The organism is Streptomyces echinoruber, assembly GCF_014651135.1.
Taxonomy (GTDB): Bacteria; Actinomycetota; Actinomycetes; order Streptomycetales; family Streptomycetaceae; genus Streptomyces; species Streptomyces echinoruber.
In genome coordinates this window covers 1-56,283 of record NZ_BMWH01000028.1, presented here as the reverse complement: position 1 = coordinate 56,283, position 56,283 = coordinate 1, and the positions used below count along the sequence as shown (strand labels likewise).

Sequence of the window (56,283 nt, the reverse complement as noted above, 5' to 3'; positions counted from 1 at the left end):
CGCCCATGACGCGCAGGAACTCCACGCCGGTCACCTCGCGCAGAAAGTCGGCGCGGACGCCGACCTCCTGCAGCTGGCGGGCGGTGGGAGTGGCGCGGCCGCGCAGCAGGTAGCCGTCCAGGCGGATGCCCGATTCGGCGGAGGGGTCCGGGACGTCGCCGCCCGCGATGCGGTGCGCGGTGAGCGCGCCCCATTTCCACCGGGTGTCGGAATCCGCGAGAACGGCCACACGCAGGGCCTTCGTTGCACTTGCTGGCACGCCGACGACCGTAGGAATCCATTTCTAGGTACCGCCCAACCACAAGGCAACAAACGGTTAACAGCACCTCGCCGAATGGCGAATCGGGCCGGGATCGGTGCGCGGGAAGAACGGGTTCACGGCTTCGCCACGCGGTGTTCACCGCGCCTCAAACTGACGGTAAAGACGCGCGCCGGACCGGGTTTTACGGTCGTCCGCGTGGTCAAGCTCTCCGTCATCGTGCCGTTCTACAACGTGCAGCAATACGCGCCCGACACCCTGAGGAGTCTGCGGGCGAACGCACGTGAGGACTTCGAATTCATTCTCGTCGACGACTGTTCACGCGACGAGACACCGGACATCCTCGCGCGCGCGGAGCGTGAACTGCCCGGCGCGCGGTACATCAGACACGAGCGGAACGGAGGGCTGGCGACCGCGCGCAACACCGGCATCGACGCCGCGCGCGGCGAGTACCTGACGTTCCTCGACGGCGACGACTGGCTCGCCCCCGGCCACTACCCGCAACTCCTCGCCGCCATCGAGGAGCTGGGCTGCGACTTCCTGCGCACCGACCATGTGCAGTGCACCGCGCGGGCGCGCACCGTCCACCGCGTGCCGCACGGCCGGCGCGGTGTGGTGCTGAACCCGCGGGAGGCGATCCTGCCCACCGACCGCTCCACCTCCGTGGACTACGCCTACGCCTGGGCGGGCGTCTACCACCGCCGCCTGGTCGACCGGGGCCTGCTGCACTTCACGGACGGTCTGCGCACGGCCGAGGACCGGCCGTGGATCTGGCGGCTGCACCGGGAGGCGGACTCCTTCGCCGTGGTGGGACTGCTCGGCGTCTTCTACCGGCGGGGGGTGGCCTCCTCGCTCACGCAGATCGGGGACGTGCGGCAGCTCGATTTCATCCGCGCCTTCGACCAGGTCATACGGGAAACCGCCGAGGACGCCGAGGCGGCCGCACTCCTGCCGAAGGCCGTGCGCACCTATTGCGCCATCATTTCCCATCATCTGGGTTCCATCGAGAGGTTCGAGCCGGCGGTGGCACGGAAACTGAAATCGATGAGCGCCGGCGCGCTGCGGCGGATGCCGCAGGACGTCCTCGACGAGGCGCTCGACTCCATGGACGTCCAGCGCGCGACCCGGCTGCGCCGGCTGCGCCGCCGGCCCGCCGTCGCGGGGGTGGCCGCGTGACCACGCAGATCTTCCTCGCCTCCACGCTGTACGGCACCGCCACGCTCGCCGCCGCCCTCGACTCCGACTGCTTCGGCGCGGCCGACCGGCGCATCCTGCTGGTGTGCAACAACGCGGCGACGCCGGAGACGACGCCCGCGCCGAGCGAGATGCCGGGCTTCGAGCGGCTGCGCGGGCGCTTCGACGACGTGGTGTCCTGGAACGAGGTCATCGCGCCCTTCCACCCGGGCGGTTGGGCCCCGCGCCTGGACGACGTGCCGCTGTGGGAGCGGCACGTGAGGATGCTGTGGCGGCTCGGCGACGACCCGGTCGAACTGGCCGTGGAGTCGATCCAGGTCAACCCGGCGCTCGGCTTCTGCCAGATCTTCACCGGCGCGCCCGTGACCGTCTACGCCGACGGCCTGATGAGTTACGGACCCACCCGCAACAAGATCGACCCGCTGGTCGGCACCCGCGTCGACCGGCTGCTCCACCTCGACCTCGTGCCGGGCCTGAAGCCCCTGCTCCTCACCGAGTTCGGCGTCCGGCCGGAGATCGTGCCCACCGACGCCTTCCTGAAGGTGCTGGCCGAACTCGCCGACACCGGCGACGAGGTGCCGAAGGCCGACGAACCGGCCCTGCTGCTCGGGCAGTACCTCTCCGCGCTCGGCATCCTCACGCCCGAAGAGGAGGAGGACCTGCACGCGCGGATGCTGGAGGGCGCCGTCGGACTCGGCCACCGGCGGGTGGTGTTCAAGCCGCACCCCTCGGCACCGGCCCGTTTCTCGCGCGTCCTGGAGCGGCGGGCCGAGCAGCTGGGCGCCGAACTGACGGTGCTCGGCACGCCCGTCCTCGCCGAGGTTCTCTACCAGCGGATGCGGCCCGCCCTCGTCGTGGGCTGCTTCTCCACCGCCCTGCTGACCGCCTCCGCGCTCTACGGCATCCCCGTCGCCCGCACCGGCACCGAGCTGCTGCTGGAGCGCCTCACGCCGTACGAGAACAGCAACCGCGTGCCGGTGACGATCGTCGACGCGCTGCTGCCGGACCTGGCGGACCGGGCCGCGGTGGGCGAGCAGTGCCGCGGCATGACCGTGGAGCGCCTCACCGAGCTGGTCCGGGCGGTCGGCTACGCCATGCAGTCCAAGATCTACCCGGACCTGCGCCCGGACGCGGAGGCGTACCTGACCCGGCACCTGGACCAGCACACCTGGCGCTACTTCAAACGCCGCCGCCTGACCTCCCTGGCGCTGCCGGGCGGGGTTCCGGCCCAGCTCGCGTTCATCCCGCGCAACGCGACGGTGCGCCGGGTCGCGCGGCGCGCGCGGGCGCTGCGGCGGTCCGGGGGACGCTGAGCCGGGGAGCGGTCGCGTGCCTCCCCCCGGCCGCTCCCCCCGCCCGGCCGCTCCCCCCGCCCGGCCGCTCCCCGCGCCCGGCCGCTCCCCGCGCTCGACCGCTCCTTCCCCGGCTGCCTCCCTCCCCGGCCGCCTCCCTCGCCCGGCGCGTCCCGGGCCGGCCCGGCGTGTCCCGGACCGGCCCCGCGTGTCCCGGACCGGCCCGGAGCCGGCCGTTCCGCGGGCTTGCCCCAACCCGGGGCAACGTCCGGGTGAACAGGCGGGGGAGATCCCCCGAACCGTCGCCCCGCCGACCGAATTGCCGGAATTAATCGGACTAACGTCCTGCGGGTGAGCTGAGTTCCGGCGAGGGGAAGCCTGTGATCGACACGCACGAGGACGCCCGGGCGACCGCCCCGGGCGTGGTGGCCCGCACCGTCCCGCCGCCTGCCGACACCCCCCGGCCCCCGAAGCCGGAGCGCCCCGGGGGGTCCCGCCTGCGCGCGCTGGACGGGCTGCGGCTGGTGGCCGCGCTGATGGTGGCGGCCTACCACTACGGCGGCCGCGACGGCGAGGTCGCGCAGGCCTGGGGCACCTCGCCGCGGCAGCAGTTCCCCACGCTGAGCCCGTGGTTCGCCTACGGCTGCCTGGGCGTGCAGGTCTTCTTCGTGATCAGCGGCTTCGTCATCTGCAGGAGCGGCTGGGGGCGTCCGCTGCGCTCGTTCTTCGCCTCCCGCGCCGCCCGCCTGCTGCCCGCGTACTGGGCGGCGATCGTCCTGGTCACGGCCGTGTTCGCGCTGCCGGTGGTGGCGTACGAGGCGGTCTCGCCCAGCGACGCCCTGCTCAACCTGACGATGCTGCAGCAGCCGCTGGGCGCCGACCGGGTGCTCGGCGTGTGCTGGACGCTGTGGGCGGAGGTCCGCTTCTACGCCCTGTTCGCGCTGTGCGTCGTCCTGCCGGGCGCGAGCCGCCGCCGCGTCATCCTGTTCTGCGCCTGCTGGACGCTGGCGGCGGCGCTGGCGCAGGGCGCGCGGGAGCCGCTGCTCGACCTCGTGCTGATGCCCCAGTACGCGCCCTTCTTCGTCGGCGGCGTCGGCCTGTACCTCGTCCACCGCGACCACCGCGACCCCTACGCCTGGGGCATCGCGGCCGTCGGCTGGCTGGTCGGACAGCACTACGCGGTCCGGGAGTTGTGGCACGCGCCGGGTGTGCACGCCTTCTCCCACCGCAGCGCCTGGGTCATCGTCCTCATCGTCACCGCCGGCTTCCTCGCCGTCGCCGCCGTCGCGCTGGGCCGGCTGCACTGGGCGAACTGGCGCCGGCTGACGGTCGCGGGCGCGCTGACGTACCCCTTCTACCTCGTGCACGAGCACCTCGGCTGGGTCGTCATCGGCGCCCTGCACCGCGGCCTGCACCTGCCGTCGTACGCCACCTTCCTGCTGACGGTCGCGGGCATGCTGCTGCTGGCGTGGCTGCTGAACCGGTTCGTGGAGGAGCGGTTCACCCCGCTGCTGCGACGGGCGCTGGCATCGGCGCGACGGTAGCCGGGGCCGGCGGTGACCGAGGCCGGCGGCGGCTGGGACGGTGACGGGGCCGGCAGCGACCGGGCCCTGCGGCGACCGGGACCGGCGGCGGCTGGGACGGTGACCGGGCCGGCGGCGACCGGGACCGGCGGCGGCTGGGACGGTGACCGGGCCGGCGGCGACCGGGACCGGCGGCGGCTGGGACGGTGACCGGGCACTGCGGCGACCGGGACCGGCGGCGGCTGGGACGGTGACCGGGCCGGCGGCGACCGGGACCGGCTCAGGTGATGCCGTAGCGCGCCCCGATCCCGGCGATCACCAGCTCCAGCCCCTCCTCGAAGTGCCGGTCGTAGTCGGCGAAGATCTCCGCGCCGGCCGCGGCCGACAGGGGGAAGCCGGCCATGCGGCGGGCGCGTTCGTCGATGTCGTAGCCCTCGCGGCGTTCGCCGGGGAGGGGCTGGACGCCCTGCTCCTCGATGACGAAGCCGATGGTGTAGGAGTACGCCGTCGAGGTGGCGCGGACGGCCTGGGCGAGGGTGAGGCCGGCGGAGGTGAGCAGGCGCAGGTCGCCTTCCTGCTGCTCGGCGTGGTCGGTGCCGGTGAAGCGTGAGCCGCTGAAGACCCGGGCGCCGTCGCGGTAGCCGAGCAGGGCGGCGCGCAGGCCGCGGTTGGCCTTCCGCAGGCGCTCCTGCCAGGTGTCGCCGGGGTCGAGGCAGGTGCCGGCGACCATGCGGCGGTACATCTCGGTGGCCATCTCGTCGAGCAGCGCCTGCTTGTCCTTGAAGTGCCAGTACAGGGCCGGGGCCTTGACACCCAGTTCGGCGGCGATGGCACGCAGGGTCAGGCCGTCCAGGCCGGTGTCGTTCAGCAGCCTCAGGGCCGTCTGCGCGACGCGGCGGCGGTCGAGGGGGGCGCGTCGTGCTCCGCTTTCCGTGCTCACGCTGCACAGCTTGACACCTTAACGACGTTAAGGAACTCTCACACCCAAGGGAATTTAACGTCGTTAAGGAGGCTGGGTGTGGACACGGACGTGGTGATCGTGGGCGCGGGGCCGACCGGTCTGGCGCTGGGCGTCGACCTGGCCCGGCGCGGCGTCGGCGCGGTCCTGCTGGAGCGGGCGAAGACCCTGTTCCCGGGCTCGCGCGGCAAGGGCGTCCAGCCGCGCACACAGGAGGTCTTCGACGACCTCGGCGTGCTGGACGCGATCCGCGCGGCCGGCGGGCCCTACCCGGTCGGCATGCTCTGGCGGGACGGCCGACGGCTCGGCGAGCACCGGATGTTCGACCCGGCCGAGGACGACCACGGCGTGCCGTACGGCGAGCCCTGGATGGTGCCGCAGTGGCGCACCCAGGAGATCCTGCGGGCGCGGCTGGAGGAGCTGGGCGGGCGGATCGACTTCGGGCGGGAGGCCGCGGGGGTCGTCCAGGACGAGGAGGGGGTGACCGTGCACCTCGCCTCCGGCGGCGCGCTGCGCGCCCGGTACGCGGTCGCCGCCGACGGCGGCCGGTCCACCCTGCGGCGCGGCCTGGGCATCGGCATGACCGGCGAGACGGTCGACCCGGCGCCCGCCCTGGTGGCGGACGTCCGGATCACGGGCCTGGACCGGGACCACTGGCACCTCTTCCCGCCCCGCGAGGGCAGCGGCGGCGGCTTCCTCGCCCTGTGCCCGCTGGCCGGGACGGAGGAGTTCCAGCTCGTCGCGCAGTTCCCGGACGGCACCGGCCCGGACCCGTCCCCGGAGGGCATCCGCAAGCTCGTCGCCGCCCGCACCCACCTCATGTCCGGGGACGTGACCGAGGTGCGCTGGGCCTCGGAGTTCCGGCCGCGCGCGGCGCTGGCGGACCGCTTCCGGGCCGGACGCGTCCTCCTCGCCGGGGACGCGGCGCACGTGCACTCCCCGGCCGGCGGGCAGGGCCTCAACACCGGCGTCCAGGACGCCTGCAACCTGGGCTGGAAACTGGACGCGGTGCTGCGCGGAGCGGCACCGGAGGAACTGCTGGACACCTACGAGGAGGAGCGGCGGCCGGTCGCCGCGCACGTGCTCGGCCTGTCCACCGCCGTGCACCGCGGCGAGGTCCGGCGCGGCACGGCGACCACCGGGCAGCTCGGACTGCACTACCGCGCCTCCTCCCTCACCGAGGAGACCCGCCCGGCGCCGGGCCCGGTGCGGGCCGGGGACCGCGCGCCGGACGCCACCGTGGACGGCGTGCGGCTCTTCGACGCCTTCCGCGGCCCGCACTGGACGCTGCTGGCCGTCGGCACCGACGCCCCGCTGCCACCGCTCGGCGTGCCCACGGTCCGGCTCGGCGCCTGCCCGGCGTACGGCACCGGCGTGTTCCTCGTCCGCCCGGACGGCTACGTCGGCTGGGCCGGCGCCTCGGCCGAGGGACTGGTGGCGTACGCGGCCCGGGTGGGCGCCGGGCACGGCGGGAGGTGAGGTGCGGCCGTACGGAGGTATCCGCACCGGCGGCAGGGCAGTGAGCCCCGGCGGGGACGGTCGCCGGGGCTCACGAGTCCGTTCCGGGGTTTCGAGGCGTCAGCCGTCGCCACTCGAGGCGTCAGCCGTCGCCGTCGCCGTCGCCGTCGCCGTCGAGGAGGGTGTCGACGGGCAGGTCGAGGCGGACCCCGACGCACGCGGGGACGGGGACGGACCGGCCGCGCTCGAAACGCTGAGGATCGGGGTACTTGCCGTCGGCCGGGTCGGTGTAGAGGAGAACCTCGCCGTGCTTGCGGTCGGCGACGAGGTAGGCGGGGATACCGGCTCGGGCGTAGATGTCGACCTTGGTCGCCGTGTCGTTCGTCCAGTTGGAGGAGGTGACCTCCAGGACCATGCGGAAGACGTGCGGTGCGTAGCAGTTCTTTTCAACCAGGGCGTCCCGGTAGTCCGCATCGACGACCGAGAAGTCGGGCACGGCGTAATCGTCCGGCCCGGTCGGCAGCCACAAGCCGATGCCCTGTACGTACCGGACCCCCGCCCGCCTGGCGCGGACCTTCGCGAATTCCTCGATGAGCCACGTCAGCGTCTCCTGATGGGGCCCATCCGGCGGCGGTGTCACGACGATGCTCCCGTTGAGGATTTCCACCCGGTGCCCAGGCAGTTCCTCCCAGAGCCGGTCGGCGGCATCGGCAAGCGACGACTCGTGCAGCATCACAGCCATGGCACCCTCCTTCCGGGAACACCCTCCACGAGCGTAATCGGGGAGGTGCGGTTTCCGCCCCCGATCACCCGTACGGGGCAACCGCCCGGCTCACGCCCGGCTCAGAACGCGTCGCTCGGCACGTACGTGCCCCACACCTCCCGCAGCGCGTTGCACACCTCGCCCACCGTGGCCCGGGCGCGCAGGGCGTCGCGCATCGGGTACAGGACGTTGTCGGTGCCCTCGGCGGCCTTGCGCAGGGCGGACAGGGCCGCGTCCACCGCCTGCTGGTCGCGCTCGGCGCGCAGCTTGGCCAGGCGCTCGGCCTGCTGGACCTCGATGGCGGGGTCGACGCGCAGCGGCTCGTAGGGCTCCTCCTCGTCGAGCTGGAAGCGGTTGACGCCGACCACGACCCGCTCCCCGGCGTCGGTCTCCTGGGCGATGCGGTAGGCGTTGCGCTCGATCTCGCTCTTCTGGAAGCCGCGCTCGATCGCCGCGACCGCGCCGCCGAGCTCCTCGACCTTGTCCATCAGCTCCACCGCCGCGGCCTCGACCTCGTCGGTCATCTTCTCGATGACGTAGGAGCCGGCGAACGGGTCGACGGTCGCGGTCACGTCCGTCTCGTAGGCCAGCACCTGCTGGGTGCGCAGCGCCAGGCGCGCGCTCTTGTCGGTGGGCAGCGCGATGGCCTCGTCGAAGGAGTTGGTGTGCAGCGACTGGGTGCCGCCCAGCACCGCCGCCAGCGCCTGGACGGTGACCCGGACCAGGTTGACCTCCGGCTGCTGCGCGGTCAGCTGCACCCCGGCCGTCTGGGTGTGGAAGCGCAGCATCATCGACTTGGGGTTCTTCGCGCCGAACTCCTCCCGCATCACCCGCGCCCAGATCCGGCGGGCCGCGCGGAACTTGGCGACCTCCTCCAGGATCGTGGTGCGGGCCACGAAGAAGAACGACAGCCGCGGCGCGAAGTCGTCCACGTCCATGCCGGCCGCGACGGCGGTGCGCACGTACTCGATGCCGTTGGCGAGGGTGAAGGCGATCTCCTGCGCCGGGGAGGCGCCGGCCTCGGCCATGTGGTAGCCGGAGATCGAGATCGTGTTCCACTTGGGGATCTCGGCCCGGCAGTACTTGAAGATGTCGGCGATCAGCCGCAGCGACGGCTTGGGCGGGAAGATGTACGTGCCGCGCGCGATGTACTCCTTCAGCACGTCGTTCTGGATCGTGCCGGTCAGCTGGTGGGCGGAGACCCCCTGCTCCTCGGCCACCAACTGGTAGAGCAGGAGCAGCAGCGACGCCGGCGCGTTGATCGTCATCGACGTGGAGACCTTGTCCAGCGGGATGCCGTCGAACAGCACCCGCATGTCGTCCAGGGAGTCGATCGCCACGCCCACCTTGCCGACCTCGCCGTGCGCCAGCGGCGCGTCGGAGTCGTGGCCCATCTGGGTGGGCAGGTCGAAGGCGACCGACAGTCCCATCGTGCCGTTGGCGATGAGCTGCTTGTAGCGCGCGTTGGACTCCACCGCCGTGCCGAAGCCCGCGTACTGGCGCATCGTCCATGGCCGGCCCGTGTACATCGTCGGATACACACCGCGGGTGAACGGGTACTTCCCCGGCTCCCCCAGCTTGACCGCCGGGTCCCAGTCCTCGAGCGCCTCCGGCCCGTACACGGGCTCGATGGGCAGCCCGGACTCCGACTCGCGCGCCATGGTGTGCCTCCGCGTTGCTTGGTTACTGCGACACCGCAGTTACTGGCCAGTACATCGGGACCCTCGCCACGGACTGTAGCGAGGGCCGTGCGTCCGGTGGAGTGCCCCACGCTGGGACCTTGCTCACAACCATGCTGCGTGGTTCGTCACGTGTCACGCGCAGGGAAGGATGTCCAGGGGCCTCGGGGGACGGCCTGCGGCGGACGGCCGACGACCGACGGCACGGAACTGATCTGCGGGGTGGGGCGATGAACGGCGGAACGGACCGGGCGCGGGGGTGCCGGGCACGGGCGGGCGACGCGGGCCGCGCGGGCGACCGCGGCCGTACGGCGGCCACGGGGCGTGCGGCGGCCACGGGGCGTGCGCGTCGTACGGCCGCCGTCCTCGCCGCGCTCGCCGGTGCCGTGGTGCTCGCCGGGTGCACGGTCCAGGACCCGGGGACCGGGCAGGGCGGCGGGCACCGGCTGCCGGTGCGCATCGAGGTGCCGAGCGCCCAGGCCCCCACCCGGCCGGCCACCGGCACCCCGCGGGGCGGCCCGGCGGCGTCCGCGCCGGACGCACCGGACGCACCGGCCGCACCGGCCGTGCCGGCGCCGGTGCTGTGGCGGCGCGGCGACTCCGGTCGGGACGTGCGCGAGCTGCAGGCCCGGCTGCGCGAGCTGGACTGGCTCTTCGACGGGCCGACGGGGACGTACGACGACCTCACCGAGCGGGCGGTGCGCGGCTTCCAGCGCAAGCGCGGGCTGCCGCAGACCGGTGAGACGGACACCGTGACCTGGCGGCGGCTGACGCGGATGTCGCACGAGCCGGGCTACTGGGACCTGTACCGGATGGGCGGGCAACCGGCCGCGCCGCCCGACCCGCGCTGCCTGACCGGCCGCGTGCTGTGCATCAGCAAGACCAGCCGGACGCTGCGCTGGATGGTCGACGGGCGGACCCTGGCGACCATGGCGGTGCGCTTCGGCGCGCAGCCCACGCCCACCCGGGAGGGCGTCTTCCACGTGTACTTCAAGTCCCGGCACCATGTGTCGACGCTGTACCACTCCCCCATGCCGTACGCGATGTTCTTCAGCGGCGGCCAGGCGGTGCACTACTCGTACGACTTCGCGGCGCGCGGCTACGCGGGCGGCTCGCACGGCTGTGTGAACGTGCGGGACGAGGCGGCGATCGCGAGCCTCTTCACGCAGGTGAGGGTGGGCGACAAGGTCGTCGTCCACCGGTGACGCGGAGGAGGGGAGCGAAGGAAGCGAGGAGGAGAGGGGGGCGCGGGCGGGGCCGGGGGAACATGCCCCGCCCGCGCCGGTGCACGAGCCGTGGGTACGGGGGGAACCCCGGCTCCGTGCGACAGCCGATGACCAGTCGGCTCACTCACTACTGCGTCACGGAGCCGAAAAACGTCACACCCCGAGCGGAAAAACGTCGCCGTCGCGCGGCCGGCCCCGCCCGCGCGGCGGTGAAAGCGCGGGCCGGGGCCCGGTCACAGGGCGCTGTAGGTCGGGCTCGGCTCGGGCGCCGGGGTCGCGGACGCCTTGTCCGGGTGGGCCGGGGAGAAGGCGGAGGGTTGGTCGGCGCCCTTTTCGTTGCCGTTGCCCTTCCCCTTGCCGCCGCCGTTGCCGCCGCCGTTGCCGTGACCGTTACCGTGGCCGTTCCCCTTGCCCTGGCCCTTGCCCTTGCCCTGGCCTCCGTCGTTGCCTTGGCCCTTCCCCTTACCGCCGCCGTTGCCGTTGCCGTTCCCCTTGCCCTGGCCGTTCCCGTGCTCGCCGTCGCTCGCGCCGGAACCGTTGCCGGAACCTTTTCCGTTGCCGTTGCCGGAGCCGTTGCCGGCCCCGTTCCCGTTGCCGGAGCCGTTGCCGGCCCCGTTCCCCTTGTCGGAGCCGCTGCCGGGCGCGGAGCCGGACGCCAGCAGGTTCTCGCAGTACCCCGCGACGTCCGAGGAGCCGCCCGCCGCCTTCTCCAGGGCGCGGCGGCGGCCGGCGGACAGGGCGTGGCCCGCGCGCAGGTCCCGGCAGGCGGCCAGGGCGCCGCGCCGCGCGTCGCCGGAGCCGGCGGTGGCGCCGGAGCCGGAGTCGCCGCCGGCGGAGGGAGATGCGGTACGGCCCGTCGTACGCCCGGGGCCGGCGGTGGCGCCGGAGCCGGCCGGGCCCGGCGGGCTGTCGGAGACGGTCGAGGCCGGCGCCGACACCCGGGAAGCGGGGGCGGCTCCGCCGAACGGCGTGGGCAGGACACCGGTCGCGGCCGCCACCGCCGCGCCGCCGACCGTTCCGACGGCCAGCGCGGCGGCCGCGGCGAGGCGTGCCGGGTGCCGCCGGCGGATCCGCGGGCGGCCACGGGCGGGGGCGCCGATGCGGACCAGGTCGGCGTCCGCGCCGGTTCCGGCGCGGCGGGCGTGCGCCTCCCGCTGCCGGCGTTCCGCTTCAGGGGTCTCGGGTCCGGACTGCCGGTCGGCGTGGGCCTTGCGGAAGGCGGCCACCGCGGCGGCCTCACCGGGCAGTTCCCTCTCGCCGAGCGGTTCGTCACGCTGTGCGGGGACCGGCCGGGCGTCCTGCGGAACGGGCCGCTGGGCGAGCCGGCCCAGGGCGTCCAGGGTGGCGGCGAGACGGACGGCCCGGTCGCGGACGGCGGGATCGAGGCCGTCCAGCGGCTCGCCGCACAGCAGACGTTCCGCCGTTTCGCGATCCAGCCACCTGTCCTGCTCGTCGGCCATCACATGTCCCTCTGTGTCCGGGTGCGCACCTGCGTCACACCGGCGGACGTCACCGTCCGGCCGCGCGGTTCTCCCCGGGGAGCCCGCGGCGGCGGCAGCGCGCCCAGCCCGCCCACCGGTTCCGCTTCCTCTCCGCGGCCTTCCCCGTGCGGCTCCGCGAGCTCGTCGCCGAGCAGCTCGGCGAGCCGTTTCAGGCCACGGTGCGCGGCGGTGCGGACGGCGCCGGGGCGCTTGCCGAGCGTCTCGGCCGCGGTCTTGGCGTCGAGCCCCACGACCACGCGCAGGACGACGGCCTCGGCCTGGTCCTGCGGCAGCCGGGCGATGAGGGCGAGGATGCGGTCGGTGGCCAGGGCCTCGATGGCCTCGCCGGCGGTGTCGGACTCGGCGGGCCTGCCGGTCAGCTCCGTCTCGTCGCCGCCGATGGCGGGGCGGCGGCCCCGCATCCGGATGTGGTCGAGGGCGCGGTTGCGGGCGATGCGGGCGGCCCAGCCGCGGAAGCGGTCCGCGTCGCCGCGGAAGCGTTCCAGGTCCCGGGCGATCTGCAGCCACGCCTCGGAGGCCACGTCCTCCGCGTCCGGATCGCCGACCAGCGTCCGTACGTATCCCAGAAGCCGCGGGTGCACCGCGCGGTACACAGTACGGAACGCGGTCTCGTCCCCGTCCTGTGCCGCAAGCACCGCGGCGGTCAGCTCCGCGTCGTCCCCCAGCACCCGCGCGCGCCCTTTCTTGCGCTCCACACTTCGCGCCCTGCGTTCCCACCGGCGCCGCTGTCGCGGGACCGGATCACCCCGTTGGTCTTCACCGCACAGCGCGCAGGGCACGTTACGACCTGAAACCGCTCCTCGTCCACGTCCGCACGAGTTGCAACTGTCTTGTGATCCATGGGGCGCGGAGAGGGGGTGTGACACAAAACGCACCCGCGGCGCTGTAGGAAGTACGGGCCGCCGGCGCGGCCCGCACGCGCGACGGCCGGGGCCTCTCCTGTGGGGGGTGGCGGCCCCGGCCGTTGCCTTTCGCCGCCGCCGGCCCTCGCTCAGCCGTCGCTCCTGTCGGCCCTCACTCAGCCGTCGCTCCTGTCGGCCCTCACTCAGCCGTCGCTCCCGCCGACCCTCACTCAGTCGTCGTTCTTGCCGGTCCGGCTCCCGGCCCCGCCGTTGCTGCCCTTGCCCTGGCCACCGGTGCCCGCACCGTTGCCGCCGCTGTCGCCGCCCCGGCTGTTCCCGGAGCTCGTGTCGCCGTTCCCGCTGCCACTGCTTCCGCTGCTGCCGTTGCCGCTGCCGCTGTTGCCGCTGCCCTGGCTGCCGGTGGCACCGCCCGCGTGGGTGCCGCCGGGGCCGTTCGCCGCGCCGGTCGCGTCGCCGGAACGGCCCGGGGTGCCGCCGGGGCCGACCGTGGCGTGCGCCAGTCGCCCGGCGCAGTAGGCGGCGACCCGGTCGGCGCCGCCCGCCGCGGCGACGAGCCGCCGCCAGGCGGTGGCGTCCAGGGCGTCGCCCCGGCCGCTGCCCCGCGCGTAGGCGCGGCAGTGGGCCTCGGTGTCCTGGGCGGAGTCCGGACGGTCCGGGCTCGCGGAGGCGGGCGGGGAGCCGGGGCGGGCGGACGGCTGCCCGCCGGGCCGGCCCGGCGCGGTGCCCGCCGGGGCCGGCGGGCGGTCGCGGCCGGCTCCGGCGCCGCCCACGGGGAACCCGGCCGAGCCGATCGCCGCGACGGCGACGCCGCCCAGGGTGAGGCTCGCCAGCAGCACCGACAGCACCGTCCGCACCGAGCGGCGCGGGCGCCACCGCTCGCGGGGCCGCCAGTCGTCGCGGCGCCGGGTGCGCGCGGCGGACGGCCGGGCCTCGCGGGCGGCGCGGGCGGCGCGGAACGCGGCCACCGCCCGCTGCTCGCCCTCGGCGTCCACGGCGCCCCCGCGCACGACGGCGGCCAGCAGCGCCTCCAGGGTGGCCTCGTCGAGCACGCGCCGGGAACCGCCGGGGGGCCCGACCGGGTCGGCAAGGGCATGCCGATGGCCCGGATCGCCGCCGTTCGATCTGTCTCCCATGTCCCTCTACGCCCCTGTCCGGCCGGTCCGCTGCACGAGATCGGCAGGTCTGCCGCTGATCTGCCGCCGGGTGCGGCCCGTTCCGCCGTCGCCGTCGGTCACTTCGACTCCCCCAGCGCGCGAGGGGGCTCATCCGTCACACCGCCGCCCGCGTCCTCGGCGCCCAGCCGGCGGGCGAGCCGCTTCAGGCCCCGGTGGGCGGCGGTGCGGACGGCGCCGGGCCGCTTGCCGAGGACGCGGGCGGCGGCGGGGCCGTCGAGGCCGACGACGACCCGCAGCAGCACCGCCTCGGCCTGGTCCTGGGGCAGCGTGCGCACCAGCCGCAGGGCCTGCTCGGTGGAGAGGGATTCCAGGGCCTGGTCGTGCGTACTGTGCGGGGCGGGCAGGTCCAGGACGTCCGGGTCCAGCGCCGCCTGCCGGGGCCGTACCCGGCGGCGCCGGAGGTGGTCGAGCGCCCGGTGCCGGGCGATGGTCGCGGTCCAGCCGCGGAACCCGGCCCCGTCCCCCTGGAACCGGTCCAGGTCCCGGGCGATCTCCAGCCAGGCGTCGGAGGCCACGTCCTCGGCGTCCTCCCCGACCAGACCGCGCAGGTAGCCGAGCAGGCCGGGCTGCACGATCCGGTAGGCGACCGCGAAGGCGGCCTCGTCCCCCTGCTGGGCCCGCGCGACGGCCGCCCCCAGTTCCCCGTCGTCCGCCTGCGCGCGCCGGGATCGTGCTCCCTGGCCCAAGACCGTCCTCGTTCGCCCGAGTTCGCGGCCACGGCGCGGGGCGTCGGCGTACGCGCGTCCCCCACCGTGCGACACGTTCCGGCCGTGTCACGCCTCAAGGTCATCAGCGTCCGGCCTCACGGAAGTGTCACAGTCTCGGGTGCGGCCGGACGGCCGGCCGCCGTGGACCGGCCGTCCTACCCGCAGGCGTCCCGGCACAGCAGCCGCAGCGAGCCCTGCCCGGTGAAACAGCGGCGGGCCTCCTCCATCGGGTCCCAGAGCCGGCCGTCGGGGGTGCGCACCCAGTGGTCGCCGCCGGAGGCCCACCACTCGGCGCCGGTCTGCCGGGCGATCACCTCGCCGGCGTAGGCGCCGAAGCCGCGCAGCACGCTCTCCACGGCGTCGTACGGCGTGCCCTCGCGCCGCAGTTCCTCGATGAACCGGTCGACGCGCCACAGGCTCTGCGGCGTGTAGTCCAGGCGCAGCCGGGCCCCTTCGCGCATCGTCGCCACCGCGTCCGCCGCCCACCGCACCGGCTTGGCCGCGGCCTGGGGCCTGGTCTCGTGCCGGTCCGTTCCTGTCGTCGCGGTCGCGGTCCCCGTCGTCGTCGCCGTCGTCGTCGCCATCGTCGCAGTCATCGCAGTCGTCGCAGTCGTCACATAGGGAGAAAGCGCATGCGGGAGGTGCCGCGTCACGCGTGGCAGGGCGGCTTCCCGCAACCGGCGCAGGATGGCCCCAGCTCGGCCGCACGACGGTCACAGGACCCTTTCAAGGGCGCGCGGTTGCACGGGAGTGACATTCCCGCGCTCCCGCGCGCTCTCATCTTTCGATGAGCATGTACTTCCACCTCCGCGCGGTGCGCCCCGCGGAGTTGCGTGACGACGTGCACCGGCTGGAGACGCTGTTCCGGGACGACCGGGACACCGTCCGGGCGCGGATCGGCCGGCACCGCGAGGAGATGCTGGACCACCGCTACCTGGACCACGAGCTGCTCTACGCGGGCGCTCCCCCGCACCCCGCGCAGGACGGCCCGCGCGTGGACGTGGTGCTCGGCGGCCGGCCGGTGTTCCACTCGGCGCAGGGCATGCCGCCGTTCCTGCTGCTGACCCCGGAGCGGGTGGCCCGGGTCGCCGGGTACCTGCAGCGGGCGAACTTCACGGCGCTGTGGCGGCAGGCCCGTGACGACCTGCTGCCGCGCTACGGCGGACCGGCGGCGGAGCCGGCCGCGCGCGGCGCCTTCGCCCGGGCGCACCGGAACCTGACGGCGTTCTACACGCGCACCGCGGAACGCGGGGACGCGGTGGTGAAGTGGCTGCTGTTCTGACCCTCTGAACCCTCTGAGCCCTCTGAGCCCTCTGAACCCTCTGAACCCTCTGAGCCCTCTGACTCCGGCCGCCCGACTCCGGCCGCGGGGGTCAGCCGCAGCCCCGGGCCCGCCGCGACACCACCGCGCGCAGCACCCGCCGCCCCTCCGTGGACACCTCCAGGGCCTGCCGCAGGCCCGCCGCGCCGTGCCCGGCGATCAGCTCCAGCACGGTGATCTGCCGCCGCAGCTCGGCGGCGACCAGCGGCGGCAGGTCCTCCGTGCGGCCGGCCCGGCCTGAGTCGACGTCGGCCTCGGGGCCCGCCGGGTCGAGCAGCCGGTGGATCTGCAGCGCGGCGACCGAGCAGGCGTCGGCCCACGCCCGCACCTGCGGCGCGCACCGGTCGGCCGGGGCCGCGTCCAGCATGCGTCGCGCCAGCCGTACGGCCTCCTCCTCGGCGTCCCCGGCGTCCCCGGCCGCTGCGGCGTCGTGTCCGTCCGAAGCGGTCGGCTCCAGGGCGCCGCGCGCCTCGTCCAGTCGCTTGCCCCAGTCGCCCGGGGGATCCTCCGCGAGGCTCCCCCACAGCGGCCTGAACGTTTCATCATCCCCACCCAGCAGGGGTACGCAGCGGTCCAGGCACGCCAGTCCGCTGGCGGCCAGTCCGCGGTCGTCGGCCTGTGCGATCAGGTCCACCAGGCTCATACACGCCTCCCTCGGCAGGGCACCTTCCTCGCGGGGCCCGCTTCCTCACGGAACCCGCACTTCCCCTTACTGCGTGCGATGCCCGCCGGGTGTCACAGGTGCGGCCTCCGGGACGGGAGAGGAGAGCGGGAAGTGAGGGAAGTGAGGGAAGAGGGGGGAGAAAGGGAAGACGGGGAGAAAGAGAGGAGAGGAAGAAAGGGAGGAAGGCGCGTTCAGCCCACCTTGTCCGCCAGGCCGCGGAACTGCGCCCATGTCATCCCCGGCCGCCTGGGGTCCCACAGCTTCTGGATCGTGGCCCGCAGCGGCATGCGGATGCCCGCCGCCACCTGGTCCTGGGTCTGGGCACCCGCCAGGTCGCACCACACGGCCAGGGAGCCGCCGAGGATCTGGCCGTCGTAGCGGGCCGGGACGGCCTGGCTGCCGCGCAGGACCCGCGGGGTCCACTGCTCGTAGATGCGCTGCCCGGTCGGGTAGACGAAGGTCTGGGGCTGGCCGAGGACGTAGTACAGGTACTCGTCGTTGTAGTTGACTACCTTGCGGCCGGCGGCGAGGTACTCCACGGGCTGCCGGGCGCCGATCTCCTTGCCGGTCCAGTAGGCGACCTGGAGGTCCTTGGCGGGCGGGACGGAGCTGCTGCGGTAGAAGCCGTCGTTCCAGGCGCGCAGGGTGCGGCCAACGGCGCGCACGGTGCGGGCGCGGTCGTTGAGCCAGCCGGTGGTCAGGTCGGCGACGGTGCCGCCGGAGCCGTACTTCCTGCGGGCGGCGGCGGCCAGCTGCGGATAGGTCGCGGCCGGGTCGGACAGGGTCAGCGGCCGGTACTCGTCGCCGCCGAGGTGCCAGGCGCGCGGCGCGAACAGGCCCGCGTACTCCTTGAGCAGGTCGTCGACGACGGTGGCGGCCTTGCCCTTGGAGATGTCCACGGCGCCGCGCGCGGCCGGCCCGGAGGCGCTGCGCAGCTGCAGGTCGGGGTGGGCGGCGAGGACCGCGCCGAGGTGGCCGGGCGAGTCGATCTCGGGGACGACGGTGATGTGCCGGCTCGCGGCCAGGGCGACGATCCTCCTCACCTGTGCCTTGGTGAGGTGGTTCGCGGAGACGACCTCCGGGTGCGTGCTGGACTCGATGCGGAAGCCCTGGTCGTCGGAGAAGTGCAGGCCGAGCTCGTTGAACTTCAGATCGCCCAGCTCGCGGACGCGGTCCTCGATCCAGCCGGCGGTGAACGGTTTGCGCGCGATGTCCAGCATCAGCCCGCGCACCGGCTTGGCCGGCTCGTCGCGCACGACGCCCTCCGGCGCCGTACCGCCGCCGCGCACCTCCTGCTTGAGGGTGCGGGTGCCGTAGAAGACGCCCGCGTCGCTCGGCCCGGTGATCGTCACGCGCCCGCCGCGCACGGTCAGGGTGTACGACTCGCGGTTCGCGCCCCGGCCGCCGCCCAGCGCCAGCCGCACGTCGCCGGGGCGCGCGTCGTTCTTCTCGCCCGCGTAGGTCAGGCCCAGCTCGCTCGCGATCAGGCGGCCCTCGTCGGCCAGGGCGGGGTCGGCGACGACGACCCGGTCGCCGCGCGCGGGACGCCAGCCGGGGCCGTGGGCGGGGGTGTGGGAGCGCACGGCGGGGATGGTGCGCGGCGCCCGCGAGAGGGGGTAGGAGCGGGTCGGGCCGGGGGGCGGGTCGGTGGTCGCGCCGGCCGGGCGCGGCGCGCCCGCGGAGTCGTCCCGGGCGGCGCGCGCCGGGCGGCCGTCGTCGGCGGAGGCCCACACGCCGATGCCCACCCCGATGCCGACCGTCGCGGCGAACGCCGCGGCGACCACCGCGCGCCGCCGGGTCGCCGTCCGCGCCGGCGCCCCGCGCCGGTGCCGGTGCCGCCTGTGCTGTCCGTGCTGCTCACGCTGCTCGTGCTGCCTCACTGCGCCAACCTAAGCCCGATCCGGACAACACCCGTCGACCGGTGGCGGCGAAACTCTTCCGTTCGGGTGAAATTCGCGCATCCGTCGGACACGTCACGCCCCTTCCCGATAACGTGTCGGCACACCTTTCACCACACCTTTCACACCGCCCCCTGCCGACACATACACGGCACTCACCCATGCCACCGTAGTCAACGCCGAGGACCCACGCTGCCCGCGCACCGCAATCCGCACCTCCCCGGCCCCGTCGCCCTGCCCCGGCAATCCGGACGGCCCGCTCCGCCCACCCCTCTGGAGCGTTTCAACACCGCCCCCGCCGACGAGGCCGAGCGCACCCTGCTCGCCTGCCTGCACAGCCCGCGCTGGGCCCGCCGTGTCGCCGCCCACCGCCCCTACCCCGACCTGGCCGCCCTGCTCGCGGCCGCCGACGAGGCCGCCTACGACCTGGCCCCGGCCGACCTCGCCGAGGCCCTCGCGGACGAACCGCCGCCCACCCTCCCGGCCGGCGCCTACTCCGCCGCCCGCACCGCCCTCGACGCCGCCCACGCCGCCTACCGGCACCGCTTCGGGCACCCGTTCGTCATCTGCCTGGACGGCGTCCCCCCGGCCGAGACGCCCGACCGCCTCCTGGCCTCCGTCCGGTCACGATTGGCCAACGATCCGGACGAGGAACGGCAGCTCACGGCGGAGGAGCTGCGCCGCCTGGCGCGGGGAAGACTGGCGCGTATGGCACGCGGTTGCGCGATCCGGACAACCGGGCAGCGGTCGAGGGGGGCGCGGGGCCGCGCCGACACCCCCCACCCCCGGTAGACACCCCGAAAAAACGCGTCGCTACGATGCTGGGGGCCGGTGGACCGTACCCGGCCGGGCCCGTCCGACAGTGAAGCCGACGGCCCTAGTCCCGCTCCCCGGAGGGTTCTTCCGTGCCGGCTGGAACGCTGTACCGCGGCCGGGAAGGAATGTGGTCCTGGGTGGCTCACCGAGTCACCGGCGTCCTCATTTTCTTCTTCCTGTTCGTTCACGTGCTGGACACCGCACTCGTCCGTGTCTCTCCCGAGGACTACGACAAGGTCGTAGCCACCTACAAGACGCCGATCGTGGCCGTACTGGAGTACGGCCTGGTCGCCGCCATCCTCTTCCACGCGCTCAACGGCCTGCGCGTCATCGCCGTCGACTTCTGGTCGAAGGGCGCGCGCTACCAGAAGCAGATGCTCTGGAGCGTCGTCGTCGTGTGGGTCGTGCTGATGCTGGGGGCGATCTACCCCGTCCTCGGTCACGCCGCTCGAGTTGTGTTCGGGAGCTGACACGCATGTCCACCACTGAGACCACCGCTTCCGGAATCGGCCCCGTCGAGGGCGGGAGCGTCCACACCGTCGACAACCCCGCCCCCTACATCGAGGCGCCGCGCAAGCGCACCGGGAGGACGCCGCGCTCCACCCGCGGCAACTTCGAGATGTACGGCTGGCTCTTCATGCGCCTGTCCGGCATCGTCCTGGTCGTCCTCGTCATCGGGCACCTGCTGATCCAGCTCGTGCTGGACGGCGGCGTGTCGAAGATCGGTTTCGCCTTCGTCGCCGGCCGCTGGGCGTCGCCCTGGTGGCAGGTCTGGGACCTGGCCATGCTGTGGCTGGCGATGCTGCACGGCTGCAACGGTCTGCGCACGGTCATCAACGACTACGCGGAACGCGCGAACACCCGCCTGTGGCTGAAGGCGCTGCTCTACACCGCCACGGTGTTCACCATCCTGCTGGGCACGCTGGTGATCTTCACCTTCGACCCGAACATCCGCTAGGCGCCTGGATAAGGGACCGAGGAAAACCTGATGAAGATCCACAAGTACGACACCGTCATCGTCGGCGCCGGTGGCGCCGGTATGCGTGCCGCCATCGAGGCGACCAAGCGCAGCCGCACCGCGGTGCTGACCAAGCTGTACCCGACCCGCTCCCACACCGGCGCCGCGCAGGGCGGCATGGCCGCCGCCCTGGCCAACGTCGAGGAGGACAACTGGGAGTGGCACACCTTCGACACGGTCAAGGGCGGTGACTACCTGGTCGACCAGGACGCCGCCGAGATCCTGGCGAAGGAGGCCATCGACTCCGTCCTCGACCTGGAGAAGATGGGCCTGCCGTTCAACCGCACCCCGGACGGCCTGATCGACCAGCGCCGCTTCGGCGGGCACTCCCGCAACCACGGCGAGGCCCCGGTGCGCCGCTCCTGCTACGCGGCCGACCGCACCGGCCACATGATCCTGCAGACGCTGTACCAGAACTGCGTCAAGCAGGGCGTGGAGTTCTTCAACGAGTTCTACGTCCTCGACCAGATCATCACCGAGGTCGACGGCGTGAAGAAGTCGGCCGGCGTGGTGGCCTACGAGCTGGCCACCGGCGAGATCCACATCTTCCGGGCGAAGTCCGTGATCTACGCCTCCGGCGGCTGCGGCAAGTTCTTCAAGGTGACGTCGAACGCGCACACGCTGACCGGTGACGGGCAGGCGGCCGTGTTCCGGCGGGGCATCCCGCTGGAGGACATGGAGTTCTTCCAGTTCCACCCGACCGGCATCTGGCGCATGGGCATCCTGCTCACCGAGGGCGCCCGCGGCGAGGGCGGCATCCTGCGCAACAAGGACGGCGAGCGCTTCATGGAGAAGTACGCGCCGGTCATGAAGGACCTCGCCTCGCGCGACGTGGTCTCGCGCTCCATCTACACGGAGATCCGCGAGGGCCGCGGCTGCGGCCCCGAGGGCGACCACGTCTACCTGGACCTCACCCACCTGCCGCCGGAGCAGCTCGACGCCAAGCTGCCGGACATCACCGAGTTCGCGCGCACCTACCTGGGCATCGAGCCGTACACCGACCCGATCCCGATCCAGCCGACCGCGCACTACGCGATGGGCGGCATCCCGACCAACGTCATGGGCGAGGTGCTCGCCGACAACACCACCGTCGTGCCGGGCCTGTACGCGGCCGGCGAGGTGGCGTGCGTGTCCGTGCACGGCGCCAACCGCCTGGGCACCAACTCGCTGCTGGACATCAACGTCTTCGGCAAGCGGGCCGGCATCGCGGCCGCCGAGTACGCCTCCCAGGCGGACTTCGTGGAGCTGCCGGGCGACCCGGAGGCGTTCGTCGTCGAGCAGATCGAGCGGCTGCGCTCCTCCACCGGCACCGAGCGCGTGGCCACGATCCGGCGCGAGCTGCAGGAGACCATGGACGCCAACGTCATGGTCTTCCGCACCGAGCAGACGATCAAGACGGCGGTCGAGAAGATCGCCGAGCTGAAGCAGCGCTACAAGAACGTGGCGATCCAGGACAAGGGCAAGCGGTTCAACACGGACCTGCTGGAGGCCATCGAGCTGGGCAACCTGCTCGACCTGGCCGAGGTCATGGCGGTGTCCGCGCTGGCCCGCAAGGAGTCCCGCGGCGGCCACTACCGCGAGGACTACCCGAACCGCGACGACGTCAACTTCATGCGCCACACCATGGCGTACCGCGAGGTGGGCGCCGACGGGACCGAGTCCATCCGTCTCGACTACAAGCCGGTCGTCCAGACCCGCTACCAGCCGATGGAGCGTAAGTACTGATGGCTACCCCTGTTCTGGAGAAGACGGAGCCCGCCGGCTCGGCCTCCGCCGCCTCGCCCTACATCACGGTCACCTTCCGCATCCGGCGGTTCAACCCGGAGGTCTCCGCGGAGGCCACCTGGCAGGACTTCCAGATCGAGATCGACCCCAAGGAGCGCGTCCTCGACGGCCTCCACAAGATCAAGTGGGACCTGGACGGGTCGTTGACCTTCCGCCGCTCCTGCGCCCACGGCATCTGCGGGTCGGACGCCATGCGGATCAACGGCAAGAACCGCCTGGCCTGCAAGACGCTGATCAAGGACATCAACCCGGAGAAGCCGATCACGATCGAGCCCATCAAGGGCCTGACGGTCCTGAAGGACCTGGTCGTGGACATGGAGCCGTTCTTCCAGGCCTACCGGGACGTGATGCCGTTCCTGATCACCAAGGACACCAACGAGCCGACCCGGGAGCGGCTGCAGTCGCCCGAGGACCGCGAGCGCTTCGACGACACCACGAAGTGCATCCTGTGCGCGGCCTGCACCACGTCCTGCCCGGTGTTCTGGAACGACGGCCAGTACTTCGGCCCGGCGGCCATCGTCAACGCGCACCGCTTCATCTTCGACAGCCGTGACGACGCCGCCGAGCAGCGCCTGGAGATCCTCAACGACAAGGACGGCGTCTGGCGCTGCCGCACCACCTTCAACTGCACCGACGCCTGCCCCCGCGGCATCGAGGTGACGAAGGCGATCGCCGAGGTCAAGCGCGCCCTGATCACCCGCCGCCTCTGACCTCTCCCCTCCCGTCCCTCCCGCGGACCGGTGTACGACGCCGAGGGCCCCGCTCCGTGACCGTCACGGAGCGGGGCCCTCGGCGTGTTCCGGGCCTCAGCCGCGCAGCACGCGGCCCTGGGCGTCGGTGCGGTCGTTGCTGGTCAGGAACAGGATGCCGTCGATCAGGGCCCAGAAGCCGAGGCCGCCGCAGGTGAGGAGCTGGGCGATGCCGACGCCGACGGAGCCGACGTAGAAGCGGCCGATGCCCAGGGTGCCGAGGAAGAGCTGGAGGATGCCGGCGACGATCTTCGACTTGTCGGAGTAGGGGCGGCCCTGCGGGTCGAAACCGTAGGGGGCCTGGGGAGTGGGGACGGTCATGGGACTGCTCCTGGGAGGTGCCGTGAACGGTGGACACATGCAGGAGGGAGTCCATCCCGCCTCACGTGCGTATGCCGTCCCCCCTGGACGTCGCGAGCCTAGGGAACGCGGGGTCGCGGGCGGGAGACGCGGACGATCATCGTTCCTGTTTCGTGATCATATTTCGGCCAACCGGCGCGAAATCCCCCGTCGTCCCGACGACGGGGGATGAGTCGGACGGTCGTCCCGACGACGGGGGAGGTGTCAGACGGTCGTCCCGACAACGGGGCACGTGTCAGACGGTCGTCCCGACAACGGGGCACGTGTCAGACGGTCGTCCCGACGACGGGGCACGTGTCAGACGGTCGTCCCGACGACGGGGGATGAGTCGGACAGTCATCCCGACAACGGGGCACGTGTCAGACGGTCGTCCCGACAACGGGGCACGTGTCAGACGGTCACCCCGGCGACGGGGCACGTGTCAGACAGTCGTCCCGACGACGGGGCACGTGTCAGACGGTGTTGCGCAGCACCGCCCACAGCACCGCCAGCCCCAGCACGGCCGCCTGCGTCCGGGGGCTCAGAGTCGGCTGCCAGCGGCGGCCGCGCAGGCCCTCCCAGGTCCAGCGGGCCCACAGGGCGAGCGCGAACGGGGCGGCGAGCAGCAGGGCCCGGTTGTCCAGCCAGGCCTCGGCGAGGTGGCCGTGCATCAGGTCGTAGACCATGCGGGTGCCGCCGCAGGCGGGGCACAGCAGGCCGGTGAGCAGGCGGAACGGGCACTGGGGCAGGAGGTGGCCGGGCTGGTGCGGGTCGGTGCGGTACAGGTAGCCGGCACCGGCCGCGCCGGCGGCGAGGACGCCGAGCGGCCCCGCCGCCGGGTGGCGCGCCAAAAAGGCGGGCCGGGCGCGGGGGGCGGCCCGCTCAGCCACGCAGGACCCGCCCCTGGGCGTCGGTGTTGTTGTCCCCGGTCAGCAGCATGATGCCGTCGATCAGGGACCAGATGCCGAAGCCGCCGCAGGTGAAGAGCTGGGCGATGCCTATGCCGACGTGGCCGAGGTAGAAGCGGCCGACGCCCAGGCCGCCGAGGAAGATCTGCAGCAGACCGGCGGTGACCTTCGACTTGTCGGAGTAGGGACGGCCGTAGGGGTCGTAGCCGTAGGGCGCGTTGGGGTCGCCGGTGTAGGTACCCGGCGGCGGGGGGTAGCCGCCCGGCGCGTAGCCGCCCTGGCCGTAACCGGGCTGACCGTAACCGGGCTGGCCGTAACCGGGCTGCTGGGCGTAGCCGTACGCGCCGTGCGGTGGCTGGTTCGGCTGGTTCGGGTAGCCGTACCCGTTCCCGTTCTGGGGTCCGTAGGGGCCCGGCTGCTGCGGCTGTTCGGTCACGTGACTGCTCCTGACGACGATGATGCGGTCATCATGCCCGAGGGATCGGGTGGCGCAGAAGCCGGGGCGGCATGTCAGCGGGGTCCGGCGGGCCGGGGCACTTAACCTGACGGTATGTCAGACGACAGGTCGTACGAACTGCTCGGGTTCGACAACGTGCTGCTGCCCGTCGGGGACCTCGGCGAGGCCGTGGCGTTCTACCGGCGCGCCGGGTTCGTCCTGGGATTCCGGTTCGACGAGGCCGGGATCGCTCTGCTGCGGGTGGGTGCCGAGACGCCGGGCGTCCTGCTGCGCCGGGAGGAGGTGTTCGGCCACCGCCCGCCGCCGTGGCCCGCACCGCGGGTGTGGCTGGAGGTGCCGGACGCCCGCCATGCGGCGCGGGAACTGGTCCGCGCCGGCATCCCGCCCCTGGAGGAGCCCTTCGCCGTGGCCACCGGCTGGACCGTCGAGATCGCCGACCCCTGGGGCAACGTCATCGGCTTCACCGACTACACCCGGCGCCCCGAACTGGGCCGCAGGCCCTGACGGCACCGCCGGCCGGCCGACCCGCGGACCCGCTCCCCGCCACCAGCCGGACCCACGGCCCCGCTCCCCGCCACCAGCCGGACCCACGGCCCCGCTCCCCGCCACCAGCCGGGCCCGCGGACCCGCTCCCCGCGGCCGGCGGCGACCGGGGCGAGGGCCGCTCAGGCCCGCAGGGACGCCAGCTCGACGACCGTGATGTCGCTCGGCGCGCCGACGCGGGTCGGCGGGCCCCAGGCGCCGGCGCCGCGGGTGACGTACAGCTGCGTGTCGCCGTAGCGCTCCAGGCCCGCGACCGTCGGGTTCGCGGCGGCGGCCGGCAGGGCGCCGGGCCAGAGCTGGCCGCCGTGGGTGTGGCCGGACAGTTGCAGGTCGACGCCGTGCCGGACCGCCTCGTGAATCAGCACCGGCTGGTGCGCGAGCAGCACGCAGGCGCGCGCCGGGTCCCGGTCGCCGAGCGCCCGGCCGAAGTCGGGCCCCTCGCCCTCGTGCTCGCCCTGCAGGTCGTTGACGCCCGCCAGGTCGAAGGCGGGCAGTTCGGCGCGGGCGTTCTGCAGCGGGCGCAGGCCGAGCCGGCGCACCTCGGCCACCCACTGGTCGGCGCCGGAGAAGTACTCGTGGTTGCCCGTGACGAAGTACGCGCCGTGCCGGGCCCGCAGTCGGGCGAGCGGGGCGGCGGCCGGGCCGAGGTCGGCGACACTGCCGTCCACCAGGTCGCCGACGACCGCGATCAGGTCGGGCTGCGTGGCGTTGACGGTGTCGACGACCTTCTGCGTGAAGTCCCGGCCCAGGACGGGGCCGAGGTGGATGTCGCTGACGACCGCGATCCGGTAGCCGTGCGCCGGGCGCGGCAGCTTGGCGAGCGGCACGGTGACCCGTTTCACGCGGGGGCCGCGCAGGACGCCGTAGGTGCCGTAGCCGACCGTGCCGACGGCGGCCGTGGCGGCGGCCGCGGCGAGGGCGCGGGAGAGGAACAGGCGGCGGGAGGCGGCCGGGGCCGGTGCGGGGACCGGCCGTTGCGGGGTGTCCACCGGGCGCAGGGCGTCCACCGGGCGCGGGACGTCCGGTGGTGCCACGGTCGCCACGGCCTCGGGGGACGCCACCTGACGGCGCGTCAGGAGGCGTCGCAGCAGGGGGCGCAGCGGTTCGGTGGCCAGGACGGCCAGGAACAGGTAGAGGACCAGGGCCAGCCAGAGGAAGCCCGGCCAGGCCAGGACCTTCTGCAGCCGGAACGGCGCGCCGGCGCGCTCGGCGACCAGCGCCCCGACGGCCAGTGCCCAGCCGCCGGCGACCACCGCGGCCCCGGCGCGGCGCACCCACCCCGGGCCCCGGGTCGTGTCGCGGAACAGGCGGCGCCAGAGGTACCAGTTGGCGGCGGCCACCGCGGCCACCGCCGACAGCGCGACGAGCACGAGGACGAGCGCCATCACTATGACGCGCGGCGCAGTGCGCGCAGTCCGCGCAACCCGATGACCCCGATGACCGTCCCCCATACGAAGGAAGTGACGGCGAGCAGCAGGTGGACCCAGAAGTACGCCGTGGGGTGCCCGTCGTCGAACGCGAGCCCGCTGCTGTCCTTGAACAGGTTCTTGACGAAAGTGACCCAGATGACCCAGCTCCACACCCCGAAGGCGAGCAGGAACCAGGAGACGGGGCGGCTCAGCTTCACAGAAACGGACCTTTCCTCTCAGCGCCGGGCGCCCGCGGCCGGCTGGGAGGCCGGGGAACGGCTCCCGGATGAGCACGGCACGCGTCCAGTATCCCCGGCCGGAATCCGCCTCCCCGCCCGGGGTCGGGGCCGGGGCGGGCGTCCGTCGCGCACGCCGGGTACCTTCTGCGACGTGCCCGCACCCCACAGGACCGGCCGCCGGCGTTCCGCGCTGGCCGCCGCCACGCTCGCCTCCCTCGCGCTGACCGCGCCCGCCGCCGTCGCCGCACCCGCCGCCCCCGCCCCGTCGACGAGCCCCCCGGCGCGCATGTCGACCGTGGGCGGCAGCCGCCTCGGCCTGCCGGGGACGCAGGTCGACCTGGCGGCCGGGGCGCCGGTGCTGCCGAAGGACCTCACCGCGCGCTCGTGGATCGTCGCGGACGCCGAGTCGGGGGACGTGCTGGCCGCCCACAACGCGCACTGGCCGCTGCCGCCGGCCAGCACGCTGAAGATGCTGTTCGCCGACACGGTGCTGCCGAAGTTCCCGCGCTCCCAGCGGCACACGGTGGCGCCGAGCGACCTGGCGGGCATCGGCGCGGGCTCCAGCCTGGTCGGCATCAAGGAGAACGAGACCTACACCGTCCGCGACCTGTGGCTCGGGGTGTTCCTGCGCTCCGGCAACGACGCCGTGCACGTGCTGGCGCGGATGAACGGCGGCATCGGTGAGACGGTGAAGGAGATGAACGAGCACGCCGCCCAGCTGCGCGCCCTCGACACGCACGTGGTGACGCCGGACGGCTACGACGCCCCGGGGCAGGTGTCCTCGGCGTACGACCTGACGCTGTTCGCCCGCTCCGGGCTGCAGAAGAAGGACTTCCGCGCGTACTGCTCGACGGTGCGGGCGTCGTTCCCGGGCGCCACGAAGAAGGACAAGAAGGGCAGGAAGACCCGGGAGTCCTTCCAGATCCAGAACACCAACCGGCTGCTGGCCGGGGACTACGACGTCCCGGTGTACCAGGGCATCGCGGGCGTGAAGAACGGCAACACCACCAACGCGGGCGCCACCTTCACCGGCGTCGCCGAGCGGAACGGCCGGGTGCTGCTGGTCACGGTCATGAACCCGGAGAAGAAGGAGCACAACGAGGTCTACAAGGAGACCGCGCGGCTGTTCGACTGGGGTTTCCGGGCGGCCGGGAAGGTGCGGCCGGTGGGCGAGCTGGTGCCGCCCAAGGGCGCCGTCCCCGCCCCCGGCGGGCCGGGGGCGAGCGCACCCGCCGGGCAGGCGGGCGGCGCCGCGGGCGGCGGCTCCCCGGCTGCCCGGGCGGGCGCCCGCCCGGGCGGCGGCTCCAGCGGCGTCGGCACCGCCCTCGGCCTCGCGGGCGGCGCGCTGGTGGTCCTCGGCGGCGGGGTGCTGCTGGTCAACCGCCGGTGGCCGCTGCCGGACCTGGTGCGCCGCCGGTCCTCCCGTTCCTGACGCCCGGCTCCGGCGCCCCGGCCGGCTGCCGCCGGGCGGCGGCGCCCTCCTCCGCCTTGCTCCCGGTCGCCGTCCACGCCGCGCAGAACAGCACCAGTTTCGAGGTGAAGTTGATCCACAGCAGCAGGGCGACGGGGACGCCGAAGGCACCGTACATGCTCTTCGTGGCGACGCCCTGGATGTAGCCGCTCAGCAGCAGTTTGAGGAGTTCAAAGCCGACCGCGCCGGTCAGCGCGGCGACGAGGAGGCGGCGGGTGGGCGGTTCCGCGCCGGGCAGCAGCGTGAGGACGTAGAGCAGGACCAGGAAGTCGGCGAGGACGGCGAAGGCGAACGCGGTGACGCGCAGCAGCGCGCTGCCCCAGCCGTGTTCGTCCAGACCGAGGTGGCCGGCGGACCAGCCGACCGCCGCCGAGGCGACGGTGGTGGTGGCGAGCGTGACCAGGACGGCGCCGCCCAGCCCGAGCAGGATGCCGGCGTCCTTCACCTTGGTGACCAGGGGGTTGTCCGGATCGTCGGGCAGCTCCCACACCGCGCGCAGGCAGTCCCGCACCTGCCCGACCCAGTTGACGCCGATGAGCAGCAGCACGGCACCGGCGATGATCCCCACGGTGCCGGCGTTGTCGACGAGACCGGCGATGTCGAGCTGGTCGGAGATGCCGGGCACCTGCTCGGCGATCCTGTTCTCCAGCTCGCGCTGGCGGTCGTCGCTGAGCAGGGCGGCGGTCACCGCGGCGGCCACGGTCAGCAGCGGGAAGAGCGAGACGAAACTGACGAACGTCATCGCGGCGGCCAGCCGGGTCCACTTCACCCGGTCCAGCCGCTCGTACGACCGCCACGCGTGCGTGACCGTCAGGCGCGCCGTCCACGGCCCGACGACGGGAAGCCTCTTCAGCCAGTCCATGATCACACCCTGCCCTCGGCGACGCCGGTCATGTGGGACGCCCCCGAACGCCCGCGGGAGGTCCCCCTGTCCGGGTGCCCCCTCACCGGCCGGCCACCGCCGGCCACCGTCGGCCGGTCCGCCCGCGTGGCCACACGAACGCCGTGACCGCCGTGACCGCCGGCCGCGGGTGCGGCGCGCGGGGGGTGTCGCACGGAGCGGCGGCCGCGGTCAGCGGCTGTGCGGGGGCCGCAGTCAGCGGCTGTGCGGAGGAGCGCAGGACGGCGACTGTGCGGAGCGCGGTCAGTGGCCGTGCGGAGGGGGGCCGCGGTCAGCGGCTGTGCAGGGAGTCGCGGTCCACGGGCGTGCCCTGCGGCGGCACCACCGCCCGCCCGAAGGTGAACTCGCGCAGCTTGCGCCACACCCCGTCGGCGCCCTGCTCGTAGAGCGCGAAGCCGGTGCAGGGCCACTCGGCCTCGTAGTCGGCGAGCTCCTCGAAGGCGCGGTCCATCGCCGCGTCGTCGATGCCGTGGGCGACGGTGACGTGCGGGTGGTAGGGGAACTGCAGTTCGCGCGCCACCGGCCCGGAGGCGTCACGGACCTGCTTCTGCAGCCAGGTGCACGCCTCGGCGCCCTCGACGACCTGCACGAACACCACGGGTGACAGCGGCCGGAAGGTGCCGGTGCCGCGCAGCCGCATCGGGAAGGGCCGCCCGGCCGCCGCGACCTCCGCCAAGTGCGCCTCGATCGCGGGCAGTTGAGAGTCGTCCACCTCGGTCGGCGGCAGCAGCGTGACATGGGTGGGGATGCCGTGAGCCGCGGCGTCGCCGAAGCCCGCGCGCCGCTGCTGGAGCAGGCTGCCGTGCGGCTCCGGGACCGCGATCGACACGCCGATCGTTACGGTCCCCACGTCGTCTCCTGTCGTCCTGTCGTGGTGGCCGGCCGCCGGTCCCGGCGGTCCCGGTTATCGACTGTACGGCCACGGGTGTGGCTCCGGGCAGGCGCAGCCGGAGTGATGTGCAGCGCTCCGCCCGGCGGTGCGTCCGTCCGCGTGTGCGGTCGTGCGCCCGGCCCGCCCGTCCGCCCCGCGGGGGGCCGGGCGGGCCGGGCGCGGGGTGGTTCAGCGCTTGGCGGGCAGGAACCCGATCCGGTCGTAGACCCGCGCCAGCGTCTCCCCGGCGACGGACCGCGCCTTCTCCGCGCCCTTGGCCAGCACCGCGTCGAGCGTCTCCGGGTCGCCCAGGTACTGCTCGGTGCGCTCCCGGAACGGCGTCACGAACTCCACCATCACCTCGGCGAGGTCCGTCTTCAGCGCGCCGTAGCCCTTGCCCTCGTACCGCTGCTCCAGTTCGGCGACGGAGGTGCCGGTGAGGGTGGAGTAGATGGTGAGCAGGTTGCTGACGCCGGGCTTGTGCTCCGGGTCGAAGCGGACGACGGTGTCGGTGTCGGTGACCGCGCTCCTGACCTTCTTCGCGGTCGTCCTCGGGTCGTCCAGGAGGTTGATGAGGCCCTTCGGCGTGGACGCCGACTTGCTCATCTTCACGCCCGGGTCCTGCAGGTCGTAGATCTTCGCCGTCTCCTTGAGGATGTACGGGTTCGGCACGGTGAACGTCTGCCCGAAGCGGCCGTTGAACCGCTCCGCCAGGTCGCGGGTCAGCTCGATGTGCTGGCGCTGGTCCTCACCGACCGGCACCTCGTGCGCCTGGTACAGCAGGATGTCCGCGACCTGCAGGATCGGGTAGGTGAACAGGCCGACGCTGGCGCGGTCGGCGCCGTGCCGGGCGGCCTTGTCCTTGAACTGCGTCATGCGGGAGGCCTCGCCGAACCCGGTGAGGCAGTTCATGACCCAGCCGAGCTGCGCGTGCTCCGGGACGTGGCTCTGCACGAAGAGCGTGCACCGGTCCGGGTCGAGCCCCGCCGCCAGCAGTTGCGCCGCCGCCAGCCGCGTGTTGGCCCGCAGCTCCTTCGGGTCCTGCGGGACCGTGATCGCGTGCAGGTCGACGACCATGTAGAACGCGTCGTGGGTCTCCTGCAGCGCCACCCACTGGCGGACGGCGCCGAGGTAGTTGCCGAGGTGGAACGAGCCCGCGGTGGGCTGGATTCCGGAGAGCACGCGAGGTCGGTCGTTGGCCATGCACACCATTCTCTCAGGTCGCGGAAGGCGATCCGGTACGGGACGGGAACGGCAGGGGTGCGATCCGTTCCCGGGGGTGTAACAAGAGCAGGAACGCGAGAACGGGAGCGCGGGAGCGGGAACAGAGGGCGCGCGAAGGCGCGAAGGCGCGGCGGGGCACGGAGCGGGCACGGAGCGGGCGAAGGGGGAACGGGGATGCGGCGGACGGTCCTGCCGGCGGCGGCGCCGGCGCTGGCGCTGGCGCTGGCGGCGGTGGTGGTGCTGGTGGTGGGGACGGGGGCCCAGGAGGCGTGGGCGGGAGTCCCGCGGGCGACGGTCGCGGGGGACGGGGCGCCCGATGTGGCGTTCGTCGTCGCGGGCGGCAGCGGGCGGGCGGTGACGGTGCGGGCCGGGGACGCGGAGTTCGGGCGGCTGTGGCAGCTATTGGAACCGACGCGCAGCGGGTCGGAGCGGGTGCCGGAGGCGTGGCGGGAGGGGCGGTGTCCGCGGGTGCGGGTCACGGTGGTGTGGGGGCTGACCGGGGTGGGCGGGTGGCCGGCCACCGACCGGGCGCCGGGCGGGGACGTGGCCGTGCGGCGGGAGGACCAGCTCGTCGTCGCGGCGGACGGCACGCCGTGGGTGCGGTCGGATCCCTCGCCGGAGGTGGTGGACGACGACATCCGGTGGCACCGGGCGTCGCGCGGGATGTGGCGGCGGATGCGCCGGGAGGCGTGGCTGCGGGAGCCGGGCGGGGACGGCGGCACCGGCGGCGGCGCGGTCCGCTGGGGGCTGACGGGGCTGGCCGCCGGGTTGGTGGCGGGGGCGGGCGGGGCACTGGCGGCCGTACGGCGGACGGCGGCCCGTCGGGAGGACGGGCCGCCGTGGACGCCGCGGCAGGAGCTGATCGACCTCTGATGCGGCCTCCGCTCGGCCCCGGGGGGGTCAGCCCAGGCCGATGGGGCTCAGCCCAGGTCGATCTGCGGGTAGAGCGGGAACGGCTGGAGCAGGTCGTGCGCCCGCTGGGAGACCTCCTCGGCGACCTTCGCGTCCAGGACGTGCTGGGCCTTGGAGGGGGTGCCCTTGCTGGTGGTGCCGGGCTCGGCGGCGGTCAGGACCCGGTCGATCAGGGCCGCGATCTCGTCCATCTCGGAGGTGCCCAGGCCGCGGGTGGTCAGGGCCGGGGTGCCGACACGGATGCCGGAGGTGTACCAGGCGCCGTTGGGGTCGGCGGGGATGGCGTTGCGGTTGGTGACGATGCCGGAGTCCAGCAGCGCCTGCTCGGCCTGGCGGCCGGTGAGGCCGTAGGACGTGGCCACGTCGATCAGGTTGAGGTGGTTGTCGGTGCCGCCGGTGACCAGGGTGGCGCCGCGCCGCATCAGACCCTCGGCCAGGGCGCGGGAGTTGTCCACGATGCGCCGGGCGTAGTCCTGGAAGGACGGCTGCCGGGCCTCCGCCAGCGCGACCGCCTTGGCGGCCATGACGTGCGGGAGCGGGCCGCCCAGCACCATCGGGCAGCCGCGGTCCACCTGGTCCCTGAGGGAGTCGTCGCACAGGACCATGCCGCCGCGCGGGCCGCGCAGCGACTTGTGGGTGGTGGTGGTGACGATCTGGGCGTGCGGCACCGGGTCGAAGTCGCCGGTGAGCACCTTGCCCGCGACCAGGCCCGCGAAGTGTGCCATGTCGACCATGAGGGTGGCGCCGACCTCGTCGGCGATCTCCCGCATGATCCGGAAGTTGATCAGGCGGGGGTAGGCCGAGTAGCCGGCGACGATGATCAGCGGCTTGAACGCGCGGGCCTGGGCGCGCAGCGCGTCGTAGTCGACCAGGCCGGTGGCCGGGTCGGTGCCGTAGGAGCGCTGGTCGAACATCTTGCCGGAGATGTTCGGGCGGAAGCCGTGGGTGAGGTGGCCGCCGGCGTCGAGGGACATGCCGAGCATGCGCTGGTTGCCGAAGGCCTGGCGCAGTTCGGCCCAGTCGGCCTCGGACAGGTCGTTGATCTGGCGGACGCCGGTCTTCTCCAGGAACGGCGCCTCCACGCGGTCGGCGAGCACGGCCCAGAAGGCGACGAGGTTGGCGTCGATGCCGGAGTGCGGCTGGACGTAGGCGTGGCGGGCGCCGAAGAGCTCGCGGGCGTGCTCGGCGGCGAGCGCCTCGACGGTGTCGACGTTGCGGCAGCCGGCGTAGAAGCGGCGGCCAACGGTGCCCTCGGCGTACTTGTCGCTGAACCAGTTGCCCATCGCCAGCAGCGTGGCCGGGGAGGCGTAGTTCTCGGACGCGATCAGCTTGAGCATCTCGCGCTGGTCGGCGACCTCCTGGCGGATGGCGTCGGCGACCCGCGGCTCGACGGCGCCGATGACGTCGAGGGCGGCGCGGTAGGCCGTCGACTCCGGGCTGGTCGCGGGGCTGTTCTCGGGGGTGCTCTGGGGGGTGACAGGGTCGGGCACGGGGACCTCCGGACGGGGGTGTTCGGCGTTCACGGTTCGGCCCAGGCGCACGGCACACGTTCCGCACGGGCCGCTCCCCGATGGTCGGGTCCATCCTCGGGCCCCTGCTCGGGGACCCGGCGCGCCAGTCACGGCCCGCAGGTCAGCCTACCCGGCGGGGGTGCGGGGCACCGGACGCGGTCCAGGATGCGGGCGGCACCGCGCAGGATGCGGGCGGCGCCGCTCAGCGGATACGAGCGGCACGCGCACCGGGCGCGGGCGGCGCCGCTCAGCGGATCACGTGCGGGACGAACCGCGCGTACTCGTCCGTGACCAGCCCGGCCGACTCGCGGATGCCGAGCCCGGCGGCCTCGTCCCGGACGACCCACGCACCGAGGACGACGTGGTGGCCGTCGAAGGCGGGCAGCGGGGCGAATTGCTGGTAGCAGCAGGGCTCGTCGCGCACGACGGGGTCGGAGCCGGGCGGGTGCACGGTGACGCCGGCGCCCTCGCGGCCCAGCAGCGGCTTGGCGACCCAGCCGGTGGCCGCGGCCCCTTCGCGGGGGCCGTCGAGGTGGGCGGGCAGCAGGTTGGGGTGGCCGGGGTACAGCTCCCACAGGATCGCGAGCAGCGCCTTGTTGCTCAGCAGCATCTTCCAGGCGGGTTCGATCCACAGGGTCGTGCCGGTGCCGCCGCCGTTGTCGAGGGTGTCCAGGACGTGCCCGGCGAACCGGTCGGTGGTGAGCCACTCCCAGGGGTAGAGCTTGAAGACGCCGCGGATGAAGCGGAGCCGGTTGTCGACGAAGCGTCCGGCCAGCGGGTCCCAGCCGATCTCCTCCATGGAGATCCAGTCGGTCTCCAGGCCGGCCTGCTCGGCGGTCTCCTTCAGGTAGGCGACCGTCATCAGGTCCTCGCCGAGCTCGTCGTCGGCGGAGTGCGCGAAGTGCAGCGGGCTGCCGGGCGGCAGCAGGCGGGCCTGGTCGCGCCAGGCGTCGACGAGGCGTTCGTGCAGGGAGTTCCACTGGTCGGCGCCCGGAAAGCGGTCCTCCATCCAGAACCACTGCGCGGAGGCGGCCTCCACCAGGGAGGTGGGGGTGTCGGCGTTGTACTCCAGCAGCTTGGCCGGGCCCGTGCCGTCGTAGCGCAGGTCGAACCGGCCGTAGACGGTGGGCAGTTCGGCCCGGCGGTGCCAGGACTCGGCGACCGCGTGGGCGACGCGCGGGTCGGTGATGCCGAGGTCGGCGAACCGGTCGTGGGCGACGATGTGGCCGGCGGCCGCGAGGCACATGCGGTGGAGTTCCTCCACCGTCTCCTCCAGCGCCTCCACCTCCGGCAGCGTGAAGACGTAGTACGCGCTCTCGTCCCAGTAGGGGCGCAGGGAGCCGTCGGGGTGGCGGGTGAGGGGGTAGATCAGGCCCTGCTCCTCGACGATGTGCTGCCAGCCGGGGCGGGGCTCGGTGGTACGGCGGTGCATGCGTCGCGTCCCGTTCAGCCGCCGGCCTTGCCCTTGCCGCCGCCGAAACCGCCCCGGTCGATGCCGCCGGAGCCGCCGTGCCCGCCGGAGCCCTTGCCGGGCTTGGTGAAGGAACCGCCCCTGACCCTGCCGTCCTTCGTCTTGCCGCCGTAGTACCAGGCGCCGTTGACGGCGGTCCCGGCGGACTTGCAGTTCTTGTCGGAGACCACCTTGTAGCCCTCGGCGGCGCGGTAGCTGTCGCGGTCGACGCAGCGCCGGTCCGGGTCGGAGGAGCAGGAGCTCAGCGCGGCCGCGAGCAGCCCCACGCTGCCGAGCACGACCGTGGTCGAGCGCATCCGCCGGCGCGTGTCCCCCATGTCCCCCAACTCCCCGTTTCCCTGTCGTCTTTCCCTGTCGTTCCGCACCGCGCGTCCGCCGTGCGCCCGAACGTTTTTCCGGGCCCACCCTAGAGGGGCGCGTAAGGGCGCGCGCAAGCACCCCGGTCCTTTCCCCGAGTGCGCGCCCACGACCGGAAAGAAAAAAGGACATTCCTCTTTTTATGCACTCGTAAAGAGGAAGAGTGACGGAACCGCGACCACACGTGCGGGTGAGCGTCGCGGCCGGGAGGCCGGGTACGGAGCCGTTGTCGGGCGCGAGGAAACACCGCCACGTGTCTTCAGCCGGTAATGCGCGCGTGTCTGCACCGCACTAAGCGTCCCGATTGTTAAAAATACTCATGACTGCACCTTTTGTGCCTATAAAGTTTCGTTGCCGAGGAGCATGACATGCAGGCTCGCAGGTGGCTCCCAGACCAGCCCACTCGTATCGGCCGGCATGACTGGCCGGACGAAGGTGACAACGGCACCCACATGCGACTGCGGGCAGGCTCCATCGTGGTACTCGACCGGCAGGCGTGGCGAATCCTGGAGATCAACAGCTATACGAGCGACCGCTGGCCGGACTCCTACGAGAAGGCGTGGCGCGATCACGTGGAGTTGTGGTGGCACGCCAACGAACTGCGGCGGGCCAACAACCAGGTGGTCAAACCGGCTCCCAAACGGGCCGAGTTCTACAAGCGCCCGGTGATCCTGGTCCTGCGCAACGAGAACTTCCCCCGGGCCACGCCGAAACACTGGTGCGCCCCCGCCAGCCACGACTGGCAGGTCCTGCCGGAGCACTACGCCGTCTGCCGCGCCTGCGGTGAACTCCCGCCCTGCCAGCACGGGGAATACCGCTGGGAAGGCGGCCCCCGCTGGCCGGAGCAGAACGGCGGCATTCCCCTCATGGTGCCGGAGGGCTGCTGCATGGGATGCGCCGAGCCGATCAAACCGCGGACGCGGACCGTACGTTTTCCGGGCCCGAACCTCTGGTATCCGGACCTGGGGGAGAACACGGCGGTCTTCCACGCCCGCGCCGCCTGCGCCGACCAGGTCGACTGCTACCGCATGCAGTGGCAGACCGAGTACAACCCGCACTCCTCGATGCGCTCCCCCTCCCCCGAATTCCCGGGTTTCGAACACTTCGTGCTGCCACGGGCGCGCAACACGCCGAATCCGGCCCCGCACGCCCAGCAGACCTCCCAGGGCCCGCATCCCGCACAGGCCGCCCAGGCCGCCCAGGCCGCCCAGGCCGCGCAATCCGCGCCATCAGCGCAGGTCGCGCAATCCGCGCAGCCCGTGCCACCCGTGGAGCCCGTGCAGGTCGCGCAGGTCGCGCAGGTCGCGCAGTCCCCGCAGGTCGCGCAGTCAACGCAATCCGTGCAGCCCCCGCAGGTCGCACAGCCCGCGCAGCCCCCGCAGGCCGTGCCCGCCGCGCCGGTCGTGCCGTCGCGGCCGGAGGAGGAGTACGTCTCCGTGACCGGTGACTCCGGCGCCTTCCCCACCTCCTTCGAGAGGTACTGGGAGGAGTCCAAGAACGGCACCGTGTCGCCCGGTTCACCGGTTCCCGCCGTCTCCGAGCCGACGGGAACCGCCTCCGACGCGCCCGCGGCGGAGCGGGCCGCGCCGGTCCGGTCCGCCGCGCCGGAGCCGCCCTCCGGGGCCGAGGCGCCGGCGTCCGCCGGCCTCCCCTCCCCCGCCGCGAGCGCCGGGCCGGCCGTCAAGGCGGTGGAGGAACTGGACCTGGCTCTGGCCGGGCACCCGGCCTTCCACAACGCGGGTCAGGCGGCCCGGGTGATCGAGGAACTCACCACCGCGGTCCGCAACATCGCGCTCTGCCTGAACGATCCGGCCGTCCGCGCGCGCTCCTGACGGGCGCCGGACGAACACGGGCGCCGGACGAACACGGGCGCCGGACGAACACGGGCGCCGGACGAACAGGGGCGCCGGACGAACAGCCGGGCGGGGCCGCCCGCCCGGCTCACGCCAGGACCCGGCACAGCGCTTCCAGGGCCCCCGTCCACGCGTGGTCCGGCGGGGTGCCGTAGCCGACGACCAGGGCGTCGGTGGGAGCGGTGGCGGCGTCGGGGTGGCGGTAGCGGCCGAGGCCGTGGAGGGCGAGGCCCTGCCAGGCGGCGGCCTGGACGACGGAGGGTTCGGTGCCGGGCGCGAGGCGCAGGACGGCGTGCAGGCCGGCGGCGATGCCGGTGACGCGGACGTGGGGGGCGTGCGCGGCGAGGGCCGCCACCAGGGCGTCGCGGCGGCGCCGGTAGCGCAGGCGGCAGGCGCGGACGTGGCGGTCGTAGGCGCCGGAGGCGAGGAACTCGGCGAGGGTGAGCTGCTCGGTCGCGGCGCAGGTGTCGCTCGGGCCCTTGGCGGCGGCGGCCGGTTCGGCCAGCGCGGGCGGCAGGACGGCCCAGGCCAGGCGCAGGCCGGGGGCGAGGGCCTTGCTGGCGGTGCCGAGGTAGGCGACGCGGTCGGGGCCGAGGCCCTGCAGGGCGCCGACGGGCTGGCGGTCGTAGCGGAATTCGCCGTCGTAGTCGTCCTCGAGCACGAAGCCGCCGGTGCGGCGCGCCCAGTCGACGGCCGCGGCGCGCCGGTCGGGGTGCAGTGGCGAGCCGAGCGGGAACTGGTGGGACGGCGTGAGCAGCACCGCGCCCGCGCCGGTGCCCGCCAGCTCCTCGGTGCGGGTGCCGCGGTCGTCGTGGGGCAGGGGCACGGTGCGCAGTCCGGCCGCGGCCAGTGCGCGCCAGTGCTGGTCCAGGCCGTAGGACTCCACGGCCACCGTGCGCACCCCGCGGGAGCGCAGCGCGGTGCCGAGGACGGTCAGCAGGTGCGTGAACCCGGAGCAGACCAGGACGTGTTCGGGGTCGGCGTGGACGCCGCGGGCGCGGGAGACGTACTCGGCGAGCGCGGTGCGCAGGGGAAGGCGGCCGCGCGGGTCGCCGTAGCCGAAGGCGTCGTGGGGGACGGTGGTCAGGACGCGGCGAGTGGCCCTGAGCCAGGCGGCGCGCGGGAACGCGGCGAGGTCGGGGCTGCCGGGGGTGAGGTCGTAGGCGGGGCGGCCGGGGGCGCGGTGGCGCGGCGCCGGGCGGGGGGCGGGGGCCACCGCCCACTCGGCGACACGGGTGCCGGAGCCCTGGCGGGCGGTGAGCCAACCCTCCGCGACCAGGTCGGTGTAGGCATCGGCGACGGTGTTGCGGGCGATGCCAAGATCGGCGGCGAGGGCGCGGGAGGACGGCAGGCGGGTGCCGGGGGCGAGGCGGCCGCTGCGTACCGCCTCGCGCAGCGCGTCGGTCAGGCCGCGGCGCAGGCCCGGGCCGGCGGACGGTTCCAGGTGCAGGTCGATGCCCGAAGTGGCCCATGGATCTGCCATGGAAATGGACCATACTCCTGGGCTGCCCGGCTCCTAGGGTCGACGCCATGACGACGATGAACCAGACGGTCGACAGGACGAACGAGACGGCGGACGGGGAGTACGCCGCCGAGCACACCCCTCGCCTGTCCTGGGCGGAGCTCGCCCCCGACGTGTACCGGGCGATGATCCGGCTGGACGCGGCGGCCCGGCAGGGCCTGGACGCGCGGCTGCTGGAGCTGGTGCGGATCCGCGCCTCGCAGATCAACCGCTGCGCCTTCTGCCTCGACCTGCACACCAAGGACGCGCTCGCCGCCGGGGAGAGCGTCGAGCGGATCGTGCAGCTCAGCGCGTGGCAGGAGTCGCGGCACTTCTACACCGAGCGGGAGCTGGCGGCCCTGGAGCTGACCGAGGCGGTCACGGTGCTGACCGACGGTTTCGTCCCCGACGAGGTGTACGAGCGTGCCGCCCGGCACTTCGAGGAGGCCGAGCTGACCCGGCTGATCGCCGCGATCACGGTGATCAACGCCTGGAACCGGTTCGGGGTGGCCACCCGCCGGGTGCCGGGGCACTACCAGCCGGGGAGCCACGCGTGAGCGCCCGCACCACCCACCTCGACGACGAGGTCCGCGCCGCGATGCAGGCGCTGAGCGCCGCCGCCAAGCGGGGGCTCGGTGATCCGCGGCTCGCCGAGCTGGTGCAGGTGCGCGCCTCGCAGATCAACCGCTGCGCCTTCTGCCTCGACCTGCACCTGGAACTGGCCCGCCGGTACGGGGTGCCCGAGCGGCAGCTCGACCTGCTCGCCGCGTGGGAGGAGGCCGGGCCGGACGTCTTCGACGAGCGGGAGCGGGCGGCGCTGGCGCTGGCGGAGGCGGTGACGGTCCTCGCCGGGGGCACCTCCCGGACGAAGTCCGGGGGAGGCTTCGTGCCCGACGAGGTGTACGAGGAGGCCGCCCGGCACTTCGACGAGGCGCAACTGGCCCACCTCGTCGGCGTGGTCACCGCCATCAACAGCTGGAACCGGCTGATGGTCAGCCGCCGGATCCCCCCGGGGAGCACCGAGTGGTGAGCAAGGTCGAGGCGTTCCGTGCCCTGCACCACGGGCGGGTGCCCGGCGATCCGCTCGTCCTGCCGGGCCCGTGGGACGCGGCCAGTGCGCGGGTGTTCGCCGAGGTGCGTGCGGCGGCCGGCGACCGGCTGTTCGTCAACGCCCGGGTGGACACGTTCCTGCGGGGCGTCACGGACCCGGAGCGGACCATCGAGCGGGCCGCGCTGTACGGGGCCGCGGGCGCCGACTGCGTGGACCCGATCGGCGCCCCCGCCGACGTGCTGCCGCTGCTGCGGGCCGGGATCGAGGGGCCGCTCAACGCCCTCGCGCGGCCGGCCGGGGACGGCCCCTCCCCCGCCGGGCTGGGCGAGCGAGGGGCCACCCGGATCACCTTCGGGCCGGGCCTGCAGCGGCGGGCGACGGCGGCGCTGCGGGAGATCGCGGCCGGGCTGCGGCCGTAGCGCGCCGCGGCCGTGACGCCCTGCGGCCGTGACGCGGCCGCCCGCCGCGGCCACCTGCTACCTGGGCAGCCACTTCTTCCACACCGAGGGGTGACTGTCCACCCACTTCTTCGCCGCCTGCTCCGGCGTGAGCTTCCGGTCGGCGATCAGGAGGGCGACCTCGTTCTGGTCCTCCGTCGTCCACCGGAAGTTCTTCAGGAACCGCGCCGCCCGTCCGCCGTTCCTGGCGAAGTCGGCGTTGAGGTACTTCTGCAGCGGGGTGTGCGGGTAGGCGCAGGCGACCTTGGCCGCGTCGGCGTCGCAGCCCTTCTTGTACGGCGGGAGCTTCACCTCCGTCATGGGCACCTTCTTGAACAGCCACTGGGGTTCGTACCAGTAGGTCAGGAAGGGCTTCTTCTTCTTGGCGGACTGGCGGATCTGGGTGATCTGCGCGGCCTCGGAGCCGGCGAAGACGACCTGGTAGTCGAGCTTCAGGTTCTTCACCAGGGCCTTGTCGTTGGTGATGTAGGACGGGGAGCCGTCCATCAGCTGGCCCTTGCCGCCGCTCTCCGCGGTGCGGAAGAGGGAGGCGTACTTGTTGAGGTTCTTCCAGTCGGTGATGTCCGGGTGCTGCCTGGCCAGGTACGTCGGCACGAACCAGCCGATGTGGCCGGTGACGCCGAGGCCGCCGGCGCGGGCGACGGTCTTCTTCTCGCGGACGTAGAGCTGCTCCTGCTCGGGGTGGCCCCAGTCCTCCAGGAGGGCGTCGATCCGGCCCTGGCTGAGCGCGTCCCAGGCGGGCACCTCGTCGATCTGGATGGTGTCGACGCGGTAGTCCAGCTCGTGTTCGAGGAGGTACTGGGCGACGGCGACGTTGGCCTGCGCGCCCACCCAGGACGGCACCGCGAGGGTGACCGTCCGCGCGCCCCGGGCGTTGGCGAAGGGCGAGGCCTGCCGGGTCATGTCGGCGGCGCCGCAGCCGGTGGTCAGCGCCAGGACGGCCACGGCCGCCGTGAGGGTCGTACGGCGCATCGTCACGCTCCCTTCCCCGCGCGCCGCCGCGTGGGCTGCGTCACCCGGTCGAGCATCAGGCCGAGGCAGACGATGGCCACGCCGGCCACCAGGCCGGTGGCCAGGTCGCCCTGGGCGAGGCCGAAGACGACGTCGTAGCCGAGCGCGCCGCCGCCGACCAGGCCGCCGATGATGACGACGGCGAGGACCAGCACCACGCCCTGGTTGACGGCGAGCAGCAGCGCCTCGCGGGCCAGCGGGAGCTGGACCTGGCGCAGTTGCTGGCCGCCGGTGGCGCCCAGGGAGCGCGCCGCCTCCAGGGCGGCGGCGTCGACCTGGCGCAGGCCCTGCGCGGTGATGCGGATGACGGCGGGCAGCGCGTAGACGATCGCGGCGGCCACGGCGGGGGCGCGGCCGACGCCGAACAGCGCGACGACCGGGATGAGGTACACGAACTGCGGCATGGTCTGGAACACGTCCAGCACCGGGCGCAGCAGCCGGTCCACGCGTGCGCTGCGGGCGGCGGCGATGCCGACGGCGAAGCCGGCGACGAGGGTGACGGCGACGGCGGCCAGCACCTGGGAGAGGGTGTCCAGGGACGGCTTCCACAGGCCGAGCACGCCGGTCGCGGCCATGGCGAGGACGGCGGTGAGCGCGGTGCGCCAGGTGCCGATCAGCCAGGCCAGGGCGGCCACGATCAGCAGCACCGACCACCACGGCAGCCACAGCAGGGCCGAGCGGACCGGGTCGAGGACCCAGGAGGTGAAGCGGCCGGCCCAGTCGGCGGTGCCGCCGACGTAGGGCACGCCGGAGTACAGGTGGGCGGTCATCCAGTCGACGGCGTGGTTGACGGGCCCGGCGATGTTCACCGTCCAGGCGTCCGGCCAGTCCAGGCGGCCGGCGAGGCGCGCGGCCAGGGCGGCGGCGACGGTCGCGGCGGCGGCCAGGGCCACGTACGCCCAGCCGGCCGTGCGGCGTCCGTCGTCCGCGCCCAGCCTCTCCCCGGCGGCGCAGGTGACGCGGTCCAGGACGACGGCGAGCAGCACGATCGGGATGCCGGCCGCCAGGGCCGCGCCCACGTCGACGGAGGCGAGCGCCTGGTAGACGCGGTCGCCGAGGCCGCCGGCGCCGATGACGGAGGCGATGACCGCCATGGACAGCGCCATCATGATCGTCTGGTTGACGCCGAGGAGGAGGTCCTTGCGGGCCAGCGGCAGCCGGGCCGTCAGCAGCCGCTGGCGGGCGGTGGCGCCGAGCGAGTCGACGGCCTCCAGGACCTCCCGGTCGGCGCCGCGCAGGCCCAGCGCGGTCAGCCGCGCCATGGGCGGGGCGGCGTAGACCACGGTGGCCAGGACGGCGGCGGGCACGCCGATGCCGAAGACCAGCACCACCGGCAGCAGGTAGGCGAAGGCCGGGAGGATCTGCATGGTGTCCAGCACCGGGCGCAGCACGCGGTCCAGGCGGTCGGACAGGCCGGCCGCCAGGCCGAGCAGGAAGCCGACGGAGACGGAGGCGAGGACGGCGACCGCCATCAGCGCGAGCGTCTGCATCGTCGGCACCCACATGCCGAGCAGGCCGCAGGCCAGGAGGGCCGCCGCCGTGCCCAGCGCCAGCCGTGCCCCGGCCACCCGCCAGGCCACCAGCGCGGTGGCGGCCGTCACGCCCGCCCAGCCGGCGGCGAGCAGCGTGAGGTAGACGGCGCGGACGGAGAGGACGACCGCGTTGCTGACGTGGCCGAGGAAGTACAGGAACAGCGGGTTGCTGTCGCGGTTGTCGATGACCCAGTCGCTGGCGGCGGTGAGCGGCCGGGTCAGGCTCACGGTCAGTTCGTGCGGCCAGGTCCCGTTCGTCCAGCGGGAGTTCAGCAGCGGTACGAGGACCGCAGCGGCCACGGCCAGCACGGCGAGCTTGGCCACGGCGGGGCGCCTGAGGGCGCCGGGGAGCTGGAGGCGGGAGGGGAACACGGTGATCGTCGCCATCAGGCCGCCTCCCGGGGGGCCGTACCGGCCACGACTTCCAGCAGGGCGTCGGAGTCCACCACCCCCAGGCAGCGGCCCTGGTCCATCACCCGGGCCGGGGCGCCGGCGCGGGCCACCGCCTCGATGGCCTCGGCCACCGTGGCGTCGGGGCGCACGGCGGGGCCGGTGCCGGCCTCGTCCGCGGCGGCCGGGCGCATGGCGGTGCGCACGGTGAGGACCTGCTCGCGCGGCACGTCCCGCACGAAGGCCCGCACGTAGTCGTCGGCCGGGGAGCCGACGATCTCCTCCGGCGTGCCGAGCTGCACGATCCGGCCGTCGCGCATCAGGGCGATGCGGTCGCCGAGCTTGAGGGCCTCCTGCAGGTCGTGGGTGATGAAGACCATGGTGCGGCCCTCCTCGCGGTGCAGCCGGATCACCTCCTCCTGCATGTCGCGCCGGATCAGCGGGTCGAGGGCGCTGAACGGCTCGTCGAAGAGCAGCACCTCGGGGTCGACGGCGAGGGCCCGGGCCAGGCCGACGCGCTGGCGCTGGCCGCCGGAGAGCTGGCCGGGGCGGCGGTGCTCCATGCCCTCCAGGCCGACCTTGGCCACCATCTCGGCGGCCTTCTCGCGGCGCCGCGCCTTGCCGACGCCCTGGATCTCCAGGCCGTAGGCGACGTTGTCCAGAACGGTGCGGTGCGGCAGCAGGCCGAAGTGCTGGAAGACCATGGCGGCGCGGTGCCGGCGCAGTGCGCGCAGCCGGGCCCGGTCCATGGCGCGCACGTCCTCGCCGTCGATGGCGATGGCGCCGGCGGTGGGTTCGACCAGCCGGGTCAGGCAGCGCACCAGGGTGGACTTGCCGGAGCCGGACAGGCCCATCACGACGAAGACCTCGCCCTTGCGCACGTCGAAGGAGACGTCGCGGACGGCGGCGGTGCAGCCGGTGCGCTCGCGCAGTTCGGCGGGCGGCAGCGCGGCCAGTTCGGGGTCTGCGGGGATCCGTTCGGGCCGGGGTCCGAACACCTTCCACAGGCCCTGGACCGCGAACACGGGCGTGTCCGCGGTCGTCTGCCGGGCCGGGGGTTGCAGGGTCTCGGTCATCGGGCACCGCCTCCGATCAGCTCGGCGGCCTTCTCCCCGACCATGAGCACCGCGATCATCGGGTTCACGGCGGTCATGGTCGGGAACACGGAGGCGTCCGCGATACGGATGCCCTCCAGGCCGCGAATCTTCAACTCAGGGTCCACTACGGCGAGTTCGTCGTCGGGCGCGCCCATCTTGCAGGTGCCCGCCGGGTGGTAGACGGTGTGCGCGGCGCGGCGGGCGTACTCGCTGAGCTCCTCGTCGCCCGTGACGTGCGGGCCGGGGCACACCTCGCGCTTGAGCCAGCCCGCCAGCGGCTCGGTCTTCGCGATCTCGCGGGCGATGCGGATGCCGTCGACGAGGGTGCGGGCGTCGTAGTCGTCCTCGTCGGTGAAGTAGCGGAAGTCCAGGGCGGGCTTCTCCGCGGGGTCGGCGCTCTTGAGGTACAGGCGGCCGCGGGACTTCGGCTTGGGGATGTTCGGGGTCATCGACACGCCGTGGGGCGGGCGTGCGTAGCCCAGCCGCTCCGGGTTGTCGGTGAACGGGATCTGGTAGAAGTGGAACATCAGGTCCGGGCCGGGGTGTTCGGGGTCCCGGCGGACGAACAGGCCCGCGTCGGAATCCATCGCGGAGTTGTCCGGGATCGGGCCGTGCGTCTCCCACACGATCACCGACTCGGGGTGGTCGAGCAGGTTCTCGCCGACGCCCGGCAGGTCGTGCGCGACGGGGATGCCGAGCCGTTCCAGGTCGGCCCCAGGGCCGATGCCGGAGTGCAGCAGCAGGCGCGGGGAGTCGATGGCGCCGGCGCACAGCAGGACCTCGTTGCGGGCCCGCACCAGGAGTTCCTCGCCGTCCTTGGTGCGCACGTGGACGCCGCGCACGCGCGTGCCGTCGAGGTCGAGCCGGTGGGCCCAGGTCTCCAGGAACAGGTGGAGGTTGGCGCGCTCGTCCATCACCGGGTGCAGGTAGGCCACCGAGGCCGACGAGCGCTTGTTGTCCTCCGGGTGGTAGGCGAGGTCGAAGAAGCCGACGCCCTCGGTGAACGGCTTCTTGTTGAAGCCCTCGATGCGCGGCACGCCCAGCGCCTTCTGCGCGGCGTCGACGAAGTCGCGGGCGATGGCGTTCCGGTCCTTCTCGTCGACCGGGACGATGTTGTTCAGCAGGCGGGCGAAGTACGCCTCCATCTGCACCGAGCCCCAGCCCTTGGCGCCGGCGGCCTCCCACTCGTCCCAGTCGGACGGCAGCGGCTTGAAGGCGATGAGCGTGTTGTGGGAGGAGCAGCCGCCCAGGACGCGGGCGCGGCTGTGCCGGATGTGGGAGTTGCCGCGGGGCTGCTCGACGGTCGGGTAGTCGTAGTCGAGTTCGCCGCCGAGCAGGCCCATCCAGCGGCGCAGGGTGAGGACGTCCTCGCGGCCGACGTCGCTGGGACCGCCCTCGATGACGGCGACCGTGACGTCGGGGTTCTCGGTGAGGCGGGAGGCGATCACGGAACCGGCCGTACCGCCGCCGACGACGACGTAGTCGAATGCGTGGGTGTGGTCGGGCATGGGGGTGGTACTCCTGGGGGGAACTGGGGGGAGACGGACGGGTGGTGACGTGGGGGAGTCCGTGCGGCGACAGGAGGGTGCCGCCGGGCCGGTGCCGGGTCGCGGGACGCCGCGCCGGGGGTGCTCAGCCGGCGAACCAGCGGACCGGTCCGGGGGCGAGGTTCTGGTAGACGTGCTTGGTCTCGCGGTACTCGGCGAGCCCGGCGGGGCCGAGTTCACGGCCGACGCCGCTCTTGCCGAAGCCGCCCCACTCCGCCTGCGGCAGGTAGGGGTGGAAGTCGTTGATCCACACCGTGCCGTGGCGCAGCCGTCCCGCGACGCGGCGGGCGCGTCCGGCGTCGGCGCTCCACACGGCGCCGGCCAGGCCGTAGTCGGTGTCGTTGGCGAGGAACACCGCCTCGTCCTCGGTGCGGAAGGTCTCCACGGTGACGACCGGGCCGAAGACCTCCTCGCGCACGACCCGCATCCCGCGGTGGCAGTGGTCGAGGACGGTGGGCTCGTAGAAGTAGCCGGTGGCGGGGCGTACGTCGCTGGGCTCGGGGCGCCGGCCGCCGCAGCGCAGCACCGCGCCCTCCGCCAGCGCCGAGGCGACGTACGCCTCGACCTTGGCGCGGTGCTGCTCGGAGACGAGCGGGCCGCACTCGACGCCCTTCTCGGTGCCGCGGCCCAGGCGGATCCGCTGGGCGCGGCGGGCGAGTTCGGCGACGAAGCGGTCCCGGACGGACTCCTCGACGATGAGCCGGGCGCCGGCCGAGCAGACCTGGCCGCTGTGGATGAAGGCCGCGTTGAGGGCCTGGTCGACGGCGGTGTCGAAGCCCTCGTCGGTGGCGCAGGCGTCGGCGAAGACCACGTTGGGGTTCTTGCCGCCCAGTTCCAGGGCGACCTTCTTCACGGTCGGGGCGGCCGCCTGGGCGACCTTGGTGCCGCTGGCCAGGCCGCCGGTGAAGGAGACCAGGTCGACGTCGGGGTGCTCGGCGAGGCGGGCGCCGACCGTGTGGCCGGGGCCGGTGACGAGGTTGGCCACCCCGTCGGGCAGGCCGGCCTCGGCCAGCAGCTCGATCAGGGCGACGGTGGTGAGCGGGGTGATCTCGCTGGGCTTGACCACGAAGGTGTTGCCCGCCGCGAGCGCCGGGGCGATCTTCCAACTGGCCTGCAGCAGCGGATAGTTCCAAGGCGTGATCATCGCGCACACGCCGACCGGCTCGTGCACGACGACGCTGTGGACGTCCGGCGTTCCGGCGTCGACGACCCGGCCCGCGCCTTCCGCCACGACCAGGTCGGCGAAGTAACGGAAGGCGTCGGCGACGCAGTCGACGTCGATGCGGCCCTCCTCGAGGGTCTTGCCCGCGTCCCGGCTCTCCAGCAGGCCGAGCCGTTCCCGGTCGCGCACCAGCAGGTCGGCGACGCGGCGCAGCAGCGCGGCGCGCTCGGCGACGGGCGTGTGCGGCCACGGCCCCTCGTCGAACGCGCGGCGGGCGGCCGCCACCGCCAGGTCCGTGTCCTTCTCGTCGCCCTCCGCGACCACGGCGAACGGCGTCGCGTCCGCGGGGTCGACGATCTCGCGCGTGGCGCCGGAGACGGCTTCCCGCCACTCCCCTCCCACGTGGATGGTCCTCCGCGCCTGCAGGTCGGTTCTGTCCGCCGTGATCGGCATGTTCGGTGCTGCCTTCCGTTCCTGTCCGGTGCCCTTGAGTCACACGGGTGTCACTCATGGGGACCGTGAGCGCTTGCCCGGAAGTACCGGAAGGCATGCGGAATCCGTGGCCGAAAGTGCTCCGTGTCACGGGAGATGCGGACACGGAGCAACAAAACGGGCGACAGTGAGGGCGGACGACGGGGGCGCGGTCGGCGGGCGCGGGTGGCTCAGCCGGGGGCTCAGCCGGGGGGCTCAGTCCTGTCCCGCCGCGCCGCACGACATCCCCGGCGGGCAGAACCAGGCCAGCGCCGTGGTGAGCAGCTTCAGCTCGTCCTCGCGGCCGTCGGCGTCGGGGCCGTAGGCGGCGAGGGCGTAGATCTGCCCGTCCGCGGCGACGAACCGCTCGTCGTAGACGTGCCACGTGCCGACGTCCGGTTCGCCCCTGACCCGGTCGGCCAGGTACTCCAGGCGCGAGCCGGTGAAGCCGGCGCCGTCCAGGTTCTCCAGCGACAGCTTTTCGAAACCGGCCGGTTTCGGCGTCTGCGGGGACAGGAACAGCTCGAACGACGCGTCCGGCGACTCCTCCATCACCTGGTACACCTGCAGCCGGTGCGTGCGGTCCGGGCTGCGGTAGTTGACCACGCGGATGCCGAACTGCGACGCCACGGAGGTGCGCGACCACCCGTCGGGGACGGCGACGCGGAAGCCCTCCTGGTCCTGCTGGACGTGGTAGCCGGAGGGCGGGGCGGTCGGGGCGGTCGGGGACGCGGACAGCGACGGCGGGTCCGTGCCGCCGGTGCCGTAGGACGTCGCACTGCCGCCCGGAGCCGAGGGCGCCGTGGGCGAGCCCGCCGCGTCCGTGTGGTCACCCTTGTCGGCGTTCCCGCCGCCCAGCGTCAGCACCAGGCTCACGGCGACCCCGGCGACGGCGGCGCCGGCCACCACCGACCAGACCGTCCTGCGGTCCACGCCCCACCAGGACGGCACCGGCCGCCGGCCGGACCACCCCGGGTACGGGCCGCTCCCGGTCGGTTCCCCCGGCGCGTGTTCCGGGCCCGCCGGGGGCGGCGGTGTCACCGGTACCGTGGCCGTCACGTCGTCGGCGTCCTCCCAGGACTGGGTCTCCTCGTTCCAGCGGCGGTGTCCCCCGCTCATGATGTGCCCCTCCCGACGGCGCTCACGTTCCGGCGCCTCTCACGACAGCCCCAGCATCCGGGCCACCGTGCCCGCCGAGGCGAGGACGCCCAGCAGGGCCTGCGAGTCGCCGAGCAGGGCCCGCAGGCGTTCCCGGCGTGACGGCCCGGCCTCGCCGGTACGACCGATCTCGTCCTCCGTGCGGGCCAGTTCCTCGTCCAGCGCGGCCGTGTGCTCGTCCGCGCGCACCCGCCGCAGGTCCTCGCGCAGTTCCCGCACCGCCCGCAGCAGTTCCTCGGTGGCCTCGTCGCGGGCCGGCGCCGTGCCGTGGTGGCTTTCGGCGTGCGCGTGGCTGCCGACGGCGAACGTGCTGTGTGAGACGTCCCCGATGCGGACGTTCGGCTCATCCGCCGTGCTCATCGCTGTCGGATCCCTTCTGCGGCGCGGGGCCGCCGTTCGTGGTGGACGCGGCGTGCGCGTGGCTGCCGACGGCGAAGGTGCTTCCCTCGACGGATTCGATGTGCACGCCGCCGTTGCTGATGTTGACCACCTTCTGCACGAACTCGTCCGTCTGGTAACCGTGTTCGGACAGGGCGGTGCGGACTCCGTGCGCGATACGGTCCTGGACGCTGCGCAGGTAGCGGTCGACGTCCATCCGCTGGAAGAGCGAACCGGACGGGGCCGCGCCCAGTTCGCGCACCGACACGGCCGGTCCGTCGACCGGCGCGCTGTCGTAGCCGCCGGTGAGCAGCCGCCAGCCGTAGGCGACGACCTGAGCCAGCGCGACGACGGAGCGCACCGAGGCGGCCGGTACCTGCCCGACGGCCCAGGCGGCCTTGCCGAGGAGGCTGTTGCCGCGGAACTGGTGGGCGGTGCGGTCGGCCTCCTTGAAATCCGACCGGATCGGCATGAGCACGTGCGGGGCGATCTCCAGCATCAGCATGCGGCCCTGGGTGTGGACCCGCACGTAGACGGTGACGACCAGTTCCTCCTCCCAGCCGCCGACCCGGACCCGCAGGAAGTGCCTCCGCTTCTCGGCGCCCTCCTCCACCGCCCGGCTGCGGTGCGTCTCGAACGCCTCCTCGCCGTACGGGGCCTCCTCACGGCGGGCCAGCCCCTCGGCCGGCAGGAACACGCACTCGTCGATCTCCAGCCAGCGCAGCCGGTCGCGCACGGCGTGCCCCGCGTACTCGGGGGGCAGCCGCAGTCCCTCCAGCAGCGGGCGGATGGTGTCCAGGACCGTGCGGTTGCTCATCGGGCGGGGCTTCTCGTCGCGCTTCGGCCGCATCTCCACGGCGAGCACCCAGGTGTCGTGGGCGGAGCCGGCCCCGCAGAACGGGCGCGTCTCGCGGTACATGATCAGCGGTGAGCGCTGCTCCAGCCGGATGCGTGCCCGCAGCCGCCGGAAGCGCTCTCCCTCGGCTCGTTCCGCCGGGTCGGACGCGGCGTCCGGGAAGCGCCGCGGGGACAGCTCGGCGCCGAGCGACCGGACGAGCCGGCTGCGCTGGGCACCCGCGCACAGGGCCACGGCCACGAACATCAGCAGGGCCAGCCAGGCCTGCAGCGGCGTGACCGTGCCGTCGCCGCCGATCATCCGGGTCAGGGCCAGCGGCAGCATCAGCAGCAGTTGCGTCGCGCCGGAGGACTCGCCGGAGGTCCCGTAACCGGAGGAGCCGTCACCGGAGGAGTCGTCGTGGAAAGCCGCGGTGACCGTGGCCACCAGGAAGACCAGCAGCATCAGCCGGCCCAGCCAGCGGAAGAAGAACGCCGTCACCCGGCGTGAGAGCGGAGGGTTCTCCTCGCTGCCGTGGGTGGCGCCGCCCATCGCCAGCAGCAGGCTGGGCACGAGGTAACCCGCGAGGAGGCGGTCGGTGATCAGCAGTCCCACGATCCACAGGCCCACGATCCCGGCGGCCCAGCCCGCCTCGATCCGCCGTGCCCGCAGCGCGTGGGCCAGGACGCGGGCCGCGTCGAAGCCGAGGGAGGGGGCCACGAGCCGCTGCTCGTTGAGATGGAGTTCCTCCAGGACTCGTTCCCGGAAGGACGGGTCCAGGTAGGTGCCCACGCACAGCAGGCGGGTGGCCTCGCTGGCGTGCGGCGGTGGGGGCGGCGGAGGCACACTCGCGGTCGCCGTCTGCGAGTCCCGGGATTGCTGCGGCTGTTGAGGTAATGGAGATGGCTGAGGTACGGACGAGGTACTCATACGGCTCCCCCGATGCGTCAGACGGTTCCGGTACATCGCCGTCTGAGGGTTCATCAGCATAAAGGGGCGTGAGCGGACACGGAGACGCAATCGACGAAAACGCTCTGTGAGGATTCGGCGCGTTCATGGACGGCCGCCGCTCCTTCGAGAAGCGGCCGGCACCGGGGGACGGCGGGCGCGGCTGAAGGGGCGGCGGCCCGCGCCGGGCGGGGCGGCGCGCGTCGAGGCGAGGCGCGTGCGGCGCGGGCGGTGCGGGCGAGACGGGCGGTGCGGTGCGGTGGGTGCTTCCGGTGCGGTGGGCGCCTGCGGCGGGTGACGGAGGTGCGGCAGACGTGTGCGGTGCGGTGGGTGACGGAAGTGCGGCAGGTTGACGGCGGTGACGGACCGGAGGGCGGCGGTGACGGACCGGGGGGACGGCGGCTCCGTTCCGCGCGTCGGGGTGACGCGGCACGGAGCCGGAGCGCGTCTAGGCTCGCGGTATGGATCAGAACGAGGTCGTACTCCGCGCCATCGGCATCCTCACGGAGGCGCAGAACATGTTCGCCGCGCTGAACGAGGACCCGGACGCGGACTACGAGCTGAGCCCGGCGTTCGCCACGCTCATCAACGAGGTGCTGCCCACCGTCCTCGTCCCCGAGGACGCCTCCCCCCGGGAGGCGGCGGAGACGGCGGCCCAGGCGGTGGCGGCCTCCGCGCTGCAGCTGGTGCACGCCTTCGCGTTCCTGTTCTCCGAACTCGCCGACGTCCACGACGCCGGCCACAGCGAGATCAAGTCCGCCGACCTGCTGCAGGACCTCGCGCTGCGCTTCTCCCACCCGCAGCAGGACGAGGACGAGGACGAAGACTGACGGACGCCGGCCCGGGCCGGTTCAGCCGCCCTTCCAGAACCCGGTGAGCGCGGCGGCGAGTTCCTCGGGCGCCTCCTCGGCCATGTGGTGCCCGGAGTCGATCGGCCCGCCGTGCAGCGGGCCGGCGGCCCAGCCGCGCCACACGCCGAGCACGTCGCCGTACAGCTCGGCCATGTCGTCCCGCGTCGCCCACAGCACCTGCAGCGGGCAGCGGACGCACCGGCCGGCCCGCCGGTCGGCCTCGTCGTGCTCCCGGTCGACGCCGAGGCCGGCCCGGTAGTCCTCGCACATCGCGTGCACGGTGGCAGGATCGTGGACGGCGCGCCGGAAGTCCTCGTACGCCTCCCGCCCCATCGGCTCGGGCCCGGCGGTGTACCAGGCGTCGGGGTCGGCGTTGATGATCCGCTCGGCGGGCTTGTCGGTCTGCCCGAGGAAGAACCAGTGCCACCAGCGCGCGGCGAAGGCGGCGTCGCACCGCGCGAGCGCCTCCCCGATCGGCACCGCGTCCAGCACGCTCAGCGCGGTCACCGCCTCCGGGTGGTCCAGCGCCAGCCGGCTCGCCACGTACGCGCCCCGGTCGTGGCCCACCACCGCGAACCGCTCGTGTCCGAGCGCCCGCATCACCGCCACGCAGTCCCGCGCCATGGCCCGCTTGGAGTACGGCAGGTGCCGGTCGTCGGTGGCCGGCTTCGACGACTCCCCGTACCCGCGCAGGTCCGGGCAGACCACGTGGTGGCCGGCCCGCGCCAGCAGCGGCGCCACGCGGTGCCAGGTGGCGTGCGTCCGCGGGTGCCCGTGCAGCAGCAGCACCGCCGGGCCGCTCCCGCCGTGGCGCACCCGCAGCTCGGCCCCGTCCCCCGCGCACCGCGTCAGTTCGAACCCGTCGAAGAACACCCGACCCCCAGCCTCTCGGCGACTCTGCGGCTCCGCGCCCAGTGGCGCCGAGTGCCCGGGAACGGCCGGTCCATGCCAAGGCCCCGGTCCCGAAGGCGGGACAAGGGCCCGAAGGCGGGATGGAGTCCGGAGACGGAATGGGGCCCGAAGGTGGGATGGGGCCCGCAACGCGACGAGTCCCGCCCCGCGCGATGCGGGACGGGACTCAGATCGGAGCGCCGGGCAGGCCTTGCACCTGCATCTCCCCACAGGAAGCGGGGCGTCTTTCCTTGGACCACCAACGCACTGGCGGGAGCCGGGAGTTCCGGCGGCCCGTCGTGTGATCAGTCTAGCGCATGATCGGAGTGGTGCGCGCGGGGCCGGGGCCGGAGGTACGGCCCGTTCCGGCCCCGCGCGCACCGCGTGCCGCCCGGCGGGCGGGCGGCGTGCGCCTCGGTGTGCGGCGCGGCGTGCGCCTCGGGCGCGGTGCGGTGTGCGGTGCGGCCGCGCGGCTCAGATGAGGCCGAGGTTGCGGACCGCCTCGCGCTCGTCCTCGAGCTCCTTGACGGAGGCGTCGATGCGGGCGCGGGAGAAGTCGTTGATCTCCAGGCCCTGGACGATCTCGTACTTGCCGTCCTTGCAGGTGACGGGGAAGGAGGAGATCAGGCCCTCGGGGACGCCGTAGGAGCCGTCGGAGGGAACGGCCATGGAGGTCCAGTCGCCCTCGGGGGTGCCGTTGACCCAGGTGTACACGTGGTCGATGGCGGCGTTGGCGGCGGAGGCGGCCGAGGAGGCGCCGCGGGCCTCGATGATGGCGGCGCCGCGCTTGGCGACGGTCGGGATGAAGTCCTCCGCGAGCCACTTCTCGTCGTTGACGACCTCGGCGGCGTTCTTGCCGGCGACGGTGGCGTGGAAGATGTCCGGGTACTGGGTGGCCGAGTGGTTGCCCCAGATGGTCAGGCGCTTGATGTCGGCGACCGAGGCGCCGGTCTTCTTCGCGAGCTGGGTCAGCGCGCGGTTGTGGTCCAGGCGGGTCATCGCGGTGAACCGCTCGGCCGGCACGTCGGGCGCGGCGGCCTGCGCGATGAGCGCGTTGGTGTTGGCCGGGTTGCCGACGACGAGGACCTTGATGTCGTCCGCGGCGTGGTCGTTGATGGCCTTGCCCTGCGGCTTGAAGATGCCGCCGTTGGCCTCCAGCAGGTCGCCGCGCTCCATGCCCTTGGTGCGCGGGCGGGCGCCGACGAGGAGGGCGACGTTGGCGCCGTCGAAGGCGACGTTCGGGTCGTCGGTGATGTCGATGCCCTGCAGGAGCGGGAAGGCGCAGTCGTCCAGCTCCATGGCCGTGCCCTCGGCGGCCTTCAGCGCCGGGGTGATCTCCAGCAGACGCAGCTTGACCGGCACGTCCGCGCCGAGCAGCTGGCCGGAGGCGATGCGGAAGAGCAGGGCGTAACCGATCTGCCCGGCGGCGCCGGTGACGGTCACGTTCACGGGAGTGCGGGTCATGGCGTTCTCCGTATGAAGCTGGCGGTGGGGCGTCCCTGCCCCGGGGCGGGAACGGATGATCGATCTCTTGGCGTCAAGAGAGATCCAGCGGTCAGGCTATCGCTTCTGGGGCATCCCGGACGGCCGGGGCCGTGTGGCCCGTCCCACAGCATGTCCGCACCGCGCCCGGTGCGGCGCCCCGGGTGCGAAAACGCACGAGGCGGCCGCCCGTCCGGGAGAGAGGGACTGGGGCGGCCGCCATGGGGTTGCCCGGAAACCGGACTCCCGTGGGGGGATGACATCCGCCTGCCCGCCCTCGCGGGAGCCATGCCTGCCGCGCCGGCTTCTTTTCCGCACCGCCACACCTACGACACAGGTGCCGCCCGGGCGCGCCCGCGGGTGCGCCCCCGGTACGGCTACGGCATGCGGCATGCGGCGTACGGCGTACGGCTACGGCGTGCAGCCCCGCTGCCCCGAGGCCAGCGTCGCGCACGCCCGCGCCCGGTCCGGGTCGGAGACGGCGATCATCGGGGTGTACGCGATGGTGTCGCCGCCGGCGTCGACGGTGCCGGTCTCCTGGTGTCGGCCCACGGCGACCCGGACCTCGTCGCCCCCGGTGGCGCCGGTGATGCGGGCCCAGGCGGCGCCGCACGTCCTGCTGTAGCGGACCTCGACCAGGGCGGTGCCGACGGTGACGGACCGCGCGGTGGTGACGTGCCTGCCGCTGCACCCCATCGCCTCGGCGTCCTTGCCGGTGCAGTCGGCGCCGCCGCACTTCACACCCGCCGACAGGCTCCGGTGGGCGCCGGCGGAGCGGCTGGGCGGGGCGGGGGCGCCCTCGGGCCCGGTGTCGCCACCGCCCCGGGTGAGGAGGAGGGCGCCCGCGATGAGCGCGGCGGTGCCGGCGGCGGCCGCCAGGAACGTCGTCAGCCGCCGCCGGGCCGACGCGCGGGCCGTGTCGTCCGGGGCGGGGACGTTCGGTGCGGGGGCGTCCGGCGCGGGGACGTTCGGCGTGGGGCCGTCCGGCGCGGGGGCGTCCGGCGCGGGCACGGCCGTACCGGCGCCGCCCGCGGGGGACGGCCCCCGGTGTCCGGCCACGCCCCACGAGGTACCCCGGGCGGCGGGCGGCCGGACCGGGTCGGCCTCCGCCGCCGTCGGCTGCGGCGGGATGGTCGGCGCCACCCCGGCGGGCCCGGCGACGCCGGGGGGCACGGTGGCGCGGCCGCCCCCACGGACCGCCGTACCGTCCTCCTTGCCGCCGGTCTCCTCGGCGCCGCCGGTTCCCTTGGCGCCCGTGGCGTCGGCCGGGAACGCGGTGAGCTGTTCGCCGAGCGCGGCGCGGGCCTGGGAGACGCGGACGGCCTCCATCGTGCGGTCGTGCCGCATCTCGGCGCGGCTCCAGGCGCGTTCGGCCAGCTCCCACAGGGTGGTGAGGTGGACGGGGTGGACGCCGGTGACCTCGGCCAGGGCGACGACGGCGCCCTTGGGTGCCAGGAGCCGGCCGTTCAGGTACCGCTCCCAGGACGTCTTGCTGTAGCCCGTGCGGTCGGCCAGCGCGGCGACGCTCAGTCCGCCGCGGTCCACGAGCCGCCGCAACTGGCCGATGAACTCCCTTATCTGCGGATCGAGATCCTCCGGCAAGGCCCTCCAACGAGGCATTGCTCCCCCCCTCTTCCCCCGGTGTGTGCTGACTGGTCCCCCGCCGCGGCGCCGGGCCCCGGCTCCCGTTCGAGTCCCCGTTGTGGCTACCCACGGGGAGGCGCCCGGCCAGGACCGCGGTTCCCGGCCCGGGGGTGCACGGGAGCGCACGGCAGCGCACGGGAGCGTGCGGGAGTGCACAGGGGCAGGCGGGCACCGCCGCGCCCCTCGGCGCTCACCGTCCACCGTCCACGGTCCCCGATCCACGGTACGCAGTCGCGGCCGGTGCGGTCGGGGACAGCGCCAACTTGTCGGCACACCACGCACATCGGCACACCGCGCACATCGGCACACCACGCACACGGATGCCGCCCCACCGGCTCCGGTGCATGACGAATGCATGACGAAACCGGCGGTCCGCCCGGTTCCGCGGCGGCCGCGGCTGTGGCCGCGCCGGGACACCGTGCCGGAACCGTCACCGCCGGGACACAGCCCACGGACAGGCGTTGAACAGGCCGTTCGGGGTGCAGGAGGGTGGAGCGCGCGGCGGCGGCCCGTCCCCGCTACCGCTGCCGCGCGCGGGTTCCAGCCTCCGCCCTCGACGA

General features: G+C 73.8%; 53 protein-coding genes (1 of these 53 only partly in view). 19 read left to right on the top strand and 34 right to left on the bottom strand.

The genetic code is table 11. The features are described from left to right. Positions 1-259, bottom strand: the start of a protein-coding gene (locus IE225_RS26545; protein WP_190060147.1) for a DUF6716 putative glycosyltransferase. It extends 1,076 nt beyond the left edge of the window; 259 of the gene's 1,335 nt are visible here — the first part of the coding sequence; its start codon is at positions 257-259; the stop codon falls past the left edge of the window. A 198-nt stretch (positions 260-457) separates the two neighbouring features. Between IE225_RS26545 and IE225_RS26540 the strand changes: the two genes are divergently transcribed. The 3 genes from IE225_RS26540 (at position 458) to IE225_RS26530 (ending at position 4,289) form a co-directional block, all read left to right on the top strand. Then, the gene (locus IE225_RS26540; protein ID WP_190060146.1) at positions 458-1,435 is read left to right on the top strand and encodes a glycosyltransferase family 2 protein; all 978 of its coding nucleotides are present in this window, start codon (positions 458-460) and stop codon (positions 1,433-1,435) included. Further along, positions 1,432-2,766, top strand: a complete 1,335-nt coding sequence (locus IE225_RS26535; RefSeq protein ID WP_190060145.1) for an alpha-2,8-polysialyltransferase family protein — start codon at positions 1,432-1,434, stop codon at positions 2,764-2,766. The genes IE225_RS26540 and IE225_RS26535 overlap by 4 nt, the downstream gene beginning before the upstream one ends. Positions 2,767-3,125: 359 nt before the next feature. After that, positions 3,126-4,289 (top strand): acyltransferase family protein, encoded by a 1,164-nt coding sequence (locus IE225_RS26530; RefSeq protein ID WP_190060144.1) that lies wholly within the window; start codon positions 3,126-3,128, stop codon positions 4,287-4,289. A gap of 259 nt (positions 4,290-4,548) precedes the next feature. Here the strand turns inward: IE225_RS26530 and IE225_RS26525 are convergent, their stop codons facing one another. Beyond that, positions 4,549-5,208: a TetR/AcrR family transcriptional regulator C-terminal domain-containing protein gene (locus IE225_RS26525; RefSeq protein WP_190060143.1), complete on the bottom strand. Its 660-nt coding sequence runs from the start codon at positions 5,206-5,208 to the stop codon at positions 4,549-4,551. 78 nt (positions 5,209-5,286) lie between these two features. On the opposite strand from IE225_RS26525, the gene IE225_RS26520 reads away from it, so the two are divergent. Next, positions 5,287-6,705 (top strand): FAD-dependent monooxygenase, encoded by a 1,419-nt coding sequence (locus IE225_RS26520; RefSeq protein ID WP_190060142.1) that lies wholly within the window; start codon positions 5,287-5,289, stop codon positions 6,703-6,705. 121 nt (positions 6,706-6,826) lie between these two features. On the opposite strand, the gene IE225_RS26515 is transcribed toward IE225_RS26520, so the two are convergent. Then, positions 6,827-7,426 (bottom strand): Uma2 family endonuclease, encoded by a 600-nt coding sequence (locus IE225_RS26515; protein WP_190060141.1) that lies wholly within the window; start codon positions 7,424-7,426, stop codon positions 6,827-6,829. 101 nt (positions 7,427-7,527) lie between these two features. After that, complete coding sequence (locus IE225_RS26510) at positions 7,528-9,108, bottom strand: acyl-CoA mutase large subunit family protein (RefSeq protein ID WP_190060140.1); 1,581 nt, start codon at positions 9,106-9,108, stop codon at positions 7,528-7,530. A gap of 248 nt (positions 9,109-9,356) precedes the next feature. Between IE225_RS26510 and IE225_RS26505 the strand changes: the two genes are divergently transcribed. Continuing rightward, on the top strand, positions 9,357-10,331 hold the full coding sequence (locus IE225_RS26505; protein ID WP_190060139.1) for a L,D-transpeptidase family protein: 975 nt from the start codon (positions 9,357-9,359) through the stop codon (positions 10,329-10,331). A gap of 254 nt (positions 10,332-10,585) precedes the next feature. On the opposite strand, the gene IE225_RS26500 is transcribed toward IE225_RS26505, so the two are convergent. The 5 genes from IE225_RS26500 to IE225_RS26480 form a co-directional block, all read right to left on the bottom strand. Then, the gene (locus tag IE225_RS26500) at positions 10,586-11,812 is read right to left on the bottom strand and encodes a hypothetical protein (RefSeq protein ID WP_190060138.1); all 1,227 of its coding nucleotides are present in this window, start codon (positions 11,810-11,812) and stop codon (positions 10,586-10,588) included. Further along, complete coding sequence (locus IE225_RS26495; RefSeq protein ID WP_190060189.1) at positions 11,812-12,522, bottom strand: RNA polymerase sigma factor; 711 nt, start codon at positions 12,520-12,522, stop codon at positions 11,812-11,814. Before IE225_RS26495 ends, IE225_RS26500 begins: the two co-directional genes overlap by 1 nt. Positions 12,523-12,926: 404 nt before the next feature. Then, positions 12,927-13,766: a hypothetical protein gene (locus tag IE225_RS26490; protein ID WP_229880066.1), complete on the bottom strand. Its 840-nt coding sequence runs from the start codon at positions 13,764-13,766 to the stop codon at positions 12,927-12,929. A gap of 182 nt (positions 13,767-13,948) precedes the next feature. Beyond that, positions 13,949-14,578 (bottom strand): RNA polymerase sigma factor, encoded by a 630-nt coding sequence (locus IE225_RS26485; protein ID WP_190060136.1) that lies wholly within the window; start codon positions 14,576-14,578, stop codon positions 13,949-13,951. A 176-nt stretch (positions 14,579-14,754) separates the two neighbouring features. Then, entirely contained in the window at positions 14,755-15,183 is a 429-nt protein-coding gene (locus IE225_RS26480; protein ID WP_229880064.1) for a hypothetical protein, read from the bottom strand. Positions 15,184-15,386: 203 nt separating this feature from the next. Between IE225_RS26480 and IE225_RS26475 the strand changes: the two genes are divergently transcribed. Next, entirely contained in the window at positions 15,387-15,881 is a 495-nt protein-coding gene (locus IE225_RS26475) for a DUF1877 family protein (protein WP_190060135.1), read from the top strand. A gap of 91 nt (positions 15,882-15,972) precedes the next feature. Here IE225_RS26475 and IE225_RS26470 read toward each other — a convergent pair whose 3' ends face one another. Together IE225_RS26470 and IE225_RS26465 are read right to left on the bottom strand one after the other, a co-directional pair. Further along, entirely contained in the window at positions 15,973-16,563 is a 591-nt protein-coding gene (locus IE225_RS26470; protein ID WP_190060134.1) for a hypothetical protein, read from the bottom strand. Positions 16,564-16,775: 212 nt separating this feature from the next. Then, on the bottom strand, positions 16,776-18,464 hold the full coding sequence (locus IE225_RS26465) for a beta-N-acetylhexosaminidase (protein ID WP_373303278.1): 1,689 nt from the start codon (positions 18,462-18,464) through the stop codon (positions 16,776-16,778). Between the two features lie 66 nt (positions 18,465-18,530). Between IE225_RS26465 and IE225_RS26460 the strand changes: the two genes are divergently transcribed. From IE225_RS26460 to IE225_RS26440, 5 genes are all read left to right on the top strand, one after another. Continuing rightward, complete coding sequence (locus IE225_RS26460; protein ID WP_373303277.1) at positions 18,531-19,274, top strand: 2-oxo-4-hydroxy-4-carboxy-5-ureidoimidazoline decarboxylase; 744 nt, start codon at positions 18,531-18,533, stop codon at positions 19,272-19,274. A gap of 113 nt (positions 19,275-19,387) precedes the next feature. After that, positions 19,388-19,768 carry a succinate dehydrogenase, cytochrome b556 subunit gene (sdhC, locus tag IE225_RS26455; protein WP_190060133.1) on the top strand — a complete coding sequence of 127 codons (381 nt, stop codon included), beginning with the start codon at positions 19,388-19,390 and terminating at the stop codon, positions 19,766-19,768. A gap of 5 nt (positions 19,769-19,773) precedes the next feature. Beyond that, the gene (locus IE225_RS26450) at positions 19,774-20,256 is read left to right on the top strand and encodes a succinate dehydrogenase hydrophobic membrane anchor subunit (protein ID WP_190060132.1); all 483 of its coding nucleotides are present in this window, start codon (positions 19,774-19,776) and stop codon (positions 20,254-20,256) included. A gap of 30 nt (positions 20,257-20,286) precedes the next feature. Beyond that, positions 20,287-22,041: a succinate dehydrogenase flavoprotein subunit gene (gene sdhA / locus IE225_RS26445; protein ID WP_190060131.1), complete on the top strand. Its 1,755-nt coding sequence runs from the start codon at positions 20,287-20,289 to the stop codon at positions 22,039-22,041. Then, positions 22,041-22,811 carry a succinate dehydrogenase iron-sulfur subunit gene (locus tag IE225_RS26440; protein WP_190060130.1) on the top strand — a complete coding sequence of 257 codons (771 nt, stop codon included), beginning with the start codon at positions 22,041-22,043 and terminating at the stop codon, positions 22,809-22,811. The genes sdhA and IE225_RS26440 overlap by 1 nt, the downstream gene beginning before the upstream one ends. A gap of 96 nt (positions 22,812-22,907) precedes the next feature. Here the strand turns inward: IE225_RS26440 and IE225_RS26435 are convergent, their stop codons facing one another. The 3 genes from IE225_RS26435 to IE225_RS26425 all read right to left on the bottom strand — a co-directional run bounded on the left by IE225_RS26435 (position 22,908) and on the right by IE225_RS26425 (position 24,533). Next, positions 22,908-23,171, bottom strand: a complete 264-nt coding sequence (locus IE225_RS26435) for a TM2 domain-containing protein (RefSeq protein ID WP_190060129.1) — start codon at positions 23,169-23,171, stop codon at positions 22,908-22,910. Positions 23,172-23,662: 491 nt separating this feature from the next. Next, complete coding sequence (locus IE225_RS26430) at positions 23,663-24,079, bottom strand: DUF2752 domain-containing protein (protein ID WP_229880063.1); 417 nt, start codon at positions 24,077-24,079, stop codon at positions 23,663-23,665. Further along, the gene (locus IE225_RS26425; protein ID WP_190060128.1) at positions 24,072-24,533 is read right to left on the bottom strand and encodes a TM2 domain-containing protein; all 462 of its coding nucleotides are present in this window, start codon (positions 24,531-24,533) and stop codon (positions 24,072-24,074) included. The genes IE225_RS26430 and IE225_RS26425 overlap by 8 nt, the downstream gene beginning before the upstream one ends. A 114-nt stretch (positions 24,534-24,647) precedes the next feature. Between IE225_RS26425 and IE225_RS26420 the strand changes: the two genes are divergently transcribed. Then, positions 24,648-25,058: a VOC family protein gene (locus IE225_RS26420; protein ID WP_190060127.1), complete on the top strand. Its 411-nt coding sequence runs from the start codon at positions 24,648-24,650 to the stop codon at positions 25,056-25,058. Positions 25,059-25,219: 161 nt separating this feature from the next. Here the strand turns inward: IE225_RS26420 and IE225_RS26415 are convergent, their stop codons facing one another. Together IE225_RS26415 and IE225_RS33515 are read right to left on the bottom strand one after the other, a co-directional pair. Next, a complete protein-coding gene (locus tag IE225_RS26415) occupies positions 25,220-26,482 on the bottom strand; it encodes a metallophosphoesterase (protein WP_190060126.1) in 1,263 nt (420 codons plus the stop codon). A 2-nt stretch (positions 26,483-26,484) separates the two neighbouring features. After that, positions 26,485-26,724, bottom strand: a complete 240-nt coding sequence (locus tag IE225_RS33515; protein ID WP_229880061.1) for an SCO4848 family membrane protein — start codon at positions 26,722-26,724, stop codon at positions 26,485-26,487. 172 nt (positions 26,725-26,896) lie between these two features. On the opposite strand from IE225_RS33515, the gene IE225_RS26410 reads away from it, so the two are divergent. Then, positions 26,897-28,177 (top strand): D-alanyl-D-alanine carboxypeptidase family protein, encoded by a 1,281-nt coding sequence (locus tag IE225_RS26410; protein WP_229880059.1) that lies wholly within the window; start codon positions 26,897-26,899, stop codon positions 28,175-28,177. On the opposite strand, the gene IE225_RS26405 is transcribed toward IE225_RS26410, so the two are convergent. The 3 genes from IE225_RS26405 to trpS form a co-directional block, all read right to left on the bottom strand. Next, on the bottom strand, positions 28,122-29,078 hold the full coding sequence (locus IE225_RS26405) for a YihY/virulence factor BrkB family protein (RefSeq protein ID WP_190060124.1): 957 nt from the start codon (positions 29,076-29,078) through the stop codon (positions 28,122-28,124). The two genes, IE225_RS26410 and IE225_RS26405, sit on opposite strands and share 56 nt — an antisense overlap. Before the next feature lie 310 nt (positions 29,079-29,388). Next, positions 29,389-29,967, bottom strand: coding sequence for a 2'-5' RNA ligase family protein (locus IE225_RS26400; RefSeq protein ID WP_190060123.1), 579 nt, complete (start codon positions 29,965-29,967; stop codon positions 29,389-29,391). A 210-nt stretch (positions 29,968-30,177) separates the two neighbouring features. Next, entirely contained in the window at positions 30,178-31,191 is a 1,014-nt protein-coding gene (trpS, locus tag IE225_RS26395; protein ID WP_190060122.1) for a tryptophan--tRNA ligase, read from the bottom strand. Between the two features lie 195 nt (positions 31,192-31,386). On the opposite strand from trpS, the gene IE225_RS26390 reads away from it, so the two are divergent. After that, positions 31,387-32,085 (top strand): hypothetical protein, encoded by a 699-nt coding sequence (locus IE225_RS26390; RefSeq protein ID WP_190060121.1) that lies wholly within the window; start codon positions 31,387-31,389, stop codon positions 32,083-32,085. Between the two features lie 47 nt (positions 32,086-32,132). Here IE225_RS26390 and IE225_RS26385 read toward each other — a convergent pair whose 3' ends face one another. The 3 genes from IE225_RS26385 to IE225_RS26375 form a co-directional block, all read right to left on the bottom strand. After that, positions 32,133-33,614: a glycine hydroxymethyltransferase gene (locus IE225_RS26385; protein WP_190060120.1), complete on the bottom strand. Its 1,482-nt coding sequence runs from the start codon at positions 33,612-33,614 to the stop codon at positions 32,133-32,135. 268 nt (positions 33,615-33,882) lie between these two features. Further along, positions 33,883-35,067 carry a glutathionylspermidine synthase family protein gene (locus tag IE225_RS26380; RefSeq protein ID WP_190060119.1) on the bottom strand — a complete coding sequence of 395 codons (1,185 nt, stop codon included), beginning with the start codon at positions 35,065-35,067 and terminating at the stop codon, positions 33,883-33,885. 14 nt (positions 35,068-35,081) lie between these two features. Further along, positions 35,082-35,423: a hypothetical protein gene (locus IE225_RS26375; RefSeq protein WP_190060118.1), complete on the bottom strand. Its 342-nt coding sequence runs from the start codon at positions 35,421-35,423 to the stop codon at positions 35,082-35,084. Between the two features lie 492 nt (positions 35,424-35,915). Between IE225_RS26375 and IE225_RS26370 the strand changes: the two genes are divergently transcribed. Continuing rightward, the gene (locus IE225_RS26370) at positions 35,916-37,295 is read left to right on the top strand and encodes a hypothetical protein (RefSeq protein WP_229880058.1); all 1,380 of its coding nucleotides are present in this window, start codon (positions 35,916-35,918) and stop codon (positions 37,293-37,295) included. A 109-nt stretch (positions 37,296-37,404) separates the two neighbouring features. Here IE225_RS26370 and pdxR read toward each other — a convergent pair whose 3' ends face one another. Continuing rightward, the gene (gene pdxR / locus IE225_RS26365) at positions 37,405-38,799 is read right to left on the bottom strand and encodes a MocR-like pyridoxine biosynthesis transcription factor PdxR (RefSeq protein WP_190060116.1); all 1,395 of its coding nucleotides are present in this window, start codon (positions 38,797-38,799) and stop codon (positions 37,405-37,407) included. Positions 38,800-38,846: 47 nt separating this feature from the next. Here pdxR and IE225_RS26360 point away from each other — a divergent pair, with 47 nt between their 5' ends. The 3 genes from IE225_RS26360 to IE225_RS26350 are packed head-to-tail and all read left to right on the top strand — an operon-like array spanning position 38,847 to position 40,287. Further along, positions 38,847-39,374, top strand: a complete 528-nt coding sequence (locus IE225_RS26360) for a carboxymuconolactone decarboxylase family protein (RefSeq protein WP_190060115.1) — start codon at positions 38,847-38,849, stop codon at positions 39,372-39,374. Further along, entirely contained in the window at positions 39,371-39,847 is a 477-nt protein-coding gene (locus tag IE225_RS26355) for a carboxymuconolactone decarboxylase family protein (protein WP_190060114.1), read from the top strand. The genes IE225_RS26360 and IE225_RS26355 overlap by 4 nt, the downstream gene beginning before the upstream one ends. After that, entirely contained in the window at positions 39,844-40,287 is a 444-nt protein-coding gene (locus tag IE225_RS26350; RefSeq protein ID WP_190060113.1) for an isocitrate lyase/phosphoenolpyruvate mutase family protein, read from the top strand. The genes IE225_RS26355 and IE225_RS26350 overlap by 4 nt, the downstream gene beginning before the upstream one ends. 57 nt (positions 40,288-40,344) lie before the next feature. On the opposite strand, the gene IE225_RS26345 is transcribed toward IE225_RS26350, so the two are convergent. The 8 genes from IE225_RS26345 to IE225_RS26310 all read right to left on the bottom strand — a co-directional run bounded on the left by IE225_RS26345 (position 40,345) and on the right by IE225_RS26310 (position 50,837). Further along, positions 40,345-41,298: an ABC transporter substrate-binding protein gene (locus IE225_RS26345; protein ID WP_190060112.1), complete on the bottom strand. Its 954-nt coding sequence runs from the start codon at positions 41,296-41,298 to the stop codon at positions 40,345-40,347. Positions 41,299-41,300: 2 nt separating this feature from the next. After that, entirely contained in the window at positions 41,301-43,256 is a 1,956-nt protein-coding gene (locus IE225_RS26340) for an ABC transporter permease (protein ID WP_190060111.1), read from the bottom strand. Then, entirely contained in the window at positions 43,256-44,335 is a 1,080-nt protein-coding gene (locus IE225_RS26335) for a quaternary amine ABC transporter ATP-binding protein (RefSeq protein WP_190060110.1), read from the bottom strand. The genes IE225_RS26340 and IE225_RS26335 overlap by 1 nt, the downstream gene beginning before the upstream one ends. Next, positions 44,332-45,864: a GMC family oxidoreductase gene (locus IE225_RS26330; protein WP_190060109.1), complete on the bottom strand. Its 1,533-nt coding sequence runs from the start codon at positions 45,862-45,864 to the stop codon at positions 44,332-44,334. The genes IE225_RS26335 and IE225_RS26330 overlap by 4 nt, the downstream gene beginning before the upstream one ends. Before the next feature lie 124 nt (positions 45,865-45,988). After that, positions 45,989-47,518 (bottom strand): aldehyde dehydrogenase family protein, encoded by a 1,530-nt coding sequence (locus IE225_RS26325; RefSeq protein ID WP_190060108.1) that lies wholly within the window; start codon positions 47,516-47,518, stop codon positions 45,989-45,991. A 234-nt stretch (positions 47,519-47,752) separates the two neighbouring features. Continuing rightward, positions 47,753-48,655 (bottom strand): serine/threonine kinase C-terminal domain-containing protein, encoded by a 903-nt coding sequence (locus IE225_RS26320; protein ID WP_190060107.1) that lies wholly within the window; start codon positions 48,653-48,655, stop codon positions 47,753-47,755. Positions 48,656-48,694: 39 nt separating this feature from the next. Next, positions 48,695-49,054, bottom strand: coding sequence for a hypothetical protein (locus IE225_RS26315; RefSeq protein ID WP_190060106.1), 360 nt, complete (start codon positions 49,052-49,054; stop codon positions 48,695-48,697). Next, a complete protein-coding gene (locus IE225_RS26310; RefSeq protein WP_373303276.1) occupies positions 49,038-50,837 on the bottom strand; it encodes an AbeC-like domain-containing protein in 1,800 nt (599 codons plus the stop codon). The genes IE225_RS26315 and IE225_RS26310 overlap by 17 nt, the downstream gene beginning before the upstream one ends. 479 nt (positions 50,838-51,316) lie before the next feature. On the opposite strand from IE225_RS26310, the gene IE225_RS26305 reads away from it, so the two are divergent. Further along, entirely contained in the window at positions 51,317-51,685 is a 369-nt protein-coding gene (locus IE225_RS26305; protein ID WP_190060104.1) for a hypothetical protein, read from the top strand. 21 nt (positions 51,686-51,706) lie between these two features. Here the strand turns inward: IE225_RS26305 and IE225_RS26300 are convergent, their stop codons facing one another. The 3 genes from IE225_RS26300 to IE225_RS26290 all read right to left on the bottom strand — a co-directional run bounded on the left by IE225_RS26300 (position 51,707) and on the right by IE225_RS26290 (position 55,681). Then, positions 51,707-52,579, bottom strand: a complete 873-nt coding sequence (locus IE225_RS26300; RefSeq protein ID WP_229880057.1) for an alpha/beta hydrolase — start codon at positions 52,577-52,579, stop codon at positions 51,707-51,709. A 492-nt stretch (positions 52,580-53,071) separates the two neighbouring features. Further along, the gene (locus tag IE225_RS26295) at positions 53,072-54,061 is read right to left on the bottom strand and encodes a malate dehydrogenase (protein ID WP_190060103.1); all 990 of its coding nucleotides are present in this window, start codon (positions 54,059-54,061) and stop codon (positions 53,072-53,074) included. Between the two features lie 429 nt (positions 54,062-54,490). Then, positions 54,491-55,681 carry a helix-turn-helix domain-containing protein gene (locus IE225_RS26290; protein ID WP_229880056.1) on the bottom strand — a complete coding sequence of 397 codons (1,191 nt, stop codon included), beginning with the start codon at positions 55,679-55,681 and terminating at the stop codon, positions 54,491-54,493. Positions 55,682-56,283: the final 602 nt, after the last annotated feature.

Excerpts from the sequence above, each read along its gene's own strand:
- IE225_RS26515 (WP_190060141.1), bottom strand. The coding sequence starts at position 7,426 with ATGGCTGTGATGCTGCACGAGTCGTCGCTTGCCGATGCCGCCGACCGG.
- IE225_RS26510 (WP_190060140.1), bottom strand. The coding sequence starts at position 9,108 with ATGGCGCGCGAGTCGGAGTCCGGGCTGCCCATCGAGCCCGTGTACGGG.
- IE225_RS26505 (WP_190060139.1), top strand. The coding sequence starts at position 9,357 with ATGAACGGCGGAACGGACCGGGCGCGGGGGTGCCGGGCACGGGCGGGC.
- IE225_RS26500 (WP_190060138.1), bottom strand. The coding sequence starts at position 11,812 with ATGGCCGACGAGCAGGACAGGTGGCTGGATCGCGAAACGGCGGAACGT.
- IE225_RS26480 (WP_229880064.1), bottom strand. The coding sequence starts at position 15,183 with ATGGCGACGACGACGGCGACGACGACGGGGACCGCGACCGCGACGACA.
- IE225_RS26475 (WP_190060135.1), top strand. The coding sequence starts at position 15,387 with ATGAGCATGTACTTCCACCTCCGCGCGGTGCGCCCCGCGGAGTTGCGT.
- IE225_RS26470 (WP_190060134.1), bottom strand. The coding sequence starts at position 16,563 with ATGAGCCTGGTGGACCTGATCGCACAGGCCGACGACCGCGGACTGGCC.
- IE225_RS26450 (WP_190060132.1), top strand. The coding sequence starts at position 19,774 with ATGTCCACCACTGAGACCACCGCTTCCGGAATCGGCCCCGTCGAGGGC.
- sdhA (WP_190060131.1), top strand. The coding sequence starts at position 20,287 with ATGAAGATCCACAAGTACGACACCGTCATCGTCGGCGCCGGTGGCGCC.
- IE225_RS26440 (WP_190060130.1), top strand. The coding sequence starts at position 22,041 with ATGGCTACCCCTGTTCTGGAGAAGACGGAGCCCGCCGGCTCGGCCTCC.
- IE225_RS26435 (WP_190060129.1), bottom strand. The coding sequence starts at position 23,171 with ATGACCGTCCCCACTCCCCAGGCCCCCTACGGTTTCGACCCGCAGGGC.
- IE225_RS26420 (WP_190060127.1), top strand. The coding sequence starts at position 24,648 with ATGTCAGACGACAGGTCGTACGAACTGCTCGGGTTCGACAACGTGCTG.
- IE225_RS26415 (WP_190060126.1), bottom strand. The coding sequence starts at position 26,482 with ATGGCGCTCGTCCTCGTGCTCGTCGCGCTGTCGGCGGTGGCCGCGGTG.
- IE225_RS26405 (WP_190060124.1), bottom strand. The coding sequence starts at position 29,078 with ATGGACTGGCTGAAGAGGCTTCCCGTCGTCGGGCCGTGGACGGCGCGC.
- trpS (WP_190060122.1), bottom strand. The coding sequence starts at position 31,191 with ATGGCCAACGACCGACCTCGCGTGCTCTCCGGAATCCAGCCCACCGCG.
- IE225_RS26390 (WP_190060121.1), top strand. The coding sequence starts at position 31,387 with ATGCGGCGGACGGTCCTGCCGGCGGCGGCGCCGGCGCTGGCGCTGGCG.
- IE225_RS26380 (WP_190060119.1), bottom strand. The coding sequence starts at position 35,067 with ATGCACCGCCGTACCACCGAGCCCCGCCCCGGCTGGCAGCACATCGTC.
- IE225_RS26375 (WP_190060118.1), bottom strand. The coding sequence starts at position 35,423 with ATGGGGGACACGCGCCGGCGGATGCGCTCGACCACGGTCGTGCTCGGC.
- IE225_RS26370 (WP_229880058.1), top strand. The coding sequence starts at position 35,916 with ATGCGACTGCGGGCAGGCTCCATCGTGGTACTCGACCGGCAGGCGTGG.
- pdxR (WP_190060116.1), bottom strand. The coding sequence starts at position 38,799 with ATGGCAGATCCATGGGCCACTTCGGGCATCGACCTGCACCTGGAACCG.
- IE225_RS26360 (WP_190060115.1), top strand. The coding sequence starts at position 38,847 with ATGACGACGATGAACCAGACGGTCGACAGGACGAACGAGACGGCGGAC.
- IE225_RS26345 (WP_190060112.1), bottom strand. The coding sequence starts at position 41,298 with ATGCGCCGTACGACCCTCACGGCGGCCGTGGCCGTCCTGGCGCTGACC.
- IE225_RS26340 (WP_190060111.1), bottom strand. The coding sequence starts at position 43,256 with ATGGCGACGATCACCGTGTTCCCCTCCCGCCTCCAGCTCCCCGGCGCC.
- IE225_RS26335 (WP_190060110.1), bottom strand. The coding sequence starts at position 44,335 with ATGACCGAGACCCTGCAACCCCCGGCCCGGCAGACGACCGCGGACACG.
- IE225_RS26330 (WP_190060109.1), bottom strand. The coding sequence starts at position 45,864 with ATGCCCGACCACACCCACGCATTCGACTACGTCGTCGTCGGCGGCGGT.
- IE225_RS26325 (WP_190060108.1), bottom strand. The coding sequence starts at position 47,518 with ATGCCGATCACGGCGGACAGAACCGACCTGCAGGCGCGGAGGACCATC.
- IE225_RS26320 (WP_190060107.1), bottom strand. The coding sequence starts at position 48,655 with ATGAGCGGGGGACACCGCCGCTGGAACGAGGAGACCCAGTCCTGGGAG.
- IE225_RS26315 (WP_190060106.1), bottom strand. The coding sequence starts at position 49,054 with ATGAGCACGGCGGATGAGCCGAACGTCCGCATCGGGGACGTCTCACAC.
- IE225_RS26310 (WP_373303276.1), bottom strand. The coding sequence starts at position 50,837 with ATGAGTACCTCGTCCGTACCTCAGCCATCTCCATTACCTCAACAGCCG.
- IE225_RS26305 (WP_190060104.1), top strand. The coding sequence starts at position 51,317 with ATGGATCAGAACGAGGTCGTACTCCGCGCCATCGGCATCCTCACGGAG.
- IE225_RS26295 (WP_190060103.1), bottom strand. The coding sequence starts at position 54,061 with ATGACCCGCACTCCCGTGAACGTGACCGTCACCGGCGCCGCCGGGCAG.